Genomic DNA, 52,480 nt, shown 5'->3' with positions numbered 1-52,480 from the left:
GAAGCCGTCGTCCGGATGAAAATCGTTCACATCGACCATGAAGATGATAAGATCGGCCGACTCGGCCTTCGCGACCGCGCGCTCCTGAACCTTCTTGTTAAGCACATCATTCGACCGGTCGACCAATCCGCCGGTGTCGAATATCATGACGGCCTGCTTCTTTATCGTGAACACTTCCTGGTTCACATCGCGTGTGACGCCCGGGGTGGGCTCCACGATGGACTTGCGCCGTCCGACAAGTTTGTTGAAAAGCGTGGATTTGCCCACGTTCGGCCGGCCGATGATAGCTATTCGATACATGTGTTATTCCGTGGTAAAGAGTATACCACGCATCCGAGTTGTGTCAAATTCGATTATTTTCCGTATTGAATGCATGGTATGGGCTGCGCTATGCACACGTGCAACACGCGTGCTGCTTGACGATGCAAGGGAACGCAGTATACTTTACCCAGAGGAGTCCCCTATGCCGGCACCGGTATTCTTCACACCATGTACCCATGACGGGGGTGATGTTACGGCGAGAATAAGCGCCCTCTTAAGCGCGGTTGAACTCGGTTCGCTTATCACGAAAGGTTCACTCATCGCCCTGAAAACGCATTTCGGCGAAGAGGGCAATACGACGCATGTCGCACCAAGGCATATTCGCGCATTCGTCGATCATGTCAAGTCGCTCGGCGGTCTGCCGTATCTCACCGAGACGAGCGTCCTCTATAAGTCGCAGCGTATGAACGCGGTCGCGCATACCATACTCGCCTACAGTCACGGCTTCACGTACGAGGCGGTGGGCGCGCCCATCATCATGTCGGACGGACTCCGCGGTAATCTCGAACGCGAAGTGGACGTGAACGGGGACTACTACAGGAAAGTGCCTATCGCCGCCGATGCCGTTTCACCCGACGCGATGATAGTTATCTCGCATGCGACCGGCCATCTCGCCGCGGGCTTGGGCGCTGCGCTCAAGAACCTCGGCATGGGGCTTTCGTCACGCAAAGGAAAGCTCAATCAGCATTCCAAGTCCAAGCCGCATATCGACCGCGAGGAGTGTACCGCATGCGAGGCATGCATACGCAATTGCCCGGTTAACGCCATCGCGCTTCATGACGGCAAGGCGCGCATCGATGAAGCGATATGCATCGGCTGCGGAGAATGCATCACGGTATGCGCATTCTCCGCGGTGGGCTTCCGCTGGGACGGTGCGAGCGCCGATCTTCAGAAAAAAATGGCCGAACATGCCGCGGGCGTCATCAAAGGCATGGAAGGAAAGCTCGTCTATTGCAACTTCCTTACGAACATGACGAAGGACTGCGACTGCATATCCGAGGATGAAAAGCCCATCATCCCCGACATCGGCATACTCGCCTCGCGCGATCCGGTGGCTATCGATATGGCGACGCTTGATCTCACGAAGCGGTCGTCGGGAAAAACGCTTGCCGCACTCGCGTTCCCCGCGCTCGACCCGCTCGTACAGATGATCCATGCCGAACGCATGGGCTTGGGGAACCGGGGATATGAATTGAGAACGATATGAAACGCGCGGAGATAATCGAAAGCCGCCGCATGGCGTCCGGCCGGCGGATATCCCTTGTCGAGGGCTTCATCCAAACGGCGGGCATATCGCTCGGAGGCATTTTCGCGCCTAATTTCGTGCTCACCGGCCTTCTCCTCACCGGTCTCAATGCGAACAATCTTCTCATCGGCTTTGTCACCGCCATCCCCTTCCTTGTCGGGCTTCTGCAGCCGCTGACGAATATCGCATCCCATCGCGTGAAAAGCCGAACCTTCATGGTCGGCGTGTTCGCGTTCGGCGGTCGTCTTCTTTTCATCAGCGCCGTATTCGCGGGGGTGTTCGCTGCGCCGGAGCAGAGGACCATCCTCTTCATCGTTCTCATGTCCATCTCCGCCGTCGTCATGTCATTCTCGGTAACGCCCTGGGGCGCATGGATGGCCGATATCGTACCGGAGCGCACCCGCGGAAGCTATTTTGCCGTACGCAATGCGCTTACGAGCGCCGCGGCGATAGGCGGCTCGCTTGCGGCAGGATACATTCTCACACATCTCAAGGGAAATGCAGGTTTTACGCTCATCTACGCGCTCTGCATCGTTACAGCAGCCGTCGGTTTCATTCTGATACTGGTGCAGTATGAACCGAAGCCGAAGGACGGCGGTGCGTATGTGCCGCTTGCCGCGTACCGCACATTGTTCGGCGATAAGAACTTCATCGCCTTTACCGGCATTGTCGTGTTCGTGAATTTCTCACTGCTCATCGCCGGCCCCTTCTACGCCGTTCACTTCCTCGAGCATCTGCGGATACCGTATCATACCTTCGGCGTGCTCTCCGCCGCCGCTGCCGCCTGCGGCATACTCGGATATCTCTTTTTCGGCAAACTTTCCGACATCATCGGCAACCGCATGGTGATGAAGATAACGCTCGCTATGCTCGTCATACCCGCCGTACTCTGCATCATCGCCCCGCGCGCGAACTATTTCCCGTTCGTGCTTGCGGCACTCCTCGTAAGCGCGTTCTTCAACACCGGCCTTTCGCTCGCCGCCTTCAACGCATCGCTCATCGTTTCCCCCTCGGAAAAGCGCACCCTCTATCTCGGCGTATACACCGCGATAACATCGCTTGCCGCCATCGGCGCACCCGTCATCGGCGGGCTTCTCATCGATATCTTCAAGGCGCATCCTATGCCGATGCTTGGTTTTCTCCCGCCGACCGCGCTGATATTCGGCATAAGCGCGGTATGCATCGTCATTGCGCTCATCGTATTCCCCTATTATCGGGAAGGCGAGCACACGGCCGATGTTCCGGTCGCCGAGATGTTCAGGCCGGAATTCGCCGGATCGCTCTATCGCCTTTTCCTTGCATCGTTCCTGCCGTACTTCCCGTCGCGGAAAAAGCTCGCCGACGATATCGGCGGAGCGGAAAGTCCCATGGCGGTGAGCACGCTCGCGAGGCTCCTCTGCGATATGGACCTGGAAGTGCGCCGCGCCGCCATTGAAGGCCTTGCGAGGACGAAAAGCACAGATGCACGCACCATGCTCTTCGCTCATTACAAGGATGCATGCATCATCGAGCGATGCGATATCGTCCGCGGTATGCGGTATTTCCCCGGCATCGACACCGAGCGCTTCCTCATGGACAATCTCGAAAGCGATGATGCCGTCGTACGCGCCGAGGCCGCGCATGCGCTCGCTGCTACAGGCGGGAGCATGTCGCGGGATACGGCATTTTCGCGTTTACAGAAGGAACGAACGCCTGAACTTATCATCCTCTACCTTGAGATACTCGCCCGATACGGCATGCTCGACGCGCTGCCGATAGCGCTTAAGCGATACGCGTCCATGACATCGGCCGTGGCGAGGAACGATATGCTCTATCAGATAGCACGGCTTCTGGGCATACGCGATGATTTCTACGCCTTCGCCGGGCTTGGCACGGAAGAGGAGCGGCTCAACAAGCTCATCACCTACGTCCACAGGCTTTTTCAACTGCTCAGACGTCAGGACACGGTATCAAGTGATGCGGCGCTCAAGGCGGATGTGAACGTGCTCGAGCGTGAGCTTTCCGCGTTCGTGCGCGACAGTGCCGCGAACACGCTCCGTCCGTTCCGCCTAAAGCTCAATGCCATCATCGCGCGTGCGGTGCACAGCCCCAACAGGGTGATAGGTGAATTCGTGGATTACTTTTTATCGCGGCAGAAGATAAACAATACGGAAACGGCTCTGCTCCTGCTCGAGATAAACCGTTACCTTTCAATACGCGCGCGGATACAGTAGCCGGAGCGTGAGTCCTTATTTTTCCCATACCATTATCAATGGGATGATAAAACAAAGCGCGGTCAGGCTGAACACACAGATAAGGATCATCGGCAGCCCGGGGATCATTGTGCCTTGCGGTTTCACTATTTGATACACAACACGCGAAAGCCATAGGATGCTCATCACTATCAGATGGACCTTGATGTTCTCAGATCGCGTAAAGACGACCACGAGCGTATAGGCGCCGAGCAATGTCAGCGTTGTCGATAAAAAGAAATTCGCTGCGGTGATACCGTTCCTGAGCTCGTCCGGTATTGACGGCATGTACGAGAACCATTTATACATCGCGGGAACGGCATAATGCCATACGCCGAACCCCAGTGTGATCACACCGCCGGATATCGTAAGTATTTTGGCCGTTATATTCACTTGATCGCTGTCATGACACGAGCGTGCCGATGTTCTCGCCGATAAGCGCTTTCGTTATTGCGCCTGCCGTCAGCATATTGAAAACCCGTATCGGTATGCGATGATCCTTTGCCATGGCGAACGCGGAAAGGTCCATGACGCGCAGGTTCTTCGTGATCGCTTCATCGAACGAGAGTTTTTCGTATCGCGTTGCGGAGGGGTCTTTTTTCGGATCGGCGCTGTACACGCCGTCGACCTTCGTTCCCTTGAGTATTATCTCGCAGTCCGTTTCAAGCGCGCGGAGCACCGCCGCGGTATCCGTCGTGAAGAACGGGTTCGATGTGCCGCCGGGTATGATGATGACGCGCTTTTGCATCATATGCTCGATAGCCCGGTCGCGCTGGAACGTATCGACGAGCGTTCCCATCGGTACCGCGGAAAGCACGACCGCGGGAAGGTCGAGGTGATGAAAGCCGTCCTTGAGCGCAAGCGCGTTCATCATGGTGGCAAGCATGCCCATGCCGTCGGCGACAGCGCGCGTCATGCCCGTTTCGCTCACGCCCTCGGCGCCGCGGAAGATATTCCCCCCTCCGACAATAAGCGCTATCTCAACGCCTTTTGACACAGCGTCGCGTATCTCGGTGCCGATGCGCTTAACGACAGCGGCATCGATGCCGTAATCGCTTCTGCCGAGGAGTACTTCGCCGGAGAGTTTCAGAAGAACGCGTTTATACATGCTATGCCCCGCATACGGATACTTGCGTGATTGTATCACAGGCAGGGGGATTCGCAATCACGGGCAGGAGGTGCCGCGGGAAGATCAAGGAAAGAGACAGAAGTAAAGGACATGGACGCGGATTACGCGGACAACCCCGCCTCTTCTTGACGTAGAACATCGACATACTATACTGTACACGACGCACATCGTGTGCCGACACGACCGCAAGGAGTTCCCATGAAACGCGAACGCATCATCGTTCTCATGCTCATCACAGCGGCGCTTGTATTCCCGCAGAAAAAGCCTTACGAGATATTCGACGGCACGGAGATAGAGTTCACGTTCACGAATACCATCGATAATACCGAACAGAAAGCAGCGGTGTATCTCCCGCGCGGCATCGAATCCGAAAAACCGCCGCTCCTCATGCATCTGCACTATCTCGGCGGCGACCGCTTTACAGCGAAGCGGCTCATGTTCTATCAGGCGGCGGACAAGCTCAAATGGATGATACTCTCGCCGGAACTTCACGGGAAGAACACGACGGGCGGGCAGACATCGTATTCATCGCTTGAGGCGCAGCATGATGCGATCGACGCGCTTAACACAGTGCTCGGGAAATACACGAACATAGACCGGCGACGGCTCTATCTCGCCGGGCGCTCCATGGGCGGCATGCTCTCGATGCTTCTCGCCGCGAAATATCCCGACATTTTCGCCGGAGTCTGCTCCGGACAGGGCATCTATGACCTCGCGGATTTCTACCGCAATTCATCGCTCATGCTCAATGAAAAGACAAAAGCCGCCCTCGTCAAGGAAATGGGCGGCACGCCGGAAGCGGTGCCGTTCGACTATGCGCGGCGATCATCGCTCACCTTCGCGCGAAACACACGGACCATACCCGTCGTCATGTGGGCGTGTTCGGAAGATACGGTGGTGCCGTTCTCCAACGCGGAGCGCATGCAGGCGGAGGTGCAGAAATACAATCGCTTTCAGGCGCCGGTGAATTGGCTCGTCAATGCATCGCATTGCCCGGCGAATTTCTCGAGCGAATGGGAATGCGAGAAGCTCCGATACGTCGAGAACAGCGCCGAGACATGTCTCTATCGCGACATGCCCTGGAGATATTTCAAGGACCTTTCCATCGTCTGCGATGAATCGAAATGGTTCTATTATGTGTACATGCGGCTTGCCAAGGAGAACACGCTCGGGGAATTCACCACGGCGATATCAGACGCGTCACTGGCGATAACCGCGAAGGGGCTTAAGGGAATAGTCATCGATCTCTATTACGCCGCGGGCAATCCCAAAACGACCGCCGATGCGGCGAAGGTATTGAGTTCGTACTCGGTCGCCGCCGACAGGGAGATTGCCGTGGAATTCGTTTTCAAGACACAACCGCTGTCGAAAGTTTCCATTAAGAAAGGCACCGGAAAAATATCGTACGGGGTGAAATGATATGAAGCGCCGTACTGCACGTACATCGACGCATGCCGGCACATTGTTCGTAAGCGATATTTTCTATTCCGTGCAGGGCGAGGGCTCGCTCACGGGACGGCCGATGGTGTTCGTACGTTTCTCCGGCTGCGACCTCACCTGCGCCTTCTGCGATGAGCCGAAGCATCGGCGCATACGAAAGCGCATGAGCATCGACGAGATCGTTTCCATCGTGAAGGAATACCCGGCACATGCGGTGTACCTTACCGGCGGCGAACCCTCCATGCAGAAACTTATCCCGCTCATAGCGCGGCTGAAACGAAGCGGTATGTTCGTCGCGGTGGAGACGAACGGCTACCGCTTTCAGAACATTGCCAATGCCGACCACATCGTTTATTCGCCGAAAGGGAAGGTAAAGCGTTCACCGCTTGTGCGGGAGATGAAATTCATCGTTGATGAAAGGACCGACGTCCGCGGGATACTCCCGTATGCAAAGAAGCTTCCCGTCTATGTGCAGCCGAAAGCGAGGAAGAACGTCATCGATAAACGCGCTGTCGATTTCTGCGTCGCGCTCGTGAAGGAGCATCCGGAGCTTCGATTGAGCCTACAGACGCATAAGTATGCACGGTTCGCGTGAACGCTCACTGATATTCTATCCTTACTTAGGCACGAGTACGGGTATTCGTCAAGAATCACTTAACGATTCGTCACGGCTGAAGAGCACCGCTGAGGATTTCGATATGACCTATCGATCGTTCCTGCAGCAGTTCAAGCGCGAATTCAGCGCAACGTTCACCGATCTCGTTTCGTCGCATCGTCTTGAGCGTGCCGCGCATCTGCTCGAAGTCACCGGCAGACCGATCACCCGCATACTCATCGAGACCGGGTACGGATCGTATCAGAACTTCCTGAAATTCTTCAGAAAGCGCTATCGCCTGTCCCCCATGGAATATCGGCGTGCGCATAGATGAAAACTACTTTCATCCATTCCGCCGGTACGCTTTCGGGCTTTGCATGGTGTATCTCTTGAAAACCGTTGCGAAATATTGTGCCGAGGAAAAGCCAAGCCGATAGGCGCATGACAAAATCGAAACACTTCTTTGGGCAAGCATTTTCTTCGCCTTCTCGATCTTTATGCGGAGGATATACTCGTTTGGCGGCATGCCAAAGGCATGCATGAATTTTCGATGCAATGTTTGAGGGGATACATTGAGCTCGTCAGCAAGTTCCCTCGCGGTAGTCTTCTTGCCTATATTTGCCTGAATGTAGTCGAGAGCAGAACCGAGTTCATTTGAACTATTCATGATCGGGGCGCATGTCGAAAGCTCCGCCAGATGCGCAAGCATTTCGCGCACCGCATTGACGACAAGGACTTTTTTTATCACGACGGGTGATTTACTGGAATGGATAGCAAATACCCGCTCAATAATCCCGACAATCACACGACCATCGGATATATGCGAGAGAGAATCATAGTCAAGCCCTTTCAGCAACACGGCGGCATCAGCACACATTCTGTGTACGCCGGGGGGATAGATGCCCATCATGATATGAATCCCTTTACCGTCTATCTGTCCGCCTGTGGAAAGCTGCTTTCCAGGGGGTATTACCGTTGCCTCGCCGCCCCGAAGATTTATCGCCCGATCTGCAACCATATAGTGTTTTGTGCCGCGAACAACCGCGGTAATGTTAATAAAGTTGCGATAGATTTTATCATTAAACGGCGAGTACGCTGCTGCGGAAACAAACCGGTGCACTCGCAATAGTTTCTGCAGTCCAAGTCCCTGAAAAGTGCACGAGGTTATACGCTGCATGTTTGAAATTATATCATGTGAAAAAAATATACTCAAACCGGCAGATAACCAGTATATTATTAACAGCCATTCAGACATCCGTATGTAATCTCGCGTCTGAATCAGATAAGGATCGCATTTGCGCTGGCGCGCTGGAAGCAAATCTTTCGTTTACGTGGCATAATACTCTGCTACATTGGATCCTCTATGCAAACCATGAGAGAAAGAATGATGTCGGTGTTGCGCGGTGACAATAATGACCGCGTCCCATTCGCTCAGTATAGCAACATTACGGCAACGAACAGTGAGATATGGGAGTCAATCGGTCGTTCGAATATGGGTATTATTGTCTGGTCGCGCGTGCATGAAATTGTTACACCGCATTGTTCAGTTCAAAAATATCCCGTCGAAAAAGACGGGCTCAGGGGAGAACAAACCGTTCTTTGCACGCCAGAGGGCCATCTTACACAAGTCAAAATGTTCGATCCTGTTCTTCATAGTGCGGCAACGACCGAGCACTTTGTCAAATCGCTCGATGATTATGAAAAAGCATGCTCATATCTGAATGATTGCGTCGTTCAGGATCGCTTCGATATCTTTCAAACTGACGACAACATTGTCGGTGTTGACGGTATTGCATTTGCCACGCTACCACGCACCCCGTTCCAACAGCTCTGGGTTGAATGGGTGTCATTTGAGAATCTTATTCTTCATCAATATGATTCTCCGGAAAAGATTGAGCTGTGTCTTGATGAAATGATGCGAATTGCACGTGATGTTTTCAAAGTTGTTTCGCATGCTCCGATAAACACGTTCGTGAACGTCCCCGATAACATTACCGCTCCAATTCTAGGCAAAGAACTTTTCACCAAGCATTGTATTCCATTCTACGGGATGCTGAACGAATATCTTGATGGTCGCTTACCCATTTTTGTGCACATGGACGGCGATCTGAAAGCATTCAGGGACATCATTGGCAACTCGCCTGTCAAAGGAATTGATTCATTTTCACCGCAACCCGACAACGATACATCTATTGCTGAGGCGCGGGCTGCATGGCCATCGATGAGGTTATGGACAAATTTCCCATCATCGGTGCACCTGAGAAGCGAAAAAGAGATATATGATGAAGCCATACGTATCCTGACAGAAGACAATAACAGCGGCATGTTGCAGCTGCAGATATCGGAAAACGTCCCACCGGGTATTTGGAGGAAAAGCTATCCGCAGATAGTTAAAGCGATCAATGATTTCTACGGGTCTACATAGCGACAGGTGGAAAATTATCAATGAATTGCTTAAATGCTGGCATTGGTTGGAGATAAATTATGACATCAGCAGTTAAAAAGAGCACCTCGATGCAAATCGAATTCTCTGAAGAACGATGGGAGTGCGTTGAGCGTGAGTGGACTCGCTTCTGGAACGGCGAACAGAAACGCCCGATGGTCATTACCCAAATGATCGATCCCAAAACGCCGCCGGTAGCGGAACATCGTCGCTTCTTCCCTCAATACCCCTTGAGCATGAGCGCTGATGAAATAATCGCGATAGAAAGTAAGCATATGGAGCGCATAAGATGGGTCGGCGATGCTTTCCCGAGTCGAATGATGGAATTCGGTCCGGGCAGTATTTCGATGTATATGGGCGCATCGCTTCATGTGAGCGATGATACTGTCTGGCTCGAGCCGACGGCGAAATCACTTACTGAAATTGATGCGCGCGTCAATACGGATAGTTTCTGGTATAAACGTGTGCATGCGATATTGGATGCCGCGCTTCGAACATGGGGAGACAGCGTTCAGATAATACATTCCGATGTCGGCGGCGGTTTGGATGTTTTTTCAGCGATTCGCGGCAATGAAAATCTCCTCACGGATTTTTACGATGACCCCGAACGTGTACAGCAAATAGCTCGCACCATCACTGCTGAATGGGTCAGGAATTACAACGATGAAGCGCAGAAGATCAAAGATTACTGCCGCGGTACGGCTTCATGGGTGCCTATGTTCTCCAAAGGAACGACCTACATGCTGCAATGCGACTTCTCGTATATGATTTCGCCAGCCATGTTTCAAGAGTTTGTCATGCCGGAATTGCATACGCTTTGCGGGCACCTCAGCGATCCATTCTACCATCTCGATGGCAAGGGACAGCTGCCTCATCTGGACGCAGTTCTATCCATACCAACGCTCAAGGGCGTGCAGTGGATACCCGGCGCAGGTCAACCGGACGCAAGTCAATGGCTCGATGTTCTTGGAAAGATTCGACGTGCAAATAAATTCTGCCAGATATATACTACACCGAATGGCGCTCGACGCGTAAAAAAAGAACTCGGCGGCGAAGGCTTTGTGTTCGTCATTGGAGCCACGACGGTTGAGGAAGCGCAGATTAATTTCGAAGCACTAATCAGTTGAAATACAGGAAGGAAAAAAATGCAAAGTAGAATATTTGGATATGCCCATAGGGAGACCAACAGAGTGTTCCGAATGAATGGAAAGGTAATTGCATTGATGCTCGCACTCTCTGCGACAGGAGCATTGCCCGCTCACGCACAGGCCCTCGACGGCTTCATCGGCTGGACGGCGAGCAAACGCGATGCGAACAACAGCATAGCGACAGCGCCCGTAACCTCATTCGGAAAAAGCACGCAAGCCGTTCATATGCGTGTATCCGAAGGGTCCGCCGCCTCGCCGTTTATAGCACGGAAGATCACAGACAGCGGAAAGATTACTATCTCCTGCGATGTGTGTATCAATAGTGAAACGACCTATCGTGGAGGGGACGGCGTATTTGTTCTGCGCGTGTTTGATAAAACAGGATCGAATGACACCCTTATTTTCACCGGGAATGATACGATCATGTTTGGCGGCGATCCGAAGCCGGTCACCGATTTCAAGCGCGGCGTATGGTATCGCCTGAGACTCACGCTTCCCCCGCCTAGCAGCGGCGGCGCTTCGCTGACGATACAGCCGGAGGGCGGCACTGCGCAGACATTGCCGCTTACCGGATGGGGGCCGTTCTCTCTCGGCGGGGCATATGCATCCGTACATATGCAAACCGGGTTCGGCGCACGTCCGGTCACGGACATTCTCATCGCGAATATTGAATTATCAGGAGTGGATGCCATGTCCGAAGGAATGAAAAAGCCCATCGCACGGGAAAAACCGATGGTAGTAGCGAGTACCATGCACTGCTTTATGCTTGGATCTCTCCCCATGCAGGACCAGGAGCCGGGAACGGCGGTAAGCACCAACACCGAGCTTGTTGAAGATTGGAATTATTGGCCGCAAACAGATAAAACGTATCGCCCATGGTTCTCTAAGCGTATCGTCGGAGAGCTCAACTCCGGCGTTCAGGGAATGACGATTGAACTGGATAATGCAAAGGAAGCGGGGATCGACGCGCTCGGGATTCTCATTTCCGGACATCATGTCCCGCAGAGCAAATTCACGCCGACCTATCGTCTCCTCGCGAAAGCCGCAGAGTCGCATTCGGTCAAAATATTCCCTGATCTATGGACGGTCGGCAACCCCTCTAATAAGTACGACTATGCAACGAATTACGGCCAAGGCGTGAAAGCGCTCATGGACGAATACCCGAACGCGTTCATGAAGGTCGGTGATAAATTTGTCATCGGCCTCGGATGTCCGCTCAATTACGGCCTCGCGCTGAAAGAAAAAATGGGTGCTTGGACATGGGATGAGTTCAAACCGTTCTTCGACGCATGGGGCAATACGAATTCATTCTATTTCATCCTTGACATGTTCCACTATGAACCCGCCGACCTTGAGCCGTCGGGCTGGGGATCGGTATTCAATACCATAACGTTCTGGGGAGCACGGCTCGGCTGGGGCGATATGAACGGCGACATCGTGATGGATACGGCGCAGAAGCAGTACGCCAAACCTATCATGTGGCCGCTCAATTCATCCTATTATACCAGCGGGCATAGGAATCCGAACATGGCGGAAACGCTCGGCCTGTGCCGCTTCATTGATCAATGGAGAAAAGCGCTCGCATATAAGGCGAACCATCTCATGATACAGACATGGAACGATTTTGGCGAGGACCATGCGGTGAGCGAATGCAATCTGCGCGGAAAAACGCTTATGGAAATGATACGCTACTTTTCCGACTGGCTTAAAGGCGGAAGTGCACCTGCCCCTGCGCAGGAAAAGATATTTCTGTTCCATCACCGCCAGCTCGTTGATGCGACGATCACCGAGAGCACTCGCCGTGGCCACGACTCCGACTGGCACGTTACACCGGTGAGCGATTACCTTCATGTCGTCACGATACTGAAATCTCCGGCAAAACTTACGCTTACGCTCGGTGGCCTCTCGTGGGAATCGAAACAGGTTCCCGCCGGACTGCATGAATGGCTCGTCTATGTTCCTTCGAAACGGACCGAGCCGGGAACGAATAAAATGTCGTATGTCCGTTCAGGATCATATCCGGTTTCGAGCGATTTCCGTGAAGTGACCATCGCCGAGCGGTTCGAAGCAGGAGTTCCCGAGGCGTCCGTGGTCCGGGGGGTGAAGACGGTTTTCTCGGTGAAATCGCATGTACCTCTTGTGGATACTATCCGGTTCGAGAATTTAGCTATGGTCGGCACGATGGCGGCATACTGAGTGGTATTTTTCCCTTGCATCGATGAATTATAAAAAAAGCAAAAGAAATAATCGAATCAACAGAGACAAGGAAAAGATCGTGGAAACAGCAAACCAAGAAGGAACTACGATGCAACCGGGCAGACCGTTTGCAAATCGCTTGGAGCCATTGAACCGCATTCTGGACTTGAGTGCCGACGGATGGGCCGTGTGGTGTTGCGCTCCGATCTACGGCCCGGACAATAAAATCCACGTCTTCTTCACGCGTACCCCTGAGCATATCGACACATGGAAAGCGCAAGGAGAGATTGCGCATGCCACAGCGGACGACCCTGCGGGCCCGTACACTGTGCACGGAACGGTTATCAAGGGACGTGGGCCGGGATACTGGGACTGTGATGGCTTGATCAATCCCAGAATCTACAAGGTTGATGACGGATATGCGCTGTTCTACCATGGCATTGGAGATGTAAGCCTTCCAGAACTCATTCGCGTCCGTGGAGCGGGGATTGGATTGTGCCTTTCAAATGACCTGTGGCATTGGACCTATGCGAACGGCGGGAACCGGGTACTGGGGCCGTCCGATGATCCGGATGCGTGGGATTACTTTCGCTGCGACAATCCGTCTTTTCTCAAACATCCCACCAACGGCGAATACTGGCTGTACTACACGGGAGCGCGGCTTCGCGACCAAGGTTTGCACGACAGCCCCGGGCTGGCGTGTTCCAAAACATTAGAGGGTCCGTATGTACGGAAACTGAATCGTCCGGTTGTCGATTCCTCGCGCATGTTGAGCCGGGTGTCTCGGAAACCGTTCAGAGGCCTGGAAGATCCCCACGTGTGGATTGAGAACGGCAGATACTGCATGCTGGTCCATGATATGGGTTATGATGAGGAAGAAAACGGAGGCTGGTATTTTGAGAGCAATGACGGGATTCACTGGAGCGATCCGACCCTGGGACACCATGGGCCCACGCACTATTGGAACGAGCCCGGACGGCTGGAAACGCCCCTGATATTGCGGGACGGTTCGGGAGCCTCGGATTATCTCTTCGTGAACCGAGATACCGCAGGACTGGCTACGGGTTTTGTGTTCAAGATCAGATGAAAGCAGAGAATGGAGATCGAACTAACTTCTGTCTCCGTAGGAAATTTTTCAGAACATGAGTAGCGAGCTCAAGAACTTTTTCGACAGATTGAAGAACGGTGACCGTCTTACCGTCGCCTATCTTGGCGGCTCCATAACTTGGGGTGCGACGGCGAGCGATCCGCTGAAGACCTCGTATCGTGCGCTCGTAACGCGGTGGATGGAAGAGACCTTTCCGAGTGCGCATATAAAGTCCGTCGACGCTGCTATCGGCGGTACGCCGTCGAAGCTCGGCGTGTTCAGGATGGACCGCGATGTGCTTCCATTCACGCCGGACCTCACGTTCGTGGAATTCGCGGTCAATGACGGTGCTGATAAACCGGTACCAGATACAATGGAAACGATGGAAGGGATACTCAGGAAACTCCATCGCGCAAATCCCGCCATGGCGATTGTAATGATCATTATCGGGTCGGGATGGGACTATGGCTCAAACACACGCCCGCTGCATATCGCGCTCGCGGAGCACTACGGTATTGCGTATATCGATGTCGCCGGCGAGGTGATGAAGCGCGTCGCCTCGGGTCTTGACACGAAGCGCATCCTCACCGACGGATGTCATCCCTCTGATGACGGGTATCGACTCTACGCGGATATCATTACCGGCGTACTGACAGAAAAGTTCCGTGCTCGCAACGATGAGAAAGCATTCCCTGCGCCGATGACGCAGAACCGATACGAACATGCGCGCATGATCGAGCTCTCAACGCTGCTCCCGCACGAAGGATGGACGCCGGCAAGCCCTTCGCTCATCGGTACCTGGTTCGATCATCAGCCCTCACGGTGGTTCTCCTCGACTATCTCGCCTGTGACGGATGGTTCACGACTTGCTATCGATCTCGTCACCGGCGGTATCGGGCTTTACTATGAGATCGTACGCGGCGGGGGGGACATCGTCATTTCGTCGGACGGCGAGGAAGTGCTTCGGGTATCGACGGCAATGAGCCTGCACTATGCGCGTGTGGCGTTCTCGTTCGTGTTGTTTGACAATGTACTACGGCGAACGATCGCGCTCATCGCTCCGAAGAAAGAGAACGTGAAGATCGCATATCTGCTCTGCTGCGGTTCTTGACTGCAATTTTGCGCATTTTCGCGATCTATTTCAAACGGAAATTACGGAATATGCCCACAATATGGACGAATTTGCCGATGCGTAGACGGCATGGGGGTATGAAAGGTGTTGCCGCGGGAAAGAAATATCGGTAAATTCGGACGGAATTACGATGCTTGATGGGGGTGGGGCAGGGTAAGCGAGGGCGGAAGGCGGTGATGGTGGCAAATGAAAACTTCTTTTATTGCAGTATCAATCGTCCATAATTCATTCTGTTCTTGTAATTATCGTTCTTCCCGCACCAGAGCATCTGCCACTTGCGCTGACCGCTCGTATTGTTGTCTATGCCCGCATCGAATCCCATGACGCCGCCGCCTGAAAGCCGTGCGCCGTTTATCTCGCCCCAGGGTATGCGCACTTCAAGCGAATATCCCGATGCGTTCTCTGCGGTGGCATGGGTAATGGACGCAGGATCGATCTGCTTGTCCGTCATGCCGCGCTTCATGCAGAATATGCCGGGGTGCTTCGGCGTCGGTAAGCCGAAGAGCATTTGAAAGCAGTGCTTCGTGAACGTGGGCGTATCGAGCATGGCGTCCGGGTCCGTATCGATGAAAAGCTCAAGCGCATCGCCGTCCCATGCGGCGTCCCTGTCGCGCCGTTCACCGCGCCCGCCCGCCTTTTTCACGTTCATGCCGATGTAAAGTGCATCCGCATCGTACACCACGGAGATAACGCCGGAGAATTCATCGGCGCCGCTCCACGAAGATGCATCGCCTTCTTTTATCTGCTCACGCCGGTCAAGGATGACTCGTGCGGTATTTGCCCATTCAGCCGTGGTAAGCGTGCCGTCCACGGTTATCGGGGTCGACAGCGCCGTGCACATCCGTGACGGTTTGGGATATATCGTTGCCGGGAAATCGTATATCCTGTCGCCGACCTCGGCCTGCAGGAGTATCGATGCTCTCGACCATTCGCTTTTTGCTTCAAGCGGGAGGAAGAATGTCTTCGCACTGAGCGCCGGTATTATTTTCTCTTTGCCGGATACCGGAAGCGTTACCGCATCTCCGCGTACGCGGGCATTGATGAAGCAGGATACGTCCTCGGGGGCTGTGTTCTTTACCTCGAAGGCGAGCGCCGGCGATGCGCCGCGGAAGGAATACTGTGCGAAAAGCTCAAGCGGATTCTTTCCGCGTACCGTAACCGACTCAAGGAGCGCGGTGAACGCTGATTTGTCGATGCTGGCAGGCACAATGTAGAACGGCGTATTGTCGATATCCATAACGATGTCACTTCCGCCCGGAACATCGATGGTGTTCCCCATGATATTGATGAGGCGTACTTTGCCAGCCGCTTTGGGGAATGTCATGATGAAGGGCTTATTCCCCGGGTCATAGCTCCATGCCGCTGCTATCGGTCCTGCGGCACGTTCGTAGAGATAGAGCTTGGTGCGGCCTGATGTCGTTATCTGCTTCGTGAAACGAATGCCGGTGAACTCGCGCGCAAGCGTATTGTTGATGACAAAGAGATGGCTCGGGATAAGATCGCCGCTCAGGAAATCGGACGAATGCCAGTAATTGGGGGCGAGCTCGGACTTCTTGAGATAGCCGCACGGTATGGTGAATGACTTTCCCACTCCGCTCGCTGCATCGATAAGATATCGCCGCGCAAGCTCATGTCCCTTGATAAGGGGCTGGAGATAAAAGTCGTTCTTCGTCGGTTTGCCGAGATAGTAAAGCTCGGAATTCCATATCTCCTTCTTCTCGCCGCCGTACTTGTTCACGAGCGCGCGTATGCCGGCATTGTTCGCCTCCGCGGACATCGGCGCCGACCAATCGAGCGGAGCGCCGTACGCGTGATACGACACGACATCGCAGTGCGTAAGCGCGCCGAGCTTGAAGCATTCCTCGAGGAATTTGCCGATATTGCCGCCGAGATCACCGGTGGCGCAGAAACCGACGACGCGCGCGTTGGGGTCCGTTTCCTTTATGATGCGGTTCATCATCGCAAGATATGCGGTGTAATACTCCGGGCTTATGTTCACGTTCGGTTCGTTCAGTATCTCCCAATGTGTAATGCGCCCTTTATACCGCGCAACACATGCCTTAACGAAGCGCTGCCATTCCGTGAGTTCTTCGGGGGGTGTAAGACACATGCGCGCGCCCTTCGCCGCTTCCGCCGCGTTCGCGCCGACGCCGAATTTCATACGCGGTATCGCCCATTCCGGGAAATATTCGGGCTCCCATCCCTTCGCGGGCTCTCGTATCCACCACCAGCCGCCGAGCGTGGGCATGACCTTCATACCGCGCTTCATCGACTCCTCAAGGAAGCGGTCGGCCATGGCCCAGTCGTATTTCCCTTCCTCGGGCTCGATGTGCCGCCAGAGGAGCATGTCATTGTCGCTGCCGCCCCAGTCGCGTACGATGCGGTGCCCGCCTTCGGCATAGAAATCGAACCAGTCGCTCACGGTATTGCCGAAGAGCACGAAGAGCGGCCTGTCCTTAAAGCCCACGCCGAGATTGACCGCATGCGGAAATCCCTGTCCCGCAACGGCATACCCGTCGGTGAACGCGCTCGTTTTTACTGAATCGATGACGGCAAGATCGAGCACACTCGTATCGGCGACAGATCCATTGACGATAAGTTCCGCGGTCAGCGTATATTTCCCGCGCTTCATCGGCGAGACATTGTCTATCATCTCCACTGTTGATGCATCCGCTCCTGCATTCACGAGAGCCTCGCTGGTCTTTACCGTTCTGCCGAAATAATCGTCGACAACGCGGTAGGATATCTTTGCGGATACCGGCGCGGTCCCATTATTGCGTACAACGGCACGCACCGGATATGCTTCGTTCGCCGAGAGGGTATACGCGCGCGCACGCGTTCTCGATATACCGAGCTCTAGTGCGGGCGGGACATACAGCGTGCTCTCGCCTTCATCCATCTGTACGGCGTCAAGCCAGAGCGTCGTATCTGCATCGAGGGCGGTACGGACGCTGGTGTTGCAGTGCAATTGTATATGATAGTACTTCCGCCCCTTGGGTACCGCGTGCGAGAGCGAATAGTCCGCCCATGCCGTGCCGACAAGGCAGGAGCGCTCCGTGCCGTTATAGATGTTTTCCTCCTCCGCGCTTCTCAGATCGAGCACGACCTTGGTGTTTGGGCGCGATGCCTTCATGCGTATGGAGAACGTATATCGTTTGCCGCCTTCAAGCGCGACTTCTTTCATTATCACCTTTACGCCGGAGCCGTTCACACACTCAAGACGCACGCTCGCTCGGCCATGCACGCTCTCATTCGAGTCGATGCGCGGGAGCGCGAACGGGATATCGGCCGCTTCTTTCGCCGCCGGTACCGCGCGCTGTACGCCGTAACCCTCAAGCCCCGTCTCAAAGCTTGAATTCTTGATGAGATTCTTCGCGGAAAGTACGGCCGCCGCACACATAGTGAGCGTGATGATGCGTATCGTTCGTTCCATGACAACCCCTATTTCTGTGTAAGTTTGACTTCGTCGGCCCAGATGACGTTCGGGCCTTTGACCATGATGCGCGCCATGACAAGCCGCGCGGGAAGATAGTATTTCGCGTCAGCAGCATCTGGTATGCGCGCGTCGAAAGTAAAGCGCCGCCAGGCGGTATCGAGCGTGACATAGGTCTGCTTGAACCAGTGCGTCTTTCCCGGCTGATGTCCGTCTATCATGAGCCTCGCCGCGGTCTCGGGCTTCTCTGCTTTCATCCAGACAGAAAGACGATATTCCTTTCCGGTGATCGCGGGTACGGCCACGGACACGACGCCGTTCTCCGTATCCGCTGCCGTGAACGATGAACCGTCAAGCTTTAGGCTGCTTTTGCCGCGTATGAAATCGGCGGAGTCATCGGTCGATATTTTCAGCGGCGGGCGTTTTTCCTTCTGCCAGCCCAAGCCGTCGGCCCAGCACACGGGGAAATCGCCGTTCGCGTTCAGTTCAAAATCGGCATTGGGTATGAGAGCCCCTTTGAGCTCGTCGTCCGATAATTTCCAGAGCGCGGCATCGTCGGCCCAGAGGTTGGCGGCCGCGGAATAGCCCTCAAGATACACCGAGAATTTCGCCGATGTGCTTTCTCCCGAATTGAAGAAATGATACACGGGCACCCAATACGCGAACTCGGCATTGTGCGATGTGTAGGTGAAGAGCGGTTCGTTCTTCGCATTGCCGGCGAAGAAGCCGAGCCCGCGTACGATATGCGTATCGTCCGTAAATTCCGAGCGAAACCAGAGGCGCATCGCATAGAACGCGTTCGGGGATACGGTCACGGTCTGCTCAAGGAATTTGTGATGTTTGTCCTTATCGTACGCTATCTGTGCGGTACGCGGTCCTGCAATACCGCCCTCAGCCGTCGTCCAGGGATGCTGCATGGCCCACTGGCCGCTCTCCTCGAACGATGCGTTCTTCAATTCATTGGGGACATTCCGCATCGCCTCCGCCGCTGACACGTTCATATCGATACGTTCCGTCTTCGCAGCACCCTTTGCCGCATCCGCCGATGCATAGAGCGCCTTCGCCTCCTCGAGCGTAAGCGCATTGTCGTAGACAGCGACGTCGTCGATGGATCCGGAGAACACCGCTGTGCCCGCATCGCTGTAGGCGCCGATGATAAGCGGCACGGTGGGAGTTACGATGGAGCCGCTTCGTTTCATCGATCCCGCCGCTTTGCCGTTGAGATAGATATACATCGCCTCGCCGTCATACGTGCACACGACATGATTCCACTGTCCGGGTACGCTCGCTGCCGTTGCGCCGAGCCGGTACCCCCAGGCTATCTCCGCTGACGGGAGCTGCCAGATGATGATGTTGCCGTTCATGAAGATGCGGAACCCCTGCTTGCCGTCGCCGATGCAGCAGGCAAGATGCGGATCTTTCTGATCACTGTCGCTCTTGAACCAGAGCGATATCGATATGTCCTTTACCCGAAGCGGCGCCTTCACGATGACCGCGGACTTTTCCGCCGGCGTGAATTTGAGCGCGCTCCCGGACCGCCCGTCCGTCCAGGTACAATTCTGAGCGAGAGCAGTAACGGCGCCGGAGACATCGGCGGTGCTTGTCCCCTTGTCCTCGTCGAAGGGGAAACGCAGGACCATCTCCGCTGAACAAAGCGATGCGAACAGCATGAAAACGGCTATCGAACGCATGGGGGATCTCCTCGAACACGTCATATCAGAACGTACCGTACTGATGATTATAGCGCACAGTGAGTAAGATGTTCTCGGCGGATATTAATGCCGCTTGGTAAGATCTGCGCGTCACTTTGCAGAATGTGCGGCGCCTCATTCAAACACACACTGCGAGAGGTTCTGCGGCTGTTTCCAGAATTCCTTTCCCGGCGCTGTTGTCACGCCCGACTTCCGCGCATCATTCCCTTTTTCATCGGCTGCATCGGCATCATTGATCATAATGCCGAGCCCTATAACGCCTTTTTTGAGCGGCACCGGTATGATGTATTTCTTCGGGAAACGAAGCTCGTACACCGTGCGTTTTCCCGCCTCATCGCGAACGACCTTGATGTCAACGCCCTTTTCGCTGACGGCGTTCTCGAGGAAGGCGACCTGTTTTTCCGGCGTGAGATTCCTGAACACTTCGTCGCCGGCGCTGCCCTTGCCGAAGATATAGGCGTAATCCTCATACATGTTCGGACGTTCTGCCGTGCCGTCCCTGAACGGATCGAGAAAGATCTGCACGCTGTCGCCAGTCCACATGCCGCCGCCGGACTTCGACTGACGGTGGGCGTTATCCTTCACATCGAGCGCAAGATACAGGTTCTCATCGTCATAGGTGAGATATGCCGCTGCGGATATATCGTCCATGCCGCCATATGCGCCTTTTGCGAACTCGATCACATCAGCCCGATCATGTCCCATCGGTATCGGGCGATATCCCTTCCAGTCAGAAAGGTCGCCGTCAATAGTGATGCTTCCCTTCGCCCGCTCGCAGATAAGCACCGGTATCGATGTCCTCACATCACGGGAGGACTTCCCGTTCGCGATCACCGCCCCGGCAACGTTCACCGCAAAGCGCGCCTTCGTTCTGTCAATTGACGAGGACACGTCAGCGGTGATCGCTTTCGCAGCGAGCGGCGGTATCGAGAGGCTTTCCTTTATGCTTATGCCGTTCACCGTACCGGCAAATTCCCCGGAGAACACTTTCGTGTCGCGATTATTGACGGTAATTGAAAGCGTGCGCGCCTCGCTCATGCTAAGCGCAGCATCGATGATCTCATCCTCGCGGAATTCGATGCGCGAACGGTCGAGCGCCGTCGTGAGATCGCCCACACTTTTGGCGCGAATGTAGTGCGGCTGGAAATCGATATCGAACACCGCGCTCCCGTCCTTTATGTCGACGGCAAGCGGTCTGCCGAACGAATCGGTCATCTTGAGCTTCGCCGCGTCGGCAAGGCGGAAACGGTACGGCGCACGTTCACGGCGTTCAAGCGCATCGTCCCAGTCCCAGAGCACGGCAATGCCGCGGCCCTCGCCGTTATCGAACACATAGGTACGTGTCGTCTTCGCATAATCGTATGCCCGGACGAATTTCGCGTTGCCGAGGATGTTCGCCGCATAGTTCACGAGCGTGCCGAGCTCGGTGGGAACACCAGTGATATGGTCCATTGCATAGGCGCTTGTCCAGTAGAGGAACATCTTCACGCGGTCGCTGTAACGGAGCGTAGTAAGAAAGCTACGCATCGCGAGCGAATACCCCACACGGTCGCCGATGATGTCGCCGGTAAAGCGCGAGAAGCGTATGCCGTCCTCGCTCAAGGGCTTCGTCGGCAGAATGCCGAGCTTCGGGATATTATTGCGCGCATACAGCCCGCCCTCGGTGTACCATATATCGCCCTTAAAACCGTTCTCATCGGCCATGGCAATGAGCGCCTCGGTGTCCTTCTCAAGATCGGGCTGTTCGGGTTTTGCGCGGTAGGGATGTGTCGCGAGTATATCGAAATATTTCGCACCGCCGTTCTTGAGAATAAGGCCGAGCCAGCGCCGCGCATTCTCATGGTTCTCCCACGGGTCGGATGAATAGACGACGGCATCGGGTATCTCTTTTTTCAGTATGCCGTAGACGCGTTCCATCATCTCAACATGCGTCTTCGGATTGTAAATGCTCGGTATCGTAAGCCTGTCCATGTACGGCTCATTCATGTACTTCCAGTACTTGTGATGCTTGAACGTGCGGAAATATTCGGGGAGCGAATCGAACATGCGTTTCATCGTGGGGCTCTCGAGCGATGTCTCGAAGCGGAGATTGGTGAATATGGAGAATATCCCCGTCCCGCGGTCGGTCGTATGATTGTCGCCGAATATGCCGGTCATCATCAGTATGCCTTCATCATCGAACGCCTGATAAAGCTCTTTGGGCACCGGGAACATGCCGCCGGTCTGGAATGCGCCGAGACCGAGCTCGCGCGCCCGTGCCGCATGCGATACGGGTACCGGATTGCCCCAGGAAAAGATGAGGCGGTTCTTCATTGAAAGAAGGCGTTCTTTGGTGAACGGGTTGATGACCATGACGCGGAAGAAATCATAGTCCTCAAGACCGGATGAATCTTTCGTAACGACCTTGATGCTGTATGCACCGACATAGTCCATGGCATCGGGGACATCTATCAGTGCGGTGTGCCTGCCCGCGGACGCAAGAGGAACACCAGCAAGCGACTTCGTGAACACCTCGCGCTTATAGTAATCGCGTACGATGACCTTTGCGTCGACCGTGCGGCCCACGGACGTATTGTTGATGAGCGTCACGGATAGCTGCTTCGCGTCGTTCAGGTACTGCACCTCGCCCGTGCCTTCAAGTGATATGGACACGGGCTTGACGGTGAACTCGCTCGCCGATTCGGCTTGCTCCAGCTGGATGGAATCGATATAGATGTTCACAAGGGGTGTTGTCATCTTCGGGACTATGGCTCCCGCGGACCAGCCGATGCCGAGCGTGAGTGCTCCCGGCGAATCGGTAGCGGTGAACGTCGTCGTATACCGCTGCCAGGACGTGCCGACGCCGAAATATTTATCGTGCATCCACTTGCCCCAGTTCTTGGTGACTATTATCATCGTCACGCCGGTGGGCTCATCGGCTTTCGCGTAGAAACTGAACGTGTACTTTTTCCCGGGGATGGGCTGGAATGTATACGGTGATATCGTCCCCGGCATAGGTATGAAATTCGGATCGGTCTGTTTGCGAAGCTGTATGCGCGCCGATGAGAGCCCATGCTGCGACTCATTGGATACGACACGCAGCCATTCTCGCGCATGGTCCGGATCGGCGATATTGTATCCAACGCCGCCCATTTCCCAGCCGTGCAGTCCCTCTTCAAAACTCGGGTTCTGTATGAGATTGCGCGACGCCTTGTAGTTCGGCAATTCCACGCGGTTATATTTCGCCACCTGATACGGATCACTGTCATCGGTCGTTTCCGTTTTGAGAGACTGTGCCTTTGCCGCGCTCACTTTGCGCATGTCGATGACGACCTCGGTCTCCTGTTCAGCGTTCACCGTAAGCCAATAGTCTATCTGCGCCGGGCGTTCATCGCGGAGGTCATGCGCACCCTTCGGGGTGAACGATATAGCATAATCCGGCTTGTCGGTGAAGAATTCCACCGTCCCCGATGTAAGTTTCGGCGCTTTCGCCGCACCGATGGTCATGACCTCGCCGCCGTCGCGGTAGGCAAGACCGTCCATGACCGCTTTGTTGAAACGCAGTCCGAAGAAGCGGTAGAACTGCCAGTCGCCGACATCGATGAACTTTGTTTTGATGCGGATACGCCCGTCATCCTCGATGACAGCGCGCATCTCGAAGGCCGCATCCGGCCGTGCCGGGCAGCCGGTCTTGCCGCGTACGATGATCTCGCGCTTTTCCACGTTCACATCAGCAGAGACGGTCGTCTTCTCGTTCGCTTCTCCGTAACAGGACTTATCGCCCCACAGGAGCCGCAGACGGAACATCTCAAGGCCGTTCACCTGGTAATTGAAGCCGCCCTTGGACAGGACAAGCATTTTATCACCGGCGGTTATCACCCCTTCCTTGCCGAGCGTCGGCATGATGAGCGGTGTTCCGTCGGGTGCGGTAAGGAATTTATTCGCCGATCCTGCGGCCGCGGAGGGGGCCGGTTTTTTCTGAACAGCCGCTGACGGAATAAAGGTGAATTCCTCGGCAGCCTCGTTCTCAGAAAGCGCGCGGCTGAACACGCGCACCTCATCGATGACGCCGGTGAATGAGCCAACCCCGGCGCGTTTGCCGATAAGGAATTTCGCTGCTGTGCTCGCCGGCCCCCATGTCCCGCTCTTCTCCGCCGTCCGCTTGCCGTCCTGATAGAGCGTGAAACCGGCTTTCGTGAACACAACGACTATGTGATGCCAGGTATCATCGATGACCGGTGTCCCGATCTTCGCCGCGACGATCTGCGGCGTACCACGCGCCCCGATCTCGAAATTACCGGTGCCCGTCATGAGATTGATGTCAAAACCCTTTGTTGATTCGTATCGGCTCACCAGCCCCGTCCAGCCGCTGCCGCCGGAGACCGGCTCTGCCTTTATCCAGAACGATATGGAAAAATCCGATGTAAAGTCGATCTTTTCCGACGTACCGCAATCGACATATGTATTGCCGCTGAGCTTCAGTCCGCCGCCATGACGTCCGGCTACCCAGGAAGCCGTGCCTATGACAGCAGCGTCAATGCCGTTCCCCGAACGGTCCTTGACGATATCCCCGTTCGAATCTTCAAAGCCCCACCATGCGGCAAGTCCTTCATCCGCTGCATGTGCCGTGATCAAGGCCGAAGCCATAAGCGCACCGGTAATGATCGCCCGGATCATCATACGTCACCTCGTTCATGCTTGAGTATTACATGCCATTGTATCATGGATCTGCTGAAATGCGTATCAGCCCGCAAGGGACGGCAATGCATCCGCGACAGCAACGGCAACACAGGAGTCCGCAGCGCCGTAGTAGATGAACCATTTCCCTTTGAAATAGACCATGCCTTCGAAAAAGATGTCACCGGCGACGTATTGTCCCGACAATTCGTACGATGCCTCGGGTTTGAAGAACGGCTCATCCGTGCGGGCGAGGCAGCGCTTTGTGTCGTCCGCATCAAATATCGCACATCCGGCAGCATAGCGGTTACGTATATCAGAGAGAGGATAATTCCCGCGGGCGCTTCCGTTATAGATGACGACGATGCCGTCATCGGTCAAGACCGCAGAAGGACCGCCCTCAGTAATGGATGCATCGAACATGTCTTCACGCTTGGGAAGGACGACATCGCCTGCATCCCAATGGATTCCGTCATCGGAAACGGCGCAGGAGATATTCTGTTCGCCCCAGTACATGACATACTTTCCGTTGACCTTCGCGGCGATGAGACGGTCATTTTTCAATGCACAGACAATGGCGCCTGATTTTGAATGACGGTCACGATCAGCCCCGGAGAATGCAGGACCGTGCTTTGTCCAGGCACGAAGATCGCGTGATGTTGCAATTGCCAGGCGCGGGAGCTTACGGTTCCACTGCGTATAAGTAAGGACATACGTGCCGTCCTCCATCTCCACAAGGCGCGGGTCTTCGCAGCCGCCGTCCCATTCATATTCCTTCTGCGTGCTGTCGGGGAATACTACCGGTTCTTTCTCGCGGCGGAAATTGATGCCGTCGTCGCTTACCGCTATGCCGAGACGTGAGGTGTGCGCCCCGATCTTCATCGCTCCGGTATTGTCCTCGGCGCGGTAGAGAAGATGTACTTTCCCGTCCCTTACCACTGCGGCGGGATTGAACGTGTGCAGCGCTTCCCATTGTATCGGACGTCCGCGCATGGGGCAGTCGAATACGGATGCCGGATCCGGTGTAATGACAGGGTTGCCGGGAACACGCGCATATGACGGTATCGAAAGTGTCCGCTTGTGCATGGTGGTCTCCTTACATGCTCAAATGCGCGGCGTCACGCAGGAATGGGCGGTGATATTCCGGTATCGATCCCTGTTTGTCAGGGCCGACATTGAGCAGCAAATTCCCGCCGGCATTGCGCGCCGTACGAAGCCAATCGGCAATAGCGAGAGCGGATGGATGCGGATAATAACGCCCCTCAATGAAGAACCATTCCGGATTGAGGCTGGTGCAGTACTCCATCGCGATCCAGTTTTTACCGCCTTGCTCGTCGATAAAAACAGGGTCCATGCGCGTATCTACCCGGCGGCCTCGGTAAATGAAGTTGAAATGCTCTGAGGTACGAATGTCCACCGGCAGATACTTGATCGCGCCCGGCCTATCGCTCGATGTATTGTTGACGACCAGACAATCCGGCTGCAGGCGGTGTATCATTTCGTACAGCTCGCGCCAGCGCCAGCGTTCTCCGCGGCTGTAGCCGGGGGTGCGCTCGCGTTCCCAGGTTTCATCGAATTGCCAGGTGCGGGTCGGGTGATCCTTGTCCCACGCCCCGTCGAACCACAGTTCGATCACATCGCCGTACTGCGTGAGGAGCTCCTCTATCTGCGCGAACATGAGATCGCAGTAGGCGGCATCATCTTCGTAGTTCGGGAAATTACGGTCCCACAATGAATAATAAAGCCCGGCGCGTATACCCGCCTTGCGGCAGCTCTCCGCAAAGCGGCCGACGACATCCGGCCTGCCGGGGCTGTTGCGTACACAATATTCGGTATGGCGTGTCGGCCACAGGCAGAAGCCGTCATGGTGTTTCGCTGTCAGCACGGCATACTTCATACCGGCCTCGGCGGCGACTTCCATCCACTGATCGGTGTCCAAGTGTGTCGGGTCAAAGTTCGCAGCCGGGACCCTGCCGTCGCCCCAACTGCAGCCGGCAAAGGTGTTCATCCCGAAGCTTACGAACATGCCGTACCTGAGTGTGAGCCATGCTGTCTGTGCGCGGGTAGGAGACGGGACGTTCATGTGCTGCTCCAGCGAGATGACATGCATTCCATGAAGCGATAGGGAAATGAGAAGATCATTCGTGAAGATCGTCCATATGAATAATTATAGGAACATTCCGATGCCCCGGCCTTGATTATTCGGCCGTTTCATAGCATTATCCGGCCATGCAGCCCCGGCACATACGCGTGGACACGAAGGGTTTTTTCTTCACCGTCTCACGCCATACGCTCTCGCGCGACTTTGAGATGCACACCCATAATGTCACCGAACTTGTCGTCGTCATCGGCGGTGTTGCCGAACATCATATCAACGATGCACGCCATGTGGTCCGGCGCGGCGATGTTTATGTCGTCAATCCGGGCACGGCGCACGCCTTCAGCAGGACCGAGGGGACTGTCATTTACAATCTTTCATATCCGGCCACGCTCCCGGCGGACATTGCCCCGGAACTTGCCCGTATTCCCGGGTATCAGTCGCTTTTCGTGATCGGCCCGCGGTCGCATGCTGCCAGCGGATTCGCCTGCCGTCTCATGCTTTCCACGCATGATCTTGCCGTGCTTGAACGGAAGATCGAAACGCTCTGGGCTGAGCTCCGCGGAAAAGAGCCGGGATATGAGGCGCTCGTTAAGGCGTATTTCACCGATATCCTTGCCTTTCTTTCACGGCGCTATGTACCCGCATCATCTGCACCCGCGGCGGGGACGTACTACAAAGCGGCGCATGCTGCGAGTTTCCTTGAATCGAATTTTTCAGATAATATAACCCTTGCCGGTGCGGCAAAGGCAGTCGGTCTCTCGGTGCGCCATCTCACGCGTCTTTTCGGAGAATGCTTCGGTGTAAGCCCCATCGATTATCTCCTTCGTGTGCGCATCTCCCGCGCGGCGGACATGCTCCGAAGCAGCGATGCGAGCGTAAGCGATATCGCCTATGATTGCGGTTTCTCGGACAGCAATTATTTCACGCGCATGTTCAGGCGCGAAACGGGAACGACGCCCGTGCGCTACCGGATGAACGCCCGGCTCGATACGGCAGCGCGGTAGTATACGCTCAGGAATGGAGGCATCATGAAAAAAGATATACGCATGCAGAAGCTCATCGCCTTCCAGCGCAATGAGGTGACCGAGCATATCGTCTACAGCGCGTTCGCCAAGCGTGCGACCGGCGAGAATAAGCGCATACTCGAGCAGATAGCCACCGACGAGCTCAGGCATTATCATCAGTTCAAGCGCTTCACCGGCATCGACATCATGCCGGATCGGCTCAAGGCAGCCTTCTACATATTCTGCGCGAAGATATTCGGCCTCACGTTCGGCATCAAGCTCATGGAGAACGGGGAGAAGCGTGCTGAGATAGCGTACGAACACTTCGAGGGGAATATGCCCGAGATCGTGCGCATCGTCCGCGATGAATACAAGCATGAGAAAGAGCTCATCAGCATGATAGGCGAGGAACGCCTTGCGTACATGAGCTCGATGGTGCTTGCGCTCAACAATTCGATACAGGAGTTCACCGGCATTTCGGTGGGGCTTACCTTCGCCATGCAGAACGGCGGCCTCATCGGCGCTACCGTGCTCATCAGCGGCCTTGCGGCAACGCTCGCCATGTCCGCGTCGGAATATCTCTCACAGAAAGCGGAAGGCGCACATGACAAAGGTATAAAGCCGATACGCGCGGTGCTCTATTCAGGGAGCATCTATCTATTCATCGTGCTCACGATTGTGACGCCGTATTTTTATATGAAGAACTGCTATCACGCGCTCATGATAGCGATAGCGTCCGTGCTCTTCATCATCGTGGTGTTCACGTTCTTCATGGCCGTGGTCAAGGGACTGCGTTACCGCACCGTGCTTCTTGAAACGCTCGGGGTATGTGCCGCGGTCGTGCTCGCATCATTCCTCATCGGGAGCGCGGCGGGGATGGTGTTCAATACGAAGGGTGTGCATTAGAGGGGAAAGAAACCCCTATCCCCGCCGATAAAATATTTCTCACTTCAAGAAGTTATCCGGCTCCCCTTTTGAAGGGGAAAGGGGGCGGGGGTTAGGGGTTATTTACTGCAAGCAAAAATAAGGTTGTAAGTACACTTATCATGACAACCCAAATGGGTTTCATTTTCTGTATCCATTGCTGTATACATTAAACAGAAAATTTGTTTTTATGGACTCGTTTAACGCTGCACCATCTTTATCTATTCTCACTTTCACATCATGGCGATAAATGTTACCTGATTTATCATATTTAATTGCGTAATACAACTGTGATTGCGACAGAGAAATATTGGTCACGGCATAGATTTTTATTTTTTTGATTGGATCAAATATAAAATCTTCAGTAATGTCTGTCTTGTGCGTTATCAATGCCATTTGTATATTTGGAATATAGGAATAGCTATATTCCGCAGAGTCTTGGCCGGAGAATATTAACATCCCATTGCGATAAATCATACACCAATCCAATGGTCTTCCATCGGTAGGTATGCGTCCCTCCGGAGGCGTCCAGGAAAGCTCTACAGATAACATGTTATAAACGTAGCCATTATAGTAGTAAGAAGACGCTCCTTCAATTACACCATTGATTGAGATCATTCGTTCACCCGATGCATTCATTATACCTGAAAACAAGTCCTGAAACACCTCTCTTTTGTTTACGTCGAGAAATTGGATGGCAATATTATAGCTATAGGTAAGCTTGCTTAGTGCTTGCGTTCGAGATATATCAACTTTTACAGAGCTTATCTTATTGGTTTGAAATACGCCAGGGAGTTTGTCCTGAACAGATTGATACATAAGCGGATCATAGGTGGTGTAAATCAATTTAACATCAGAAATGCTGGCAACGCTTTTTGTTACGGTTTCACGCATAAATTCTTTTTTTATGACAGCACCATCCTTGTTTCGTATAACAAGATAATCACTCTCCCTGACAACGCTGAAATTAGCATTTGCGGTTTTTTTAAGCAAATAATCGTTCATAACGGAGCGTTCGATCCAGCCCTCAATATTCCGAGTCGTGTTAACTTTTGTAAAATATTTGTATTCCTCGACAACTTTGATGATTTCATTGCTATTTACTTGATCAATTATTTTACTCGTGAAATCAGGCCATTCGTATACATTTCCATTTGTACCTAACACCTGACAAAATTTATCCTCATCTAATTTGACCTGTTTAGGGATGTATTTTTGTGGTTCAAACGAAATATTCGTCCGCCCTTTTTCATCGATCCACTTTATAAACTCGCCGTCTTCGTATATCACCTTAAGTTTCGCCAAGTCAAGGTGGCCGGGGATTTCCTTGATGCTCTTAGGGTCTATCTTCAGCTTCGGCATGCTGGTTCGTAGGGATTGGGTGCCGGGGGCGCAGGAGAGGATGAGGAAGGAAAATGCGATCATCGCGTTCAATGCTGTTTTTCCGCTGGGCACACTCACCCCATCCCCCAGCCCCTTCCCCTCTCTCACAGGGAAGTGAGAGAGGGGAAGGGGAGAAGAAGAAATATCGTTGATCTTTTTCAATACTTCACTGCTGTTATGTATTACCTCCTCATTCGAAAAGCGAATGGTACGAATGCCGAAATTACGCATGATCGAGCTTCGCATACGGTCATACTCCTCTTGGGCTTTATGGATCGAACCGTCTATCTCAACACACAACTTGCATTGAGCGCAATAAAAATCGGCAATAAAGTAATACGCCTTCCCGTCATCAATATACCGAATCGTATGCTGACGAGTGAACTTCATCCCGCCGAGTTTTCTGCCGCGTAGATGTTTCCACAATTCCCTTTCAGCGGAAGTCTGTTCAGCACGTAATCGACGTGCTGTTACCGTAGATCCTCTTAGCATCACACCATCCCCCTATCTTTTCTTACACCTTCCTTCTCTCACACGTGCGACACTGATGTTGCAGTCGTTGCAATACACGGTGACGCCTGTGTGCCTAGCGGGAACAATTCCCATATAATCATACTATAACATGCGGGATTGGATACACAATGGCAATTCATTGACAGTACTTGTGATCTCCCCCTCTCTCACATCCCCGTGAGAGAGGGGGAGCCCTGAGGGGGTGAGTGTGCGATCGCGACGCAGTATTATTTACTGCAGGAGGCGCTGTTCTCCGGAGATCGCGCGTATCGATTCGACATCCTGCGTGCATTCCATGCAGCCGAGGTATTTCCCCGTCTCATCGCGGAGCGCGAAAAATTCGATGAGTATCTTATGCTTCGATCCGTCCTTTACCGTCATATCGATATAGAACCGCGCTTTATCCCGCTTACCCGCTTTCATCTCGCCGACGATCTGTTCTACCTTGTGGAGACTTTCCTTCGGATGGCATTCGCGGAAATTCACGCCCATGGACGAATGCGGACGCTTGAAAAGGCGTTTGTCGTGCTGATTCCATCCGGCGACCTCGTCCTTCGCATCGATGACGGTTATCTCCATCGGGACCGTTTCGAATATCGCTTTCACCTGTTCGGGCGTTAATTGGTCGAGCATCGTGTACTCCTCGGGGATATGATGCTCTACTATATAAAATTATGAGGGGAATGCAATACACGTCCTCAGTCTGTCGCGAAAATACAGATCTTATGTATCGATTAGGAGCACAATCATTATACCATCAGCTGAATTGCTGAGAACAAGGGGTCATGACCCCTTGTTCTCTATTTTCGCGACGGTCTTTCCCTAGTACTTATACACCCCGCATGGCTTGCGCTGGAAGCGGAAATCGGTGAGCATCTTCGTGTACGCGTCGCTTATCGTTATGCACACCTCGCCGCCGCGAATGGGTTTCGCCTTGTTGAGGAAAATATCCCAGCGATGCCAGCCGCCCTTTAGCTCCCGGTCATGCATCATGGCCCCGCCGCCGCGATGGGGTGCGGGTATGCAGGCACGTCCCTCGTCCGCGCGATGCGACTGCTCGCCGTCGATGAAGCTTATCATCGGGCACTCGCAGAACGGCGCGAGCCGATACTTCGCATAGCTCCCGAGATGGAAATATCCCACGAGATGTATCCAGGGTGAATCCTTCAAGTCCTTAAGGAGGAGTGAGCGGTCTTCCAGCGTGAACGGCGCGAGTTTCTTTTCCGCGGTAAGATCGTCGATGGAACGCTTGGCGATATCGGCGAAACCTTCCGGTGAATCGTAATAGCCGATGGACAGTTCATGCGGTGTGACGAGACCGAATTCGTACTGCTCGCCCGTCCGCGTCTCTACGGTTATCTTCGCATGTGTTGGAACGAACGGTGCTTTCTTGTCAATGCCGACGATGATGGTCTTCTTCACGACCTTCGCCGTGAACGGATATTTCGCGAACGCCGCCTTCACGCCACCGGTGAACGGTATCTTCTTCGTGCCGGAAAGTACGGGCGATTTGCCGTAGTCGATGGTGATGTCCGAGTTGCGGTCTATCTTCACCATCGTGGGCTTGTCGAGCGCGGCTTGTATCGCTTTCTTAAGCGCGGCGTCGGTCATCTTTGCGTACCGTTTCTCAACGAGCATGCGTACACGGCTCACCTGATCGGCGATGGTGTTTATGGTGGTGGCCACGCTCATGTCGGTGACGCCGTGGCTCGCGAGCATGTTCTCGCCTATCGGCGTAAGCCAGCGCTGGGGGAAATTATCACCGCGCATGACGCCCCACATGGCACCGATGGTGGCCGCCGTGCAGTCAGTATCGTAGCCGCAGTTCGCGGTGGAGAGGAGTGCCTTGTCGAAGTCGTTCGGATAGTAGAGAAGACCGATGATAGTGAACGCTATGTTCTGCGGGGCTTCCGTGAAATTGGGATGACCGAACTTCTCGAGTATCTTCTCGCGGAGGGCGGGCCATTCACAGGTCCTGTACGTATCAAGCGCAAAGCGCACCGCGGCATAGGTCTGACTTTTTTTCGGCGTGTACGAAAGGCCGATAGCGATAAGCTCATCGATCGTGTACTTATCCTCGAACGCCGCCGATTCGAACGCGGCGAAGAACATCTCTCCCGCCATTCCTTCGAGGTAGTGATCGACCATGGCGTCCTGCATGGCGAAATATGCGGCAAGCGCCGGGCGGCGCGGGGCGAGCATTGCCCACAGTTCGCTCCGTATGGGGCTTCCCATGCAGTTGCGGAACGGGTTATCATAAAAGCCGGTGAGCGGCGGGACGAAGCCGCGGCGAATATTGAGATTGGCGACACCGTATTCATCCCAGGGGAATTGCACCTTCTCTATCCACCAGCGGGCGAGTATGCTCGAATCGACTATACCGCCGGCGTTCTCCACCGCTTCCAGAAAAAGGAGCTGGAGGTCGAAATCGTCATTGGGCAGAATGCCCGTGGGTATGGGGTCGTAGAACGTATGGTTCATAAGCACCATCTTGCCCTCAAGCGGGGTGCCGAGCGTACCCCCGATGGCCTTGCCCTTGATGCAGCCGACGATGCGTTCCTGGTCGGATATCTTTTTCATGATGGCTCCTTATGATGCACAATGGTAATATAGTTGCAGTGTAATGGCTCTGCGGGAATTATGATAGGTACGGCGGATATTGAACACCTCACCCCGCCGAGTCTGCCGCTCCTACTCACAAAGAATTTGTTCCGGCTCCCCGGAGCCGTTAAAGAAGCGGTCACCGAGCGGAGTCGAGGTGACGTTTTGCATGATCTGAACTCATTTCGCTCATTTCGACTCCGCTCAATGAACGAAAATCGGTTTTTGAGCAGCTAGGGGTGAGGTCTTGCCAGCACATAATCCACCGGTACAGCGGATATTCTCGGCAGGAAGCACCAGTCGCCGTCATTCGTTACGTTCCAGTACATATCGATGGCGGCGCTGGTAAAGGCGTATGCCTCGAGCGTGGTGATGCATCCGTCGCCGTTCAGATCGCCCTGGGAAAGTGATGTCATGAAGAAATAGGTGAATACGCCGTGCCCCCGAAAGCCGTCCCACGCCGCTTCATCCCCTGCCGCGCTTATCGTGAGGAATGGCGATGAGCCGGCATTGTCAGGCGAGACATAGCGTGCTGCCGCCAGTGAGAATATTCTTCCGATATCTATGTCGACGGTGTTGGTGTGATCCCTCGGCGTCGCATCGATGCTCGTCGCGTTCAGAACGAATCCGCCGGAATAGCATGAGTCGAGAATGGCGACCTTCTTCAGCGAGCTCACTCCCGAAAAAAGCCGCGAGAGCTCATTCCCATCAACGGTGTTCTCACAGACATTCGATGAAAGATCGGCGGCATCGCCGTAGAGAACGATCCCCGCATCGGCAATGACGCCGGTATGCCCGATATTCGATGCGCAATGAGAGAACGTTTCCTTGTCCACGCCATGTCCGGAGAAATAGAACAGTACGAGATCGTTCCTGTCCGCCACGTTCTCTACTGCGGCTATGTCGAGCGAGAGCTGTGCTGTCGTTGCGGCAGAATCCGTTCGCATGGTGACACTATATCCGTTCGATGAAAGGATATGCGCCATTGCGTCGGCATCGCTCGCTGCATACGAGAGCGCGGGAAGCGGAGCGCTATATCCCGAAATGCCGTACACAATCGCGTACCTGCTGACTGCGGACGACGGGGCGAAGGGACTGCATCCTGCAAGTACGGAGAGCACCATGATGAGAATATATCTAACGTACATCGACATCATTCCGCGCGGCATTCCCGAAAGCGAACGGGTAAAAAAGAATATCACATCGCACCCCGCAGAGGACCGCCGTCGATCGTTCGCCGAATATGATGAGATGCACGGGGAGCGATGCGCGCAGGGATATGAAACGCAATGCCGGGAGATACAGGTCGATATAGGGGGCAACGCCTCCGCCGAGGGAGCATTGATAGAGCGTGGTCGATCGAAAATTATCGAATTGTCCGATAGCGAATGCGGATACACCGAACGCCGTCGGCACATTCGTCGACAATACGGCCAACGGAACGCTCACGCCGACGGTCATCGATACGCCTTTGCGCGCGCGATAGATGATGTCATCGACGGGTGCTGATGCCGCCGTCTCATAATAATCGCCGCCGATGAAAACCGCGAAATTATCCCCGAGAGAAAGCCCGAACGATGCGCCGTACTGCAGAGAGCCCTGCACTCCAACGGGGAATTCCCCGTGCTGAGAGAATGCCGCTGCTACCGCCGCACCGCCCCCGATGAAAAACCCGCGCGCGAACACCGATGACGATGCAATGGTGAGCATCATTATCAGCGCAACATATCCATGCATGCCCCGTCGCATCAGAACACTTTCCCGATTATCGCCCCGGAATACCGGTTGAATATCGATCCGTCGCCGAACAACACTTTATTCCCGGCAACAGCGCGCAGTGCGGTATAGTTGAGGCCGTGCCGCGCATCGAGATCGATCGTGCGCAGGTAAGCATGTGTTCCTGCATCGAAGGTGACGATCTTTTGGAAATGTCCGTCCCGCAGATAGTAATGAAGGAAGCAGTTGAGCTCGCCGTCGTGTACCGCTGCATTGACCGCAACGATGCCGTTCCTGTCCGCCGGGAGAGAAGCGTAACGCGCGGGGAACAGTACCGCGGATGCACCAGTGCCCATGTCGATGATCTCGATCTCATGCATGCGAAAATAGACAACGATCATCCTGCCGTCATGTATCGATATACCGAACGGCTCGGCGGGATATCGCCGATCATACTGATAGAGATCAGTGCGCTCAAGTGTCGATGTGTCGATCGCGAGGATATGATTCGTGCGTTTCGCATCCGCGAACTTTACCGGACAATAGAGCCGACCCCGAGCATACGTCCCCTTGCCGGGTTCGATCATCGTTTCGAGATCATACCACGACTTGAGCCTGTTCCCGTTCACATCGAAGACCTCGAGCGAGAACCTTCCGTCGCGTGACATCTGTGCGCTTCCGACGAAAACCTTCCCGTCATATTCCGCGGGGGATGTGGGCAGTGCACGGGTGGCGATATGCCCGATGAGTTTCAGGTCATCACCGAACACCGCGACCCGGCAGCCGAACATACCGGCTCGTGCACCGTCGTCGGATATATACAGACGCCCATGTGCAGAGAAGAAACCGCCGGGGAAGGTGTTGATGGAAAATTCCGATACCGACGCAAACGTGCGCTCATCCAAGCCGTAGAATGTGCGCCCATTGTTGAGCACTATCATCTCAGTAAGGGCACGGCTGTGCTTTTTTACCGACAGCATGCAGTCATATCCCATGCATACGCTCGCTGCGGCGCATACCGCTGTTCTTACCATCGTGCTCATTCGGCATCGCCGTTCACGAAACTGACGAATGGATTATCCTTCAGATCATCGGGGGTGACCCAGATATCGTCATTGGCGGCTATCCATTGGCTGTAGGAACCGAGCGCGGGAAGCGACACGGTCACCGTCCACCAGAGTATCGGGAACGTATAGTTCACCCAATAGGTATAGTAGAACGTCTGATAGCGCTGTTCCAGGTTGACACCCATCGCATGCCAGGCTCGGAACGCCACTTTCGAGCAGTACCAGTTCTCATTATCCCAGCGATCGGTGAAGAACGAATATCCCTTACCGACGAATTGCGCCCCGTAATCGATCGCACCGCGTGCGGCGGCATCCGATCGACCGATGGCTCGGTACGAACACGCGGCTGTTTCCCCTTCCCATTTCGCTATCGTTTCATATCCGACCTGGGCAATGAAGCCGCTTCCGGTGCCCGAACCGCTCAAGCCGCTGCCGCTGCCGCTCGGGTTATTACCCGTCTGATCGGAAGCGCTCAGGAAAACACGCTGCGCGGAGAAATCGGGGTCATCTGCATTGAGGGTAAGCCGCGATCTGTCGAGTACGCCCGCATGCGACCAATGCGTACCGGTAGCGAGCCCTATCACCGCGGAAGCAAGGCCGGCGGTATAGCACAGGTAGATATCACCGTCCAGATTATCCGCGATATTCGCGTGGGTTATCGCCTTTGTCCGGAGTTTTATGGATAAATTCTTCTGGTGGCGGAGAAGGTCGTATTTCGCTTCAAGCGATCGCACCTTCGGCAGAAGCCCTTTTTTCTGAATGAAATCCGTAAGTACTGCCGTGTTCCCTTTCCCATACGCCTCCATTGCAACACCATAGAGGTCCTCGCGCACGCCCCAGCTGTTCGTTGATGCAAGATAATTCGATACCTGAGAAAAATCACCCGCTGTATAGAAGGCGAGGACGGCTTTGCCCCTTGCATCCAGCGCATTCGTATCCAGTGCTGCACGTTCTTCCATAGTAAGCTCCCGCGCTTGTGGATGACGCTCGGTGCTGATAAGCCCGTCATACAGGGGAAGATCCTGCATCAATTCCGCATGTGCGCTCTTGAATGCCCGCGCGGCGTCCGCTTTCAACTGCATGACCTCCTCGTCCTGCAGCGAAAGCGTAACGGCATCGGGAGCGAGAGGATTTCTCCCGCACGAGAACAGTGCGATGAGGATGACACCATACATCGCTGACGAAAAGAGATGTTTTGCGATATCGTTTTTCATACATGGCCCCTTTGTATATATCCTCCACCCCGTCCAAGGGCTTCGGTTTGCGCCCCTTTATAGCAGAGTATTGTTTTTTGTCTATCACCCGGAGGAGTGATTTTGTTGAATTCGATTTTCTACCCCTTTTAGGGTATACTGAAATACAGGTAATCAATGAAGAACATCGCTTTCATCCACGCGGGCATGTCGTTCGAATCCTACCTCGGGTCATACCTCTACGACGAAGTGTACCGCGGCATACGCGAGGCATGCCGGGAGCGCGGTGTCGTGTGCCGCTCCTACGATCGGCGATCGAATATAGCACGGCTCAGAGAACAGTTCGACGGATATATCGGCATCATACCGTCGCATTCGGAGATGTATCGCGCATGGAAACGGATCGGGAGGAAATACCCCGCCGTGAACATCATGATGGCGTCGAAGGATGCGCATGCCAATCTCGTGGCGACCGATGACCGCGCGATACTCACCATGCTCCTCGATCATCTCCGCGCGCAGGGGCATACGCACATCGGATATGCGGGCATCGCACGCGAATCATATTCGTACGAACGCTTCAACGCGTATCGCGACTATCTGCGAGCACGGGGAATGCCGATGGCGCAGGCCTGGGTGAAGGGCTTCTCGCTTCGCACCGGCCGAGCGGCAGGCACGCATTTCGATAGACCGTATTCCGTCCGGCCGCTCATCGGTGTCGATAAACGGCTGTCGACATTGTTCGCATCGATCGTCGGGAGCGATCGCCCGAGCGCGATGATATTCGAGACGGATTATCTCGCCCTTTCGTTCATTACGTTCGCGCAGAATAGCGGGATACGCGTTCCGGAAGATATCGCGGTGGCAGGCATCGATGACAATCGCGGACTTTTCCCGCGCTACCGCAACGATATGCTCACCACCGCCGCGCAGGATTTTTTCGCGATCGGCAACGCCGCGGCATCGCTCCTCTCCGACCTCATCGATACGAACGTCACTCCGGGACAGACCGTGCTCATCCCCCCGTCGCTCGTCGTACGAAGGTCGACCGCCCGTCGGAACATGACCGCGGGAAAGGATGACGCCGCGTTCAGGCAGGCGGTGCTCTCGCAGCTTGAGGCGCTCTATCGGGAACGGAAACCGGGGCGTCGCATATCGCGGAGTCTTGGGCTTAACCATAAATATTTCCTTTCCAAGTTCGCCGCCCTTTTCGGCGTTTCGTTCGTTGACTTCCTGGCCGAGATACGCCTCGATCGTGCGGCGGAAAAGCTCCGCGAAACGAGCGAGCAGATCGTGGCGATCGCTTTTTCCGTGGGGTTCACGAGCCATCAGCATTTCGGCAGGGCGTTCAAACGCCGTTTTCACTGTTCACCGGCCGTGTATCGCCAGAAGCGGAATATGTCAAAAAGTTCAGAGCCCCGTATGGCAAAATGGTAAGCGCATCCGCCCCGGATGCTGTATACTGTCCTTACGTCGAGGTGCTTATGCGAATACTCATCATCGCATTGCTTGCGGCTGCTGCGCTCAATGCTCAGGTAAAAGCGGTCATCCCTGCGGGCGCCGAGGACCGCTTTCAGATAGCCGGTACCGCCGGGAAGGTCACGACCGCCGCCGCGGAGGGGCCGTTCTCGAGGGTTATCCATGTTTCCATACCGGAAAAAACGAAGAACCCCTGGGACATGCAGATCATCGGCAAGAGCCTTGAAGCGGTGGCAGCGGGTGATGTCATCGTACTCACGCTTACCATGCGCGCTCCGAGCGGAACGGGCTATATCGTCGCGAAGATACAGGATGCCAAGGGCAATCCCCTCATACGGAATGATATACGCACGGGCGCGGAATGGAAACAGTTCATTTTTGCCGCGGCAGCATCGAACGCGTATGATAAGGACGGGATGCAGGCGGCGTTCTTCCTCGGCATGCAGCAGCAGGAAATAGATATCGGCAATATCGCCGTGCTCAATTTCGGGAATGCCGTCACGCCTGAGGGAATAACACCTGAGATGGTAAAGAATGCGCTCGCGACGCTCCCCGTTGCAATCGCCGCGACCATCGCTTCGCCGCCGGCGGGGACGGGAGCCGCGACCGCCGTCCCGCAAGCCGCAGCACTTCTGCCCGGGGACCCCGCGGACATTATCCCATCGTTCATCGGGGGCGGCAAGACCTCGGTCGTTGCGGCGGAAGGGAAGTCCTTCGGCAATGCCGTCCGCGTTTCGGTGGCGGTAAAACCCGCCAACCATTGGGACGTGCAGGCCATCATAAAGAGCATCGCGGCAGCGGGCGCCGGCGACGCGGTCAACTTCAAGATCTCATACCGCAGTACCTCCGGCGGCGGCAAGATGCTCGCGACGCTCAAGGACAAGTCCGGCAAGACGGTCTTGCGCGAAGAGATAACGATTGGGAGCGAGTGGGCAGAGAAAACGATCAGCGGGAAGCTCGAGAGCGCTGCCGACAAAGGCGACCTTTCCCTCATCCTCACCTTCGGATGGCAGGTGCAGGAGGTCGAGATAGGCGGCATGGCCCTCACCGCCGCGGGCGGAGGCGCCGCGATCCCTGCAGTGAATACTGCCGTCGCTTCCATGAGCGATCTTACGAATCTTCCGCCGTTGCCGGATACGCCGTACCGGCGCTTCGTCATGATGAAGCTCGATGATTTCAGTCCTGTTTCTCCATCGACGGGGTCAAAGGTGCTCTTCCGAGCGTTCTATCAGAAAGCATTCGACTACGCAGTTTCCAACAGCATGCATATTGGTTTCGGCATCAGTGCCAAATGTCTCGAGGAGGAGAACGCACCGTTCTTCGCATGGGTGCGTTCGAACGCTATCGAGAACGGCGGGTGTGTTGAGTTCTGGAACCATGGATACGATCACGGCATGGGCTTTCTGCTCGACGGGACGAAAATGACCGCGGAGTTCAGCGGCCCTCCGTATGAATATCAGGCTGAGCATTTCACCAAAGCGATGAAGGTCATGAAAGACCGCACCGGCGTCACCTTCCGCACGTTCGGCACACCCGGCAATGCAGCGGATGCGTCGACGCTGAAAGTGCTCGAGGAGAACCCCGATATCAAGGTGTGGCTCTACGGCGATATGAAAGCGAAAACATCGCAGCTTGTGCTCAGGCGTTCGCTCAATCTCGAATACGCGGTCGGGCGTGTGGGCGTGGAGCAGTTCATGAAAGGCTACCGCTGGCAGCGGACCAACGATTATTTCGTGCTGCAGGGACACCCGAACATGTGGAACGATGCGTCATGGGCGGCGTATACCGTCATCTGCGAGGTGCTTAAGAACGATCGATTTGAATTCATCACGCCGATGGAATATCGTACCATCAACCAGAACAATTAGGAGAACAGCATGCGTTTTTTACACACGATCATCGCAGTACTTTCTGCCGGCACATTGTCGGCGGCTATCACCGGTGTTGAGCTACAGGGTTCGCTCCCCGAGGCGAACGATAAGTACTCATATAAGAGCGTGAACGCCAAGCCCTTCGCAAAGGCGCTCTACGTTAAGGTCCCGGAGAAAACTAAGAATTCCTGGGATATTCAGGCGGGAATACCGCTCAACGGCGCCATTGCCGAGGGGGATACTATTGCCGTCGTGTTCGAATCGCGTGTGCGCGAGGGCGAGGGCGTCGTCGGCATCAAGGTACAGGATAGTGCCTACAAATCCATCATCTGGAAAGAGGCGAAATGCGGTACGGAATGGAAGCTTCAGATCGCCGCGGACACTGTGAAGGAACGATATCAAAGCGGCGAACTGACGCTCGCGCTTTTTCTCGGCATGGCCAAACAGGAACTGCAGATAGGCGGGCTGCGTATAATCAATTTCGGCAAGAGCGCGAAACCGGCGGACATCACCGCTGAGTCGCTCGCGTCGGCACAGATAACCGTGAAGGATGAAGGAGCCGCCATGAAAGCGATGCAGATGCCCGAGGCGTACAGCAAATGGGGCAATACGCTCGATTTCCCGACGAAGGAAAGCGCGCTCTCGATGCGGTATCTCAACAGCTACGATATCGATAAGAACGGGTTCGTTTTCATCAAAGACGGTCATTTCCATACGAAGGCGGGGCGCATTCGCTTCCTCGGTGTGAACCTCACGTTCGATTCGATGTTCCCCGAGCACGAACAGGCGGAGAAGGTGGCATCGCATCTTGCCGGCATCGGCGTCAATGCCGTGCGTATACATCATATCGATAATAGGAATATATGGGGCAAATACAGAAGCACCTATGAGAAATTCGATGACGTAGAGCTCGACAAGATGGACTATCTCATCGCGCAATTCAAGAAGAACGGCATCTACGTCAATCTCAACCTGCATGTATCGTGGAATTATCCGAGCACCAAGGATTACGACTACGCGGCCGTGCGCACAGCGACCAAGGTCAATTACAGCAAAGGCGTTGATAATGTCATGCCTGAGCTCATCGAGATGCAGAAACGGTATGCGAAGGACATACTCACGCACGTGAACCCGTACACCATGCTCGCGCTGAAGGACGATCCTGTGATGGCGATGACGGAAATAAACAACGAGAACGCGTTCTTCCGATTCACCTTCGCCTACGGCGTGCTCGATTCGCTCCCGGAGAATTTCCGCGCCGTTGTCCGGCAGAAATGGCTGGCATATCTGACGGCCAAGTATGCCGATCTTGATGCGGCGAAAGCGGCGTGGGCGAAGGGCATGCCAAGCGGCGAGCGTGATGCCGTGACCGGAGTGATGCCGTTCACAACGGACAATAAGTGGGTGACCGAGATAGTCAATCCCGCGCACGGGAGCATGAAGCTTGCCGGTGATACGATAGAGGTGGTATCGAAGACCGACGACCGCTCGTCGTTCTTTCAGCTCATGAAGACGGGGCTTACCTTTGTGAAGGGCGAGAAATATACCATCATCTTCGAGGCGAAGGGAAAAAAGGGCGCTGTCATCGGCGTGAACACCATGTTCGACCGCGCACCGTGGACGTCGCTCGGTCTCTATGCGACCATACCGCTCGGCGCGGACGACTTCCGTGAGTATGCCACCGGTTTCACCGCACGCGAGAATGCCGAGGGATGCGGACGCGTGACATTCCGCGGATTCACCGGCGGCAAGGAGTTCACGATACGCTCCGTGCGTGTGGAGAAAGGCGCATACGCAGAAAGCGCGATAACAACGGAAAAGTCCATAAGCGACATGCAGCTTCCGCCGCTCGGCAAGCTCGGCGTATTACCGCCGGCCTTCCGCACCGATTTCATGACGTTCATACGCGACATGGAACAGGCGTATTGGAAGGATATGATGGCGTATGTCAAAAGCTTTAACGTAAAGGTGCCGGTCACCGGCACGCAGCTTGATTACAGCTTTGTCGACACCGCACACTGCTATGATTACGTCGACCGCCATGCATACTGGAAGCACCCGCACTTTCCCGGCATTCCGTGGGACGGCAACAACTATTATGTGGAGAACGTATCGATGCTCGGGAGCGTTCAGAACACACTGACCAGCGCGATCGTCATCGACCGTGTGAAGGGATACCCGTATACGTCAAGTGAATACGATCATCCGTACCCCAACGAATACTGCGCGGAAAGCGCCCCGTTCATGGCGTCCACCGCGGCGCTCCAGGACCATGACGGGTTCTTCTTCTTCGATTTCGGTTCAACAAAAGGGTCCATCGGCTACTTTGACTACTACAACAATTTCGCGAAAAAGCATCTCTTCCCGTTCGCCGCAGCGATATTCCGCACCGGCAAGGTAGCACCCCTCGCCAACGATATCACGCTCACCGTGAGCGTCGAGAACATGTTCGCGGATGCTGTCGGCGGAAAGGCGAACCCGTTCTCGCATCTCATGACGCCGGATATCATCACCGGCGGGCGCGTATCGATACGTGTCGGCGAGAATCCGCGTTCTGCGATGGACGAGGTGGCGGCGAAAAAACTTTCACACGAGAAACGCGCGCAGTGGGTTTGCGCCACGAACGACTATAAGCAGAGCTTCTTCAAGATCGACGATGCGAACGCGAAGCTCCTCATGGCCTTCGCATCCGGGAACGAGACGTATGAATTCAGCGGGATGAAGCTTGCCTCGGTATCATCGCCGGGCGGGAATTTCATCTTCTCGGTGTTCAATAAGAACGGCGCCGTCGGCGAGAAGGGAACGCATATCATAACGCTTGCAAGCCGCAACCGCTATGAGAACGTGGAATACCTCGACTACACAACGCGTGCACCGCTTCCCCCGGGGGACAATCACGGGAAGAAGGTGATGGCGAAGGCGCGCAGCAAGGAGAACATCGAGTACCTCGAATGCCTCGGCGCGACCATATCGCTCGAGCTCAAAGGGGCATCATCCGCCGTCGCCTATACGGTGGACAATACCGGCATGAAGAACGCCGATGTACCGGTGACGAAGCGCGGCGGCGGCATCGAGTTCAGCCCCGCACGATCCTACGAGTCGGTCATCTATGTGCTCGAGGTGCGCTGAGCACTCGGCAAACCACACCGGTGACGACAACGCGTCCTTTTCAGGCGAGCATGAGATCGAGCGCTTCGGTGAATGCGCTGGAATACCTCTCGCTTACGCGTATTATCGCTTCTGCTTCTTCGCGGAGCGCGCTCTGCGCATACGTGATGATATCTTGCTTCATGCCGAATGTTGTATCTAATTATCCTGAAAAATCAAAGGCAACGGTCGCGTGACGGCGTGCGCATGCATCGAAAAAAATCGTCAGCACACGCACGAGCACGCTTATCGGGGCGCCAATAATCCGAATCCATAGCGCGACGCATCACGCTTTCGCCCGAGTCCGCCGCCCCACTCCATATACCGAACACGCCCTTTTCCGTCGTCATCATGTACAATGAAAGCGAAGCGAACGGGTATTGCATCTTCGCGGACGGAAATACCGATTTTCTCAAAGGCCACATACACCTCATAAAAAACACCGTGTGCGGTACGCCGGGCAGCAGCCGGAACATCCCATCGTTCACTTTCGCTGTCTGCCGAACGGCCCGTGACGAACGCACCCTCCGCGGTCGCTCCGAGCGAAATGATACTGGATGATGCCTCCGAGAGAATTCCAATCTCAACGCCGTCGCCTGAGTTCTTATCATGGGTAACGTGCACGTCGTCGGCGGTATCGAACGCTGCATAGAGCCCCTTGCCGTCATGAGCCGCGTATGCTTTCACGGAGAGGTCCGCCGCATTCTTCCAGCGCGGTATCGTCGGATCGAATGCGAGCTCGATGACAGACTGCAATGCGTCAACGATTATCGGTTTCAAGCCCGCCGGCCCTGTTCCCTTCATCGCAAAACCGGCGGCGTTATACGTGATCGGATACGCAACGCAGAGTGACAGCGGTTTCACGGCATTTCGAATGCTCCCGGGCGTCATCGATACCGAATAGAAATAATTCTTCTGCCCATACGTTTCTTCACCTGCTACCGATATTGTGAACGGCATCGATACCGCGCCGCCAAGCGCGAGCGGATACGTGCCGCCGCCTATCCTGCTCCCGGTTTCGTTCATAAGACCGACATCGATTGATACAGGGCCCAAAGCAATATTCGTCACCATCGCTGTGAACGATGCCTTTCCTCCGGGTACCGCATACACGGAAGACGGACTTATCAGGAACGGGACATCGGTTCTTGCATCGACAAGCGTTCCGTCCCCGCCGATGGAAAGGTACACAGGATATCCGGCAACAGTTACAGACACGCTTCCATCCTCCGGGGTAAGCGATTCGCTCCTCCCGAACATGTCGGTACGCGTGACAGGCACCGATGAACGCACGGAGGCAACGACTGCCCCGGGATTCTTCGGCCACACGACATATACCCTGCCGCCGGCGCTCCGCTTGAACCGATAGCCGTCAAGACGCGCATCGATATCCGCAGCCCCGTCGGGAATTGTATTGGCGAGCTCACGTATCAGTTCATTATAGGCGACAAAAGCCGGCTTAAACCGATTATCCGCCGTCACCATGCCGAGCGAATCGTCGGCACCGGGGTCCATATCCCAGTAATCCTTGAGCGTGAACCAGGAATAGAATTCCGACAATGGCCGCGATTTGGCATATGATATCTTCTTTACAAGCGTTACCGCCTGTGAACGATATCCCGCGTAATCGTACAGCGACCGGTCGCCCGCTTCGGTATTGCATATAGGTGCGGTCACCCCGGCATTACGGAGATATCCTTCGACCATCTCCTGCCGTTCGATATAGTTCTCAAGTGGACCGTGCGCATGGAATGCCGCCACGTCATAATACCCCTTGCCGAGCGTAAACATATCCTTGGTAAAATCCTTCTTTTCCTTCGGATGCTTAACGGTCACGCCGCCGGTCGTCACGCGAATGTTTGGGGCCGTCTTTTTAATTTCGGTGTAGAATGTTTTCATCATGGCGACATATTCATCGATGGTCCCGTGAAAGAATTCGAGGTCGGGCTCGTTCCAAAGCTCGATATATTTTACGCCGGGAAATTTCGCGAGATACGCGCCGAGATTACGCACATGCGCCGCGAACGCCGCTTCGTCCTTCGGGGGCTTGCGATATGCGCCGCCGGTAAATTCCGGAACAACGAAGTAGCACACGAATGAATCGATGCCATACTTCGCGAGTTCATTGAGCATCGGTGTGAACCCATCGGCATGCGATGTATCGCCCGCGGCATGCTCGAATCGTCCGCCGGTGATACCGAAGCGTTCAATGTCGACACCGAGCGCGCCCATCCACGTCTTATGCAGCGCATTCTCCTCTTCGCCTTTCCATATCTCCTGATCATCGCAGCCGAAGAACATGGGCGTTCTATTGAGGCGTTTTCCGTTGGGGATGAACACACCGAACATATCCTCCATGCCATACGATACCGCGCCGGAAACCGAAAGCGTAACGCGATAATGACCGATGTCCATCGCAGGGAACGAAAAGCGAATGGCCGACTCTCCGCGGGCGGCGATGTCAATTGACTTTTGGTCCTTTGCCGACGCTTTGCCGAAAAAATCGACGATGGATGCGCTCACGCGTATCGATGCGTCTTTCCCCATGCCGTTGCGCACGCGGTACTCGAGCACGATAGGTGCATTGGGACGATATCCTACCCCGCGATACACGGGCGACACGGTCACCAGCTGTTTCCCATCGCTCGTTTCTCCCGACAGCGCTATGTCGTCGAGATACACTTCACCCTCTCCCGCGGTCCGACCGTAGAAATTCACACCGGATACGAATATCGGCGACTCAAGTGATGATGCTCCTTTTACATGCGCTTCATCGAACGGTATGGTATATTCCTGCCACGTATTTTTCTCAAGACGAACGGCCTCCGTAGTCGCATTCTTTCCGGCATTGTCAGAAAGTTCTATCGATATCTTGCCGTCCTTATCCTTCGGGTTCGCGCGGAACGATATCTCGCTCACCGATGACACCTTCTCTTCCATGATCTTCGCCCGTATGAATCGATGCCGGTACGGCCCGGACGGCTCGGTGAACGCATAGCGTATGATGCCGGCATATGCTCCTGAACAGGTTTCCTTCTTCGTCGACGACAGATTGATATGCCCGGCGAACCATTTTCCCTTCGAGCCCTCGCCGCCCTGATGACGCCATGTGCCGACGTCCTCAAAATCGCAGACGATATATTTCACCGGGGTCCCTTTCACGAGCGCCCGATAATGCGCATTCACTTCAGCGGACGACAGTGCCCTGCCGTAGATCCGCACATCATCGACAGCGCCGCGAAGCCCCGTCTTTGCCCACGGCCCCGCTTTACCGAGATATACCGGGCCCTTCACCTCCGGTACGGAGAGCGATGCCGCTTTCGATAATGGTTTTCCGTTCAGATACAGTATGAGCGTCTTGCCGTCATAGGTCGCCGCAAGATGATACCATACGCCGGGGAGTATCTGTTCTTTCTCCGTCTGCACAAGCACGCTTTTTTTATCATCACTGTTCACCACAAAGCGAAAGCCGTTCCCCGCGGAACGGTAAAGAATGCCGTAGCCGACATCCGATCCCGGCACCCAGCGCATAAGTATGCCCGACCATTCCTGCTCCGTCGTATCGATCTTCACCCACACTTCAAGCGTTATCGAATTCCCCGGTGTGGGCGAGGCGGATGCTTCAGCGGACGAGGTGCCGTCAAATGCAAGTGCTTTGCCGTCAATGCCGTCGACAAATGATGTGGATCCGCTCGTTTTTCCGGAAAATGTCCCGTCGTTGAAATCCCACGCGGCGACAGCATCATCCGCAGCGGAAAGGCCGGCGAAGGTAATGACCGTACTGAGACAGATGAAGGCGATCTTTCGGCTGATGGATCTCATGATCGAAACTCCCCGGGTAACAACATGATCGATAGTATATATCAAGATTTCTTTTATCGGAGGGTGTGCGGTGTTTATCTCCCGATGCGATATGCTCGAGCGCACTTCCGAGGGGCTGAAATCTATGTGTGCGATGCGCATTGTTCTTGTTCCACGTTCATAAGACTGCAATCCTCATGACTATTCCTTTAGCCCTGCGACAAACTGTCGAAGAGTATCGGTGATAATAAAACCGACGGTTGCACCCGCATCCTGCAATCCCAAGGTTTTTTCCCGGAAACAGGCCGCCTTTCCATGCTGGGCTATCATCCCCTTAGTCGCTTCAAGTCCACCGGCGGCAGCAGCGGCTGCATCGAACAGTGCTTCGTGAAGAGCGGCTCCGCACGCAGCGGAAGCGGCAAGAGATTCGGAAACGGGGGCTACCACGTCGATCAATGTCTTGTCCCCGCGCTTGGCTTTGCCTCTCTCGATAACTCCGTTCATAAAAGCAATCCAGAAAATGGACATTTCTGCCGTTCCAATTGATGAGGACAGGTCAAGAGCTTTGCCACCACGCATAAAACCCGTCGCGACAAGAGTTCCCATGGTCGATGGCGACGCCTTCCCGATAGCCATGCCGGCAAGCTGAATGGTCCGGCCGATCGGGTCCGCAGCATTAGCCGCAACGGCCTCATAGGCGGCAATGAAAGCCCTGCTCATCGTAAGCCCCAGGTCACTGTCACCAACTTTACCGTCGAGGTCTATGAGAAAGTCGCGTTGTGCGGCAAAGGCATCGCGGAGACTCTTGAATAATGGCGCCAGATCCCCTCTGTTTATGTTCTCCATCTCTCCTCCGAATTATAACTGTTTCTGCTCGAAAAATGGCGAGGCTGCAGGGCGCGCGACAAGGCGCCTTAGCTCATCATCAAGTTTGAGCAAGGAGATGGAGGCCCCTGCCATTTCCATCGAAGTCGCGAACTCGCCGACATATACATGAAATATCGAAATCCCGATATCCTCCAAGATAGAGGACACACTGCGGAAGAGGACATAGAGTTCTTCCTTAGGGGTTGCACCCAGGCCGTTCACCAGAACGGCAACCTCGTCGCCTTTCACGAAGGGAAGGTCAGCCAAGATCGGCTTCATCATCTCTTCTACAACTTCGGCTGCCTTGCGCAACGCTCCCCGTTGAATGCCGGGTTCGCCGTGAATACCCATGCCAATTTCCATTTCGTTTTCGCCGATAGAAAAAGAGGCATGCCCCACTTCGGGAATAATGCATGGAGTAAGTGCAACGCCCATGGTACGTACGTTGTCCTTTGCCTTTTCTGCGACGCGCTTTACGTCGTCGAGGCTCATTCCTTCTGCGGCAGCGGCCCCAGCGGCCTTATAAACGAAAAAGATGCCGGCGACACCGCGACGTTTGTGTTCCTGGCCTTTTGGAGAGGATGCCACATCGTCATTTCCGACAACAGAAAGAACATTGATGCCTTCCATGGCTGCCATTTCGGTCGCCATATCGAAATTCATGATATCACCCGTGTAGTTCCCATAAATATAGAGAACCCCTGCCCCCTGACTGATGGCTTTTGTGACTTCAAACATCTGGTCGGCACTGGGTGACTGGAATACTCCGCCGACGGAGCAGCCGTCAAGCAGTCCCTCGCCGATATACCCGAGAAAGAGAGGAAGATGGCCAGACCCACCACCCGTGACGATACCAACCTTGCCCTTTACCGGGCGGGAGGTAACGATGCATCGCAGATCTCCGGCCGTGCAGCGGACCTGTTCGGGATGGGCGGAATAGATGCCTTCCAGCATTTCGTCAACAAACTGTTCAGGTGCATTCAGGAACTTCTTCATGACGCTAGATCTCCTTTGGCACACTGTCTTGCAGCGCTTGCCGACTGATTTCGTATATGCTGACTGCCAGTACGACTGATATACCGCTCCTGTATCAAATTCCGGCTGGCAGAGCAGACTTTAATTTCCGCAGGCATTCAACCGGGCGAACATGTCCGCAAAAACCAAGTCTCTGTTCGCGTCAATAGCAACCCGCATGAAATGCCGTCTGGCATCCAGACTGAATGTGTGGTGGTCTGTCAGCACAGGCGCATGGATGATCTGGGTCGGTATCCAGCTGGGATTTACAAGATATGCCACCGTTGAAATATCCCAGATGACTTTCGACCATACAGGATCGCCCTTGCTATAGTCCTTGACAATACTGTACAAATAATCACTGATCCTGCTCGTGCCCGCGATACACGCTTTCAATTCGGGAACGGATGTCCGGAGGTGTTCCGCCACATTCTTGCATGGTATATTAACGAAAGGAACGCCCGAATTATAAAGGACCTGGGATGAAATGATATCCTGGCTGCAGTTGAATTCCCGCGCGGACATCCAGTACGGAGGATGTGACCCAAGCCAGACCACTATTATTTTTTCCCTGATCGCTGGTTCTATGAGAAGAGCGGAGGCTATGTTCACCGGACATCCGATAGCCAGAACATACAGCGGTTTTTCCTTTCGTCTCATAGCCCGTTCAACCAGATCAAGTGCTGCCGGGCTCCTGACAGGGTCTGCGGGATTTTCAAGGAAACGGTCCGAGCCTTTCAGTACCGGCATGCTCTCTTTTCGTCCCATGAGGCCCAGAACAGTCTGTATCTCGTTATAACTTTTCACCATGCCGTCAGCAGGACTTGCGGCCCGGTCGTTCAGGAACGGAGCCGCATAGACGGCCTCTACGTTGATCCTTTCAGGAACAAGGAGACTGTACGCCAGGGCGAACTGGTCGTCAACTTCATTGTATGTGTCAGTATCCAGTACCACATCGACCTTCTCCATAGGAGTGCTGAGACGCTCCAGCATGTACGAGCCGGAGAGCATGGTAAATCTGTCTTTGTACGTGTTCTCGAACATTTCGTCCTCGCATGAATAATGATCAGCAAATTTCAATACACATAGGATACTGCGTCTATCACTTTACGAAAATGGAATTTTCCGGACTTTGTTTGTACTTTTTACGCTATTCATGTGCCGCTGATTTTCTGAAAACAGTTGGAGTAACCCCGATCCGTTTTTTAAAGAACTTCGAGAAATAGTAGACGTCTTCAAATCCGCAACGCTGTGCGATCGCGCTGATCGTCAGTGAAGTATCCGTAAGGAGGTCTTTGGCTTTATCCAGTTTGACATCGAGGATATACTGGATAGGCGTTTTTTTCGTATACTCTTTGAAAAGCCGTCCGAAATAATCGCTTCTGATATAGAACATCCCGGAAAGATCTTCAACGGAAATTACACCTTCTTTTTCCCGGATCAGTGCAACAGCTCTTTCGGCGATCGCTTCTTTCGAAGCTGACTGTGCTGCTGAAGATGCGATCCGACGGATGGTCCCGATGATCTTGAGGAGAATACCATCCGCGATAATCGCATATCCAGGTTCTTTATTTTCCAACTCATCAGCAAGCAGCAGGAATTCATTCCTGAGCACTCCGAATGAATCCTGATATGCGCCAATTAAATTCTCCAGTCCGCTGCCTGATACGCCAATACATCCATTAACCAGTTCTTTGTTATTTTTCTGATCATGCCGAACGCCTTTCGGCACTATAGTGAAACTGTTTTTATTGAACTGATAGGTGTTATTCCCTATTGTTGTCTCTCCGTTACCCTGAAGGTAATACACGATCTCAAGAGTATTATGATCATGAAAAGAAACCTTGCCGTTTATATTGTGTTTGGCAATAAAGAAAAAATCAAGACTGATCCTTTTCATCACCCCTGTTATAGTATAAGGAATAGGACTTTTCATTCGCCGTCATCGCTTCCTCAGCTGCGCCAAGTATACCACCCGCCGAATTCCTGTCAATCCAACCGGCATCTCACGAGCACCATGAATGGCGCTGTTGACGAGAGCCGGGATAGCGAGCGCCCCGCGCCTGCATGGATGCACGGAGAGGAGGCCACGAAAGACACGAACAAAAGAAGAAATATGTTGAGTGTTGACATTGTGTCATACCAGTGTTGAAGATTGCTATCGCACCTTGACACCGACGATGGTAAGATCATCCGCCAATGCCGCCCCGCCGCGATGTTCCGCATGCGCGGCGACGATGCGTTTGACGATATCGGCAGCGGACATTGCCGACGGTGCATCACGGAGAACACGCGAAACACCGTTAAGCCCGAATTCTTCACCTGCGGGGGATCTGGTTTCGATAAGACAGTCCGTAAAAAGCAGAAATACATCGCCGTTCGTCATGGGCACCTGATACTCGCGGTTCATCTCCTCGAAGAATTCGACCATGCCCTCCTGGCCCATGAACGCCCCCTGGACGGCATTCCCCCCGGGTTTGACCGGCGCAACATGTTCGTTCGCGTCTTTTTTAAGCAGATCGGGGTGTCCGGCATTGACATACTGCATCTCATTCCCGGAGAAACGGAGCATGATGCAGGTGAGATAATTATCCACGTCGCCCTTCGCCTTGATGATGCTGCGGTTCGCCTTGGCGATTATATCAGAAAGCGCGACCTTTGTATCGGATGTGAAGCTTCGGTACATGATGGGGCGTATCAATGTGGTGATAAGCCCCGAGGAGACGCCGTGTCCCGAAACATCGAACAGCACAAGTCCGGTCAATGTGCCGTTGTCATCGGTGTAGAAATCGTAGAAATCGCCGGAGACATAGGAGAACGCCTCGTAATGGACGGCCACATCGAATCGCCCGGCGTTCGGCAGCTGCGGAAGGAGATTGCGCTGCACCTTGGCGGCCATCTGCAGATCGGTGGTGCGAAGCTCCGACAGGTTCTTTGCCATCGTGTTAAACCCGTTGGCAAGATCGGCCGTTTCGTCGCGTGAATCGACCGATACCGCTACGGACAGATCGCCCGCCTCAACGCGTTTCA

The 52,480-nt window shown here is 54.4% G+C and carries 38 protein-coding genes; 15 read left to right on the top strand and 23 right to left on the bottom strand.

Annotated elements, in window-relative coordinates:
• A partial coding sequence (locus AABZ39_16285; GenBank protein ID MEK6796340.1) for a GTPase occupies positions 1-300 on the bottom strand: 300 nt, incomplete at its 3' end.
• Positions 301-463: 163 nt separating this feature from the next.
• On the opposite strand from AABZ39_16285, the gene AABZ39_16280 reads away from it, so the two are divergent.
• Together AABZ39_16280 and AABZ39_16275 are read left to right on the top strand one after the other, a co-directional pair.
• Complete coding sequence (locus AABZ39_16280) at positions 464-1,528, top strand: DUF362 domain-containing protein (GenBank protein MEK6796339.1); 1,065 nt, start codon at positions 464-466, stop codon at positions 1,526-1,528.
• Positions 1,525-3,780 carry an MFS transporter gene (locus AABZ39_16275; GenBank protein ID MEK6796338.1) on the top strand — a complete coding sequence of 752 codons (2,256 nt, stop codon included), beginning with the start codon at positions 1,525-1,527 and terminating at the stop codon, positions 3,778-3,780. The genes AABZ39_16280 and AABZ39_16275 overlap by 4 nt, the downstream gene beginning before the upstream one ends.
• Positions 3,781-3,795: 15 nt before the next feature.
• Here the strand turns inward: AABZ39_16275 and AABZ39_16270 are convergent, their stop codons facing one another.
• The gene (locus tag AABZ39_16270) at positions 3,796-4,191 is read right to left on the bottom strand and encodes a hypothetical protein (GenBank protein ID MEK6796337.1); all 396 of its coding nucleotides are present in this window, start codon (positions 4,189-4,191) and stop codon (positions 3,796-3,798) included.
• Between the two features lie 10 nt (positions 4,192-4,201).
• The gene (pyrH, locus tag AABZ39_16265) at positions 4,202-4,906 is read right to left on the bottom strand and encodes a UMP kinase (protein ID MEK6796336.1); all 705 of its coding nucleotides are present in this window, start codon (positions 4,904-4,906) and stop codon (positions 4,202-4,204) included.
• Positions 4,907-5,125: 219 nt separating this feature from the next.
• On the opposite strand from pyrH, the gene AABZ39_16260 reads away from it, so the two are divergent.
• The 3 genes from AABZ39_16260 to AABZ39_16250 are packed head-to-tail and all read left to right on the top strand — an operon-like array spanning position 5,126 to position 7,296.
• A complete protein-coding gene (locus AABZ39_16260; protein ID MEK6796335.1) occupies positions 5,126-6,346 on the top strand; it encodes a prolyl oligopeptidase family serine peptidase in 1,221 nt (406 codons plus the stop codon).
• A 1-nt stretch (position 6,347) separates the two neighbouring features.
• On the top strand, positions 6,348-6,962 hold the full coding sequence (locus AABZ39_16255; protein ID MEK6796334.1) for a 7-carboxy-7-deazaguanine synthase QueE: 615 nt from the start codon (positions 6,348-6,350) through the stop codon (positions 6,960-6,962).
• Entirely contained in the window at positions 6,946-7,296 is a 351-nt protein-coding gene (locus AABZ39_16250; protein ID MEK6796333.1) for a helix-turn-helix domain-containing protein, read from the top strand. Before AABZ39_16255 ends, AABZ39_16250 begins: the two co-directional genes overlap by 17 nt.
• A 9-nt stretch (positions 7,297-7,305) precedes the next feature.
• Here AABZ39_16250 and AABZ39_16245 read toward each other — a convergent pair whose 3' ends face one another.
• Positions 7,306-8,139 carry an AraC family transcriptional regulator gene (locus AABZ39_16245; GenBank protein ID MEK6796332.1) on the bottom strand — a complete coding sequence of 278 codons (834 nt, stop codon included), beginning with the start codon at positions 8,137-8,139 and terminating at the stop codon, positions 7,306-7,308.
• 186 nt (positions 8,140-8,325) lie between these two features.
• Here AABZ39_16245 and AABZ39_16240 point away from each other — a divergent pair, with 186 nt between their 5' ends.
• The 5 genes from AABZ39_16240 (at position 8,326) to AABZ39_16220 (ending at position 14,947) form a co-directional block, all read left to right on the top strand.
• A complete protein-coding gene (locus tag AABZ39_16240; GenBank protein ID MEK6796331.1) occupies positions 8,326-9,387 on the top strand; it encodes a hypothetical protein in 1,062 nt (353 codons plus the stop codon).
• A 59-nt stretch (positions 9,388-9,446) separates the two neighbouring features.
• Positions 9,447-10,532 carry a hypothetical protein gene (locus AABZ39_16235; GenBank protein MEK6796330.1) on the top strand — a complete coding sequence of 362 codons (1,086 nt, stop codon included), beginning with the start codon at positions 9,447-9,449 and terminating at the stop codon, positions 10,530-10,532.
• A gap of 72 nt (positions 10,533-10,604) precedes the next feature.
• The gene (locus AABZ39_16230) at positions 10,605-12,749 is read left to right on the top strand and encodes an endo-1,3-alpha-glucanase family glycosylhydrolase (protein MEK6796329.1); all 2,145 of its coding nucleotides are present in this window, start codon (positions 10,605-10,607) and stop codon (positions 12,747-12,749) included.
• A 79-nt stretch (positions 12,750-12,828) separates the two neighbouring features.
• Complete coding sequence (locus tag AABZ39_16225) at positions 12,829-13,836, top strand: glycoside hydrolase family protein (protein MEK6796328.1); 1,008 nt, start codon at positions 12,829-12,831, stop codon at positions 13,834-13,836.
• 55 nt (positions 13,837-13,891) lie between these two features.
• Complete coding sequence (locus AABZ39_16220) at positions 13,892-14,947, top strand: SGNH/GDSL hydrolase family protein (GenBank protein MEK6796327.1); 1,056 nt, start codon at positions 13,892-13,894, stop codon at positions 14,945-14,947.
• A gap of 220 nt (positions 14,948-15,167) precedes the next feature.
• Here the strand turns inward: AABZ39_16220 and AABZ39_16215 are convergent, their stop codons facing one another.
• The 5 genes from AABZ39_16215 to AABZ39_16195 all read right to left on the bottom strand — a co-directional run bounded on the left by AABZ39_16215 (position 15,168) and on the right by AABZ39_16195 (position 26,852).
• Positions 15,168-18,401, bottom strand: a complete 3,234-nt coding sequence (locus tag AABZ39_16215; GenBank protein MEK6796326.1) for a sugar-binding protein — start codon at positions 18,399-18,401, stop codon at positions 15,168-15,170.
• 8 nt (positions 18,402-18,409) lie between these two features.
• Complete coding sequence (locus AABZ39_16210) at positions 18,410-20,092, bottom strand: LamG domain-containing protein (GenBank protein ID MEK6796325.1); 1,683 nt, start codon at positions 20,090-20,092, stop codon at positions 18,410-18,412.
• A 135-nt stretch (positions 20,093-20,227) separates the two neighbouring features.
• Positions 20,228-24,772, bottom strand: a complete 4,545-nt coding sequence (locus tag AABZ39_16205) for a LamG-like jellyroll fold domain-containing protein (protein ID MEK6796324.1) — start codon at positions 24,770-24,772, stop codon at positions 20,228-20,230.
• 63 nt (positions 24,773-24,835) lie between these two features.
• Positions 24,836-25,855 carry a glycoside hydrolase family 130 protein gene (locus AABZ39_16200; GenBank protein MEK6796323.1) on the bottom strand — a complete coding sequence of 340 codons (1,020 nt, stop codon included), beginning with the start codon at positions 25,853-25,855 and terminating at the stop codon, positions 24,836-24,838.
• Between the two features lie 10 nt (positions 25,856-25,865).
• A complete protein-coding gene (locus AABZ39_16195; GenBank protein MEK6796322.1) occupies positions 25,866-26,852 on the bottom strand; it encodes an alpha-L-fucosidase in 987 nt (328 codons plus the stop codon).
• A 146-nt stretch (positions 26,853-26,998) separates the two neighbouring features.
• On the opposite strand from AABZ39_16195, the gene AABZ39_16190 reads away from it, so the two are divergent.
• Positions 26,999-27,874, top strand: a complete 876-nt coding sequence (locus AABZ39_16190) for an AraC family transcriptional regulator (GenBank protein MEK6796321.1) — start codon at positions 26,999-27,001, stop codon at positions 27,872-27,874.
• 24 nt (positions 27,875-27,898) lie between these two features.
• Positions 27,899-28,780 carry a VIT1/CCC1 family protein gene (locus AABZ39_16185; protein MEK6796320.1) on the top strand — a complete coding sequence of 294 codons (882 nt, stop codon included), beginning with the start codon at positions 27,899-27,901 and terminating at the stop codon, positions 28,778-28,780.
• Between the two features lie 159 nt (positions 28,781-28,939).
• Here AABZ39_16185 and AABZ39_16180 read toward each other — a convergent pair whose 3' ends face one another.
• From AABZ39_16180 to AABZ39_16150, 7 genes are all read right to left on the bottom strand, one after another.
• A complete protein-coding gene (locus tag AABZ39_16180; protein ID MEK6796319.1) occupies positions 28,940-30,673 on the bottom strand; it encodes a DUF559 domain-containing protein in 1,734 nt (577 codons plus the stop codon).
• Between the two features lie 252 nt (positions 30,674-30,925).
• Positions 30,926-31,327 carry a PAS domain-containing protein gene (locus AABZ39_16175; protein ID MEK6796318.1) on the bottom strand — a complete coding sequence of 134 codons (402 nt, stop codon included), beginning with the start codon at positions 31,325-31,327 and terminating at the stop codon, positions 30,926-30,928.
• A 189-nt stretch (positions 31,328-31,516) separates the two neighbouring features.
• Positions 31,517-33,274, bottom strand: a complete 1,758-nt coding sequence (locus tag AABZ39_16170) for an ADP-ribosylglycohydrolase family protein (GenBank protein ID MEK6796317.1) — start codon at positions 33,272-33,274, stop codon at positions 31,517-31,519.
• 254 nt (positions 33,275-33,528) lie between these two features.
• Positions 33,529-34,443 carry a caspase family protein gene (locus AABZ39_16165; protein ID MEK6796316.1) on the bottom strand — a complete coding sequence of 305 codons (915 nt, stop codon included), beginning with the start codon at positions 34,441-34,443 and terminating at the stop codon, positions 33,529-33,531.
• Positions 34,433-35,032 (bottom strand): hypothetical protein, encoded by a 600-nt coding sequence (locus tag AABZ39_16160; GenBank protein MEK6796315.1) that lies wholly within the window; start codon positions 35,030-35,032, stop codon positions 34,433-34,435. Before AABZ39_16160 ends, AABZ39_16165 begins: the two co-directional genes overlap by 11 nt.
• An 11-nt stretch (positions 35,033-35,043) precedes the next feature.
• On the bottom strand, positions 35,044-36,054 hold the full coding sequence (locus AABZ39_16155) for a hypothetical protein (GenBank protein ID MEK6796314.1): 1,011 nt from the start codon (positions 36,052-36,054) through the stop codon (positions 35,044-35,046).
• Positions 36,051-37,292 (bottom strand): hypothetical protein, encoded by a 1,242-nt coding sequence (locus tag AABZ39_16150; protein MEK6796313.1) that lies wholly within the window; start codon positions 37,290-37,292, stop codon positions 36,051-36,053. The genes AABZ39_16155 and AABZ39_16150 overlap by 4 nt, the downstream gene beginning before the upstream one ends.
• A gap of 156 nt (positions 37,293-37,448) precedes the next feature.
• Between AABZ39_16150 and AABZ39_16145 the strand changes: the two genes are divergently transcribed.
• The 3 genes from AABZ39_16145 to AABZ39_16135 are packed head-to-tail and all read left to right on the top strand — an operon-like array spanning position 37,449 to position 43,750.
• Positions 37,449-38,708 carry a substrate-binding domain-containing protein gene (locus tag AABZ39_16145; protein ID MEK6796312.1) on the top strand — a complete coding sequence of 420 codons (1,260 nt, stop codon included), beginning with the start codon at positions 37,449-37,451 and terminating at the stop codon, positions 38,706-38,708.
• Between the two features lie 47 nt (positions 38,709-38,755).
• A complete protein-coding gene (locus tag AABZ39_16140) occupies positions 38,756-40,618 on the top strand; it encodes a DUF2334 domain-containing protein (protein ID MEK6796311.1) in 1,863 nt (620 codons plus the stop codon).
• A gap of 9 nt (positions 40,619-40,627) precedes the next feature.
• Positions 40,628-43,750: a cellulase family glycosylhydrolase gene (locus AABZ39_16135; protein ID MEK6796310.1), complete on the top strand. Its 3,123-nt coding sequence runs from the start codon at positions 40,628-40,630 to the stop codon at positions 43,748-43,750.
• 40 nt (positions 43,751-43,790) lie between these two features.
• Here the strand turns inward: AABZ39_16135 and AABZ39_16130 are convergent, their stop codons facing one another.
• The 7 genes from AABZ39_16130 to AABZ39_16100 all read right to left on the bottom strand — a co-directional run.
• Positions 43,791-43,913, bottom strand: a complete 123-nt coding sequence (locus AABZ39_16130) for a hypothetical protein (protein ID MEK6796309.1) — start codon at positions 43,911-43,913, stop codon at positions 43,791-43,793.
• Between the two features lie 101 nt (positions 43,914-44,014).
• The gene (locus tag AABZ39_16125) at positions 44,015-47,590 is read right to left on the bottom strand and encodes a LamG-like jellyroll fold domain-containing protein (protein MEK6796308.1); all 3,576 of its coding nucleotides are present in this window, start codon (positions 47,588-47,590) and stop codon (positions 44,015-44,017) included.
• Between the two features lie 180 nt (positions 47,591-47,770).
• A complete protein-coding gene (locus AABZ39_16120; GenBank protein ID MEK6796307.1) occupies positions 47,771-48,415 on the bottom strand; it encodes a DAK2 domain-containing protein in 645 nt (214 codons plus the stop codon).
• 12 nt (positions 48,416-48,427) lie between these two features.
• Positions 48,428-49,432 carry a dihydroxyacetone kinase subunit DhaK gene (locus AABZ39_16115; GenBank protein MEK6796306.1) on the bottom strand — a complete coding sequence of 335 codons (1,005 nt, stop codon included), beginning with the start codon at positions 49,430-49,432 and terminating at the stop codon, positions 48,428-48,430.
• A gap of 120 nt (positions 49,433-49,552) precedes the next feature.
• On the bottom strand, positions 49,553-50,494 hold the full coding sequence (locus tag AABZ39_16110; protein MEK6796305.1) for a nucleoside hydrolase: 942 nt from the start codon (positions 50,492-50,494) through the stop codon (positions 49,553-49,555).
• Positions 50,495-50,600: 106 nt separating this feature from the next.
• The gene (locus tag AABZ39_16105; GenBank protein ID MEK6796304.1) at positions 50,601-51,386 is read right to left on the bottom strand and encodes an AraC family transcriptional regulator; all 786 of its coding nucleotides are present in this window, start codon (positions 51,384-51,386) and stop codon (positions 50,601-50,603) included.
• Positions 51,387-51,608: 222 nt separating this feature from the next.
• Positions 51,609-52,480 (bottom strand): SpoIIE family protein phosphatase (locus AABZ39_16100; GenBank protein MEK6796303.1); only part of this gene is annotated, 872 nt, incomplete at its 5' end.

Source organism: Spirochaetota bacterium, assembly GCA_038043445.1.
In the GTDB taxonomy this organism is placed as follows: Bacteria; Spirochaetota; Brachyspiria; order Brachyspirales; family JACRPF01; genus JBBTBY01.
The sequence above is the reverse complement of the archived record's forward strand: the minus strand, read 5'-3'. Positions and strand labels throughout refer to the sequence as shown.

Excerpts from the sequence above, each read along its gene's own strand:
- AABZ39_16205 (MEK6796324.1), bottom strand. The coding sequence starts at position 24,772 with ATGATGATCCGGGCGATCATTACCGGTGCGCTTATGGCTTCGGCCTTG.
- AABZ39_16210 (MEK6796325.1), bottom strand. The coding sequence starts at position 20,092 with ATGCGTTCGATAGCCGTTTTCATGCTGTTCGCATCGCTTTGTTCAGCG.
- AABZ39_16230 (MEK6796329.1), top strand. The coding sequence starts at position 10,605 with ATGAATGGAAAGGTAATTGCATTGATGCTCGCACTCTCTGCGACAGGA.
- AABZ39_16275 (MEK6796338.1), top strand. The coding sequence starts at position 1,525 with ATGAAACGCGCGGAGATAATCGAAAGCCGCCGCATGGCGTCCGGCCGG.
- AABZ39_16155 (MEK6796314.1), bottom strand. The coding sequence starts at position 36,054 with ATGAGCACGATGGTAAGAACAGCGGTATGCGCCGCAGCGAGCGTATGC.
- AABZ39_16245 (MEK6796332.1), bottom strand. The coding sequence starts at position 8,139 with ATGCAGCGTATAACCTCGTGCACTTTTCAGGGACTTGGACTGCAGAAA.
- AABZ39_16280 (MEK6796339.1), top strand. The coding sequence starts at position 464 with ATGCCGGCACCGGTATTCTTCACACCATGTACCCATGACGGGGGTGAT.
- AABZ39_16255 (MEK6796334.1), top strand. The coding sequence starts at position 6,348 with ATGAAGCGCCGTACTGCACGTACATCGACGCATGCCGGCACATTGTTC.
- AABZ39_16140 (MEK6796311.1), top strand. The coding sequence starts at position 38,756 with ATGCGAATACTCATCATCGCATTGCTTGCGGCTGCTGCGCTCAATGCT.
- AABZ39_16235 (MEK6796330.1), top strand. The coding sequence starts at position 9,447 with ATGACATCAGCAGTTAAAAAGAGCACCTCGATGCAAATCGAATTCTCT.
- AABZ39_16180 (MEK6796319.1), bottom strand. The coding sequence starts at position 30,673 with ATGCTAAGAGGATCTACGGTAACAGCACGTCGATTACGTGCTGAACAG.
- AABZ39_16250 (MEK6796333.1), top strand. The coding sequence starts at position 6,946 with ATGCACGGTTCGCGTGAACGCTCACTGATATTCTATCCTTACTTAGGC.
- AABZ39_16165 (MEK6796316.1), bottom strand. The coding sequence starts at position 34,443 with ATGTACGTTAGATATATTCTCATCATGGTGCTCTCCGTACTTGCAGGA.
- AABZ39_16105 (MEK6796304.1), bottom strand. The coding sequence starts at position 51,386 with ATGAAAAGTCCTATTCCTTATACTATAACAGGGGTGATGAAAAGGATC.
- AABZ39_16175 (MEK6796318.1), bottom strand. The coding sequence starts at position 31,327 with ATGCTCGACCAATTAACGCCCGAACAGGTGAAAGCGATATTCGAAACG.
- AABZ39_16240 (MEK6796331.1), top strand. The coding sequence starts at position 8,326 with ATGCAAACCATGAGAGAAAGAATGATGTCGGTGTTGCGCGGTGACAAT.
- AABZ39_16185 (MEK6796320.1), top strand. The coding sequence starts at position 27,899 with ATGAAAAAAGATATACGCATGCAGAAGCTCATCGCCTTCCAGCGCAAT.
- AABZ39_16150 (MEK6796313.1), bottom strand. The coding sequence starts at position 37,292 with ATGAAAAACGATATCGCAAAACATCTCTTTTCGTCAGCGATGTATGGT.
- AABZ39_16220 (MEK6796327.1), top strand. The coding sequence starts at position 13,892 with ATGAGTAGCGAGCTCAAGAACTTTTTCGACAGATTGAAGAACGGTGAC.
- AABZ39_16145 (MEK6796312.1), top strand. The coding sequence starts at position 37,449 with ATGAAGAACATCGCTTTCATCCACGCGGGCATGTCGTTCGAATCCTAC.
- AABZ39_16110 (MEK6796305.1), bottom strand. The coding sequence starts at position 50,494 with ATGTTCGAGAACACGTACAAAGACAGATTTACCATGCTCTCCGGCTCG.
- AABZ39_16130 (MEK6796309.1), bottom strand. The coding sequence starts at position 43,913 with ATGAAGCAAGATATCATCACGTATGCGCAGAGCGCGCTCCGCGAAGAA.
- AABZ39_16170 (MEK6796317.1), bottom strand. The coding sequence starts at position 33,274 with ATGAAAAAGATATCCGACCAGGAACGCATCGTCGGCTGCATCAAGGGC.
- AABZ39_16125 (MEK6796308.1), bottom strand. The coding sequence starts at position 47,590 with ATGAGATCCATCAGCCGAAAGATCGCCTTCATCTGTCTCAGTACGGTC.
- AABZ39_16135 (MEK6796310.1), top strand. The coding sequence starts at position 40,628 with ATGCGTTTTTTACACACGATCATCGCAGTACTTTCTGCCGGCACATTG.
- pyrH (MEK6796336.1), bottom strand. The coding sequence starts at position 4,906 with ATGTATAAACGCGTTCTTCTGAAACTCTCCGGCGAAGTACTCCTCGGC.
- AABZ39_16190 (MEK6796321.1), top strand. The coding sequence starts at position 26,999 with ATGCAGCCCCGGCACATACGCGTGGACACGAAGGGTTTTTTCTTCACC.
- AABZ39_16160 (MEK6796315.1), bottom strand. The coding sequence starts at position 35,032 with ATGCATGGATATGTTGCGCTGATAATGATGCTCACCATTGCATCGTCA.
- AABZ39_16120 (MEK6796307.1), bottom strand. The coding sequence starts at position 48,415 with ATGGAGAACATAAACAGAGGGGATCTGGCGCCATTATTCAAGAGTCTC.
- AABZ39_16215 (MEK6796326.1), bottom strand. The coding sequence starts at position 18,401 with ATGGAACGAACGATACGCATCATCACGCTCACTATGTGTGCGGCGGCC.
- AABZ39_16195 (MEK6796322.1), bottom strand. The coding sequence starts at position 26,852 with ATGAACGTCCCGTCTCCTACCCGCGCACAGACAGCATGGCTCACACTC.
- AABZ39_16200 (MEK6796323.1), bottom strand. The coding sequence starts at position 25,855 with ATGCACAAGCGGACACTTTCGATACCGTCATATGCGCGTGTTCCCGGC.
- AABZ39_16115 (MEK6796306.1), bottom strand. The coding sequence starts at position 49,432 with ATGAAGAAGTTCCTGAATGCACCTGAACAGTTTGTTGACGAAATGCTG.
- AABZ39_16260 (MEK6796335.1), top strand. The coding sequence starts at position 5,126 with ATGAAACGCGAACGCATCATCGTTCTCATGCTCATCACAGCGGCGCTT.